The organism is Dactylosporangium sucinum (assembly GCF_014647515.1).
GTDB lineage: Bacteria > Actinomycetota > Actinomycetes > Mycobacteriales > Micromonosporaceae > Dactylosporangium > Dactylosporangium sucinum.
Genome location: NZ_BMPI01000055.1, coordinates 1,627 through 58,553, shown reverse-complemented (window position 1 = coordinate 58,553; position 56,927 = coordinate 1,627). Strand labels below are relative to the sequence as shown.

General features: G+C 70.0%; 53 protein-coding genes and 1 pseudogene (1 of these 54 running past the window's edge). 21 read left to right on the top strand and 33 right to left on the bottom strand.

The genetic code is table 11. From position 1 onward, the window contains the following. Both IEZ31_RS40420 and IEZ31_RS40415 read left to right on the top strand, forming a co-directional pair. Positions 1-395, top strand: the 3' portion of a protein-coding gene (locus IEZ31_RS40420; protein ID WP_190255404.1) for a MarR family winged helix-turn-helix transcriptional regulator. It extends 82 nt beyond the left edge of the window; 395 of the gene's 477 nt are visible here — the last part of the coding sequence; its start codon lies beyond the left edge, outside the window; the stop codon is at positions 393-395. A gap of 62 nt (positions 396-457) precedes the next feature. Next, complete coding sequence (locus tag IEZ31_RS40415) at positions 458-931, top strand: nitroreductase/quinone reductase family protein (protein WP_190255403.1); 474 nt, start codon at positions 458-460, stop codon at positions 929-931. 120 nt (positions 932-1,051) lie between these two features. Here IEZ31_RS40415 and IEZ31_RS40410 read toward each other — a convergent pair whose 3' ends face one another. Continuing rightward, positions 1,052-1,330 carry a winged helix-turn-helix domain-containing protein gene (locus IEZ31_RS40410; RefSeq protein ID WP_190255402.1) on the bottom strand — a complete coding sequence of 93 codons (279 nt, stop codon included), beginning with the start codon at positions 1,328-1,330 and terminating at the stop codon, positions 1,052-1,054. Positions 1,331-1,588: 258 nt separating this feature from the next. On the opposite strand from IEZ31_RS40410, the gene IEZ31_RS40405 reads away from it, so the two are divergent. Continuing rightward, positions 1,589-1,858, top strand: a complete 270-nt coding sequence (locus IEZ31_RS40405) for a hypothetical protein (protein WP_190255401.1) — start codon at positions 1,589-1,591, stop codon at positions 1,856-1,858. 198 nt (positions 1,859-2,056) lie between these two features. Here the strand turns inward: IEZ31_RS40405 and IEZ31_RS40400 are convergent, their stop codons facing one another. The 11 genes from IEZ31_RS40400 to IEZ31_RS40350 form a co-directional block, all read right to left on the bottom strand. After that, on the bottom strand, positions 2,057-2,725 hold the full coding sequence (locus tag IEZ31_RS40400) for a dienelactone hydrolase family protein (protein ID WP_190255400.1): 669 nt from the start codon (positions 2,723-2,725) through the stop codon (positions 2,057-2,059). 11 nt (positions 2,726-2,736) lie between these two features. After that, positions 2,737-3,735, bottom strand: coding sequence for a substrate-binding domain-containing protein (locus IEZ31_RS40395; protein ID WP_190255399.1), 999 nt, complete (start codon positions 3,733-3,735; stop codon positions 2,737-2,739). Next, a complete protein-coding gene (locus tag IEZ31_RS40390; RefSeq protein WP_190255398.1) occupies positions 3,732-4,223 on the bottom strand; it encodes a MarR family winged helix-turn-helix transcriptional regulator in 492 nt (163 codons plus the stop codon). The genes IEZ31_RS40395 and IEZ31_RS40390 overlap by 4 nt, the downstream gene beginning before the upstream one ends. Further along, positions 4,220-5,089, bottom strand: coding sequence for a fumarylacetoacetate hydrolase family protein (locus IEZ31_RS40385; RefSeq protein ID WP_190255397.1), 870 nt, complete (start codon positions 5,087-5,089; stop codon positions 4,220-4,222). Before IEZ31_RS40385 ends, IEZ31_RS40390 begins: the two co-directional genes overlap by 4 nt. Positions 5,090-5,141: 52 nt before the next feature. After that, positions 5,142-6,239 (bottom strand): ABC transporter substrate-binding protein, encoded by a 1,098-nt coding sequence (locus IEZ31_RS40380; protein WP_190255396.1) that lies wholly within the window; start codon positions 6,237-6,239, stop codon positions 5,142-5,144. Between the two features lie 28 nt (positions 6,240-6,267). Then, positions 6,268-7,398, bottom strand: a complete 1,131-nt coding sequence (locus IEZ31_RS40375) for an ABC transporter ATP-binding protein (protein WP_190255395.1) — start codon at positions 7,396-7,398, stop codon at positions 6,268-6,270. Positions 7,399-7,400: 2 nt separating this feature from the next. Then, complete coding sequence (locus tag IEZ31_RS40370; RefSeq protein ID WP_190255394.1) at positions 7,401-9,218, bottom strand: ABC transporter permease; 1,818 nt, start codon at positions 9,216-9,218, stop codon at positions 7,401-7,403. A gap of 24 nt (positions 9,219-9,242) precedes the next feature. Then, on the bottom strand, positions 9,243-9,680 hold the full coding sequence (locus IEZ31_RS40365) for a type II 3-dehydroquinate dehydratase (RefSeq protein WP_190255393.1): 438 nt from the start codon (positions 9,678-9,680) through the stop codon (positions 9,243-9,245). Next, the gene (locus IEZ31_RS40360; RefSeq protein WP_190255392.1) at positions 9,677-10,909 is read right to left on the bottom strand and encodes an FAD-dependent monooxygenase; all 1,233 of its coding nucleotides are present in this window, start codon (positions 10,907-10,909) and stop codon (positions 9,677-9,679) included. The genes IEZ31_RS40365 and IEZ31_RS40360 overlap by 4 nt, the downstream gene beginning before the upstream one ends. A gap of 29 nt (positions 10,910-10,938) precedes the next feature. Then, the gene (locus IEZ31_RS40355) at positions 10,939-11,961 is read right to left on the bottom strand and encodes a cupin domain-containing protein (RefSeq protein ID WP_190255391.1); all 1,023 of its coding nucleotides are present in this window, start codon (positions 11,959-11,961) and stop codon (positions 10,939-10,941) included. 124 nt (positions 11,962-12,085) lie between these two features. Further along, on the bottom strand, positions 12,086-12,835 hold the full coding sequence (locus tag IEZ31_RS40350; RefSeq protein ID WP_190255390.1) for an IclR family transcriptional regulator: 750 nt from the start codon (positions 12,833-12,835) through the stop codon (positions 12,086-12,088). A 71-nt stretch (positions 12,836-12,906) separates the two neighbouring features. Between IEZ31_RS40350 and pcaH the strand changes: the two genes are divergently transcribed. Genes pcaH through IEZ31_RS40320 form a run of 6 tightly spaced genes read left to right on the top strand, consistent with a single transcriptional unit; the run spans position 12,907 to position 17,533 of the window. After that, positions 12,907-13,671 (top strand): protocatechuate 3,4-dioxygenase subunit beta, encoded by a 765-nt coding sequence (gene pcaH / locus IEZ31_RS40345; RefSeq protein WP_190255389.1) that lies wholly within the window; start codon positions 12,907-12,909, stop codon positions 13,669-13,671. Next, the gene (pcaG, locus tag IEZ31_RS40340) at positions 13,668-14,234 is read left to right on the top strand and encodes a protocatechuate 3,4-dioxygenase subunit alpha (protein ID WP_190255388.1); all 567 of its coding nucleotides are present in this window, start codon (positions 13,668-13,670) and stop codon (positions 14,232-14,234) included. Before pcaH ends, pcaG begins: the two co-directional genes overlap by 4 nt. Continuing rightward, positions 14,231-15,430, top strand: coding sequence for a lyase family protein (locus IEZ31_RS40335; RefSeq protein WP_229836400.1), 1,200 nt, complete (start codon positions 14,231-14,233; stop codon positions 15,428-15,430). The genes pcaG and IEZ31_RS40335 overlap by 4 nt, the downstream gene beginning before the upstream one ends. Next, complete coding sequence (locus IEZ31_RS40330) at positions 15,427-16,194, top strand: alpha/beta fold hydrolase (protein WP_190255387.1); 768 nt, start codon at positions 15,427-15,429, stop codon at positions 16,192-16,194. The genes IEZ31_RS40335 and IEZ31_RS40330 overlap by 4 nt, the downstream gene beginning before the upstream one ends. Next, positions 16,191-16,883: a 3-oxoacid CoA-transferase subunit A gene (locus IEZ31_RS40325; protein WP_190255386.1), complete on the top strand. Its 693-nt coding sequence runs from the start codon at positions 16,191-16,193 to the stop codon at positions 16,881-16,883. Before IEZ31_RS40330 ends, IEZ31_RS40325 begins: the two co-directional genes overlap by 4 nt. Then, complete coding sequence (locus IEZ31_RS40320) at positions 16,880-17,533, top strand: 3-oxoacid CoA-transferase subunit B (protein WP_229836397.1); 654 nt, start codon at positions 16,880-16,882, stop codon at positions 17,531-17,533. Before IEZ31_RS40325 ends, IEZ31_RS40320 begins: the two co-directional genes overlap by 4 nt. 121 nt (positions 17,534-17,654) lie before the next feature. Here IEZ31_RS40320 and IEZ31_RS40315 read toward each other — a convergent pair whose 3' ends face one another. Continuing rightward, positions 17,655-19,340: a GAF domain-containing protein gene (locus tag IEZ31_RS40315; RefSeq protein WP_190255385.1), complete on the bottom strand. Its 1,686-nt coding sequence runs from the start codon at positions 19,338-19,340 to the stop codon at positions 17,655-17,657. A 451-nt stretch (positions 19,341-19,791) separates the two neighbouring features. Between IEZ31_RS40315 and IEZ31_RS40310 the strand changes: the two genes are divergently transcribed. After that, on the top strand, positions 19,792-21,030 hold the full coding sequence (locus tag IEZ31_RS40310; protein ID WP_190255384.1) for an MFS transporter: 1,239 nt from the start codon (positions 19,792-19,794) through the stop codon (positions 21,028-21,030). Between the two features lie 122 nt (positions 21,031-21,152). Here the strand turns inward: IEZ31_RS40310 and IEZ31_RS40305 are convergent, their stop codons facing one another. The 7 genes from IEZ31_RS40305 to IEZ31_RS40275 form a co-directional block, all read right to left on the bottom strand. After that, positions 21,153-21,818, bottom strand: a complete 666-nt coding sequence (locus IEZ31_RS40305) for a hypothetical protein (protein ID WP_190255383.1) — start codon at positions 21,816-21,818, stop codon at positions 21,153-21,155. Between the two features lie 282 nt (positions 21,819-22,100). Beyond that, a complete protein-coding gene (locus tag IEZ31_RS40300) occupies positions 22,101-22,802 on the bottom strand; it encodes a DUF1775 domain-containing protein (protein ID WP_229836394.1) in 702 nt (233 codons plus the stop codon). Between the two features lie 196 nt (positions 22,803-22,998). Continuing rightward, positions 22,999-24,672 (bottom strand): copper resistance CopC/CopD family protein, encoded by a 1,674-nt coding sequence (locus tag IEZ31_RS40295; protein WP_229836391.1) that lies wholly within the window; start codon positions 24,670-24,672, stop codon positions 22,999-23,001. Between the two features lie 86 nt (positions 24,673-24,758). After that, on the bottom strand, positions 24,759-25,889 hold the full coding sequence (locus tag IEZ31_RS40290; protein ID WP_190255381.1) for an acyltransferase family protein: 1,131 nt from the start codon (positions 25,887-25,889) through the stop codon (positions 24,759-24,761). Positions 25,890-26,522: 633 nt separating this feature from the next. Beyond that, positions 26,523-26,894: a BlaI/MecI/CopY family transcriptional regulator gene (locus tag IEZ31_RS40285; RefSeq protein WP_190255380.1), complete on the bottom strand. Its 372-nt coding sequence runs from the start codon at positions 26,892-26,894 to the stop codon at positions 26,523-26,525. 18 nt (positions 26,895-26,912) lie between these two features. Then, positions 26,913-27,635 carry a cation efflux transmembrane domain-containing protein gene (locus IEZ31_RS40280; RefSeq protein WP_190255379.1) on the bottom strand — a complete coding sequence of 241 codons (723 nt, stop codon included), beginning with the start codon at positions 27,633-27,635 and terminating at the stop codon, positions 26,913-26,915. Further along, positions 27,635-27,979: an ArsR/SmtB family transcription factor gene (locus tag IEZ31_RS40275; RefSeq protein WP_190255378.1), complete on the bottom strand. Its 345-nt coding sequence runs from the start codon at positions 27,977-27,979 to the stop codon at positions 27,635-27,637. Before IEZ31_RS40275 ends, IEZ31_RS40280 begins: the two co-directional genes overlap by 1 nt. A gap of 145 nt (positions 27,980-28,124) precedes the next feature. Here IEZ31_RS40275 and IEZ31_RS40270 point away from each other — a divergent pair, with 145 nt between their 5' ends. From IEZ31_RS40270 to IEZ31_RS40260, 3 genes are all read left to right on the top strand, one after another. Then, on the top strand, positions 28,125-29,015 hold the full coding sequence (locus IEZ31_RS40270; protein WP_229836388.1) for a cation diffusion facilitator family transporter: 891 nt from the start codon (positions 28,125-28,127) through the stop codon (positions 29,013-29,015). A gap of 860 nt (positions 29,016-29,875) precedes the next feature. Next, on the top strand, positions 29,876-30,262 hold the full coding sequence (locus IEZ31_RS40265) for a hypothetical protein (RefSeq protein WP_190255376.1): 387 nt from the start codon (positions 29,876-29,878) through the stop codon (positions 30,260-30,262). Positions 30,263-30,805: 543 nt separating this feature from the next. Continuing rightward, on the top strand, positions 30,806-31,273 hold the full coding sequence (locus IEZ31_RS40260) for a DUF1775 domain-containing protein (protein WP_190255375.1): 468 nt from the start codon (positions 30,806-30,808) through the stop codon (positions 31,271-31,273). Between the two features lie 155 nt (positions 31,274-31,428). Here the strand turns inward: IEZ31_RS40260 and IEZ31_RS40255 are convergent, their stop codons facing one another. The 4 genes from IEZ31_RS40255 to IEZ31_RS59550 form a co-directional block, all read right to left on the bottom strand. Beyond that, entirely contained in the window at positions 31,429-31,800 is a 372-nt protein-coding gene (locus IEZ31_RS40255) for a hypothetical protein (protein WP_190255374.1), read from the bottom strand. 259 nt (positions 31,801-32,059) lie between these two features. Further along, a complete protein-coding gene (locus tag IEZ31_RS40250) occupies positions 32,060-34,078 on the bottom strand; it encodes a bifunctional copper resistance protein CopD/cytochrome c oxidase assembly protein (RefSeq protein WP_190255373.1) in 2,019 nt (672 codons plus the stop codon). 79 nt (positions 34,079-34,157) lie between these two features. Beyond that, positions 34,158-34,757, bottom strand: a complete 600-nt coding sequence (locus tag IEZ31_RS40245; protein WP_190255372.1) for a copper resistance CopC family protein — start codon at positions 34,755-34,757, stop codon at positions 34,158-34,160. Positions 34,758-35,486: 729 nt separating this feature from the next. Next, complete coding sequence (locus IEZ31_RS59550) at positions 35,487-35,738, bottom strand: helix-turn-helix transcriptional regulator (RefSeq protein ID WP_190255371.1); 252 nt, start codon at positions 35,736-35,738, stop codon at positions 35,487-35,489. 537 nt (positions 35,739-36,275) lie between these two features. Here IEZ31_RS59550 and IEZ31_RS40235 point away from each other — a divergent pair. Both IEZ31_RS40235 and IEZ31_RS40230 read left to right on the top strand, forming a co-directional pair. Further along, positions 36,276-37,871 (top strand): C40 family peptidase, encoded by a 1,596-nt coding sequence (locus IEZ31_RS40235; RefSeq protein ID WP_229836386.1) that lies wholly within the window; start codon positions 36,276-36,278, stop codon positions 37,869-37,871. Between the two features lie 45 nt (positions 37,872-37,916). After that, a complete protein-coding gene (locus IEZ31_RS40230) occupies positions 37,917-38,453 on the top strand; it encodes a hypothetical protein (RefSeq protein ID WP_190255369.1) in 537 nt (178 codons plus the stop codon). 208 nt (positions 38,454-38,661) lie between these two features. Here IEZ31_RS40230 and IEZ31_RS40225 read toward each other — a convergent pair whose 3' ends face one another. From IEZ31_RS40225 to IEZ31_RS40195, 7 genes and pseudogenes are all read right to left on the bottom strand, one after another. Further along, a complete protein-coding gene (locus tag IEZ31_RS40225; protein WP_229836382.1) occupies positions 38,662-39,546 on the bottom strand; it encodes a thioredoxin-like domain-containing protein in 885 nt (294 codons plus the stop codon). A 261-nt stretch (positions 39,547-39,807) separates the two neighbouring features. Then, positions 39,808-40,791: a c-type cytochrome biogenesis protein CcsB gene (gene ccsB, locus IEZ31_RS40220; RefSeq protein WP_190255368.1), complete on the bottom strand. Its 984-nt coding sequence runs from the start codon at positions 40,789-40,791 to the stop codon at positions 39,808-39,810. 201 nt (positions 40,792-40,992) lie between these two features. Further along, positions 40,993-41,781, bottom strand: coding sequence for a cytochrome c biogenesis CcdA family protein (locus tag IEZ31_RS40215; RefSeq protein ID WP_190255367.1), 789 nt, complete (start codon positions 41,779-41,781; stop codon positions 40,993-40,995). After that, positions 41,774-42,388 carry a TlpA family protein disulfide reductase gene (locus IEZ31_RS40210; RefSeq protein WP_229836379.1) on the bottom strand — a complete coding sequence of 205 codons (615 nt, stop codon included), beginning with the start codon at positions 42,386-42,388 and terminating at the stop codon, positions 41,774-41,776. Before IEZ31_RS40210 ends, IEZ31_RS40215 begins: the two co-directional genes overlap by 8 nt. An 83-nt stretch (positions 42,389-42,471) precedes the next feature. After that, positions 42,472-44,037: a cytochrome c biogenesis protein ResB gene (locus IEZ31_RS40205; protein ID WP_190255366.1), complete on the bottom strand. Its 1,566-nt coding sequence runs from the start codon at positions 44,035-44,037 to the stop codon at positions 42,472-42,474. A gap of 244 nt (positions 44,038-44,281) precedes the next feature. Next, positions 44,282-46,348 (bottom strand): bifunctional copper resistance protein CopD/cytochrome c oxidase assembly protein, encoded by a 2,067-nt coding sequence (locus tag IEZ31_RS40200; RefSeq protein ID WP_190255365.1) that lies wholly within the window; start codon positions 46,346-46,348, stop codon positions 44,282-44,284. Positions 46,349-47,171: 823 nt separating this feature from the next. Continuing rightward, positions 47,172-47,418, bottom strand: a pseudogene (locus IEZ31_RS40195) (cell cycle protein); the annotation flags it as partial. 242 nt (positions 47,419-47,660) lie between these two features. Between IEZ31_RS40195 and IEZ31_RS40190 the strand changes: the two are divergent. The 3 genes from IEZ31_RS40190 to IEZ31_RS40180 all read left to right on the top strand — a co-directional run bounded on the left by IEZ31_RS40190 (position 47,661) and on the right by IEZ31_RS40180 (position 50,592). Next, positions 47,661-48,062 (top strand): BlaI/MecI/CopY family transcriptional regulator, encoded by a 402-nt coding sequence (locus IEZ31_RS40190; RefSeq protein ID WP_190255364.1) that lies wholly within the window; start codon positions 47,661-47,663, stop codon positions 48,060-48,062. Next, on the top strand, positions 48,059-49,024 hold the full coding sequence (locus tag IEZ31_RS40185; RefSeq protein ID WP_190255363.1) for a M56 family metallopeptidase: 966 nt from the start codon (positions 48,059-48,061) through the stop codon (positions 49,022-49,024). The genes IEZ31_RS40190 and IEZ31_RS40185 overlap by 4 nt, the downstream gene beginning before the upstream one ends. Before the next feature lie 1,136 nt (positions 49,025-50,160). Beyond that, the gene (locus IEZ31_RS40180; RefSeq protein ID WP_190255362.1) at positions 50,161-50,592 is read left to right on the top strand and encodes a hypothetical protein; all 432 of its coding nucleotides are present in this window, start codon (positions 50,161-50,163) and stop codon (positions 50,590-50,592) included. 31 nt (positions 50,593-50,623) lie between these two features. On the opposite strand, the gene IEZ31_RS40175 is transcribed toward IEZ31_RS40180, so the two are convergent. Beyond that, the gene (locus IEZ31_RS40175; protein ID WP_190255361.1) at positions 50,624-51,694 is read right to left on the bottom strand and encodes a Dyp-type peroxidase; all 1,071 of its coding nucleotides are present in this window, start codon (positions 51,692-51,694) and stop codon (positions 50,624-50,626) included. A 201-nt stretch (positions 51,695-51,895) separates the two neighbouring features. Further along, entirely contained in the window at positions 51,896-53,887 is a 1,992-nt protein-coding gene (locus IEZ31_RS40170) for a heavy metal translocating P-type ATPase (RefSeq protein ID WP_444542475.1), read from the bottom strand. Positions 53,888-53,969: 82 nt separating this feature from the next. On the opposite strand from IEZ31_RS40170, the gene IEZ31_RS40165 reads away from it, so the two are divergent. The 3 genes from IEZ31_RS40165 to IEZ31_RS40155 all read left to right on the top strand — a co-directional run bounded on the left by IEZ31_RS40165 (position 53,970) and on the right by IEZ31_RS40155 (position 56,654). After that, positions 53,970-54,395 (top strand): ArsR/SmtB family transcription factor, encoded by a 426-nt coding sequence (locus IEZ31_RS40165; protein WP_229836376.1) that lies wholly within the window; start codon positions 53,970-53,972, stop codon positions 54,393-54,395. A 649-nt stretch (positions 54,396-55,044) separates the two neighbouring features. After that, positions 55,045-55,260: an SHOCT domain-containing protein gene (locus tag IEZ31_RS40160; protein WP_190255359.1), complete on the top strand. Its 216-nt coding sequence runs from the start codon at positions 55,045-55,047 to the stop codon at positions 55,258-55,260. Between the two features lie 476 nt (positions 55,261-55,736). Next, complete coding sequence (locus IEZ31_RS40155; protein WP_190255358.1) at positions 55,737-56,654, top strand: NADP-dependent oxidoreductase; 918 nt, start codon at positions 55,737-55,739, stop codon at positions 56,652-56,654. Positions 56,655-56,927: the final 273 nt, after the last annotated feature.

Genomic DNA, 56,927 nt, shown 5'->3' with positions numbered 1-56,927 from the left:
ACTTCGCCGCCACGGTGGCGTCATTCGGCCTGCCCGTGCACCTCGCGCGGGCCATCGTGCTGCTCACCAACCCGGCGCCCATGCGGGACCTCGCCGAGCACCTCGCCTGCGACCGCTCCTACATCACCAACCTGGCCGACCAGCTGGAGCAGCGCGGCCTCATCACCCGCGTCCCGGGCGAAGACCGCCGGGTCAAGCTGCTCGCGCTCACCGACGCCGGCGTCGCCGTCCGGGACAAGATCTCCGAGGCGGTCGCCGAACGCAACATGATCCTCCGCCGCCTGACCGCTGCCGAGCGGCGGACGCTGGCGCCACTGCTCGAGCGCCTCCTCGACGACAGCACGGATCGCCGTGGCCCCGCGCCGCGGACCGCGCACCGGAGCGGCGCCTGCTGACCGGGCCGTCGCCTGGCCCACATCGCACCATCCCGACCACACAGCCCGGGAGACACGACCCCATGACCTTCGACACTCGCCGCGGGACGCGCGGCAGCCGTCAACCCAACGGCCGGTTCCTGCGCTGGGTGAACGGGCTGATGACCAGACGGATGCGCCGCTCGGGCGGCGGCCGGATGATGGGCTTCAACGCCCTCGTCCTCACCACCGTCGGCCGCCGCAGCGGCGCCGAGCGGACCAACCCGGTCGGCTGGTTCCCCGGACCCGACGGCAGCTGGCTCATCGTCGCCTCAGCGAACGGCGCCGTCGACAACCCCGCCTGGTACTACAACCTCGCCGCCCACCCCGACAACGTCCGCATCGAGGTCGACGGCGACACCATCGCCGTGACGGCCGAGCAGCTCCACGGCGCGCAGCGCGAGCAGGCGTGGCAGCAGATCACCGCCGCCGCGCCCAGATTCGGTCAGTACCAGCGCAAGACCGATCGCGAACTGCCCATCATCCGCCTCACCCGTCAGGTCACCATCGACCAGTAGGTCTTGTGAACCGGGCAACGAGCCGCGCCCGCTCACTCTCCACCGAATCACCGCAACCGAGCCGTTGTGAGCTCAGTTGCCAGCCGTGGCGCAGCACGAGAGGCCGACTGAACCGTCCGCTCATGTCTGGCCGGGCCAGACCTCGGGTTCGGGGCCGCCGTTGCCGGCTGGGGGCTCGTCGGCGACGAAGACGCCCCGTCCTTGATGACCGCGCACCCAATGCTCGGCGCGCAACAGCAGCATCGCGTTGTCGATGGAGGTCTCCCCGACGCCGTAGTGGGCTGCGAGCTGTCTCTTCGTCGGCAACTTGTCGCCCGGCATCAACTGGCCGGATCGGATCTGCTCGCGCAGGTCGTCGGCGACACGCTGATATTCAGGACGGAACGGCTCGACAGGCATGATGGAACGACTCCCAGGTTGGCTCGTCGAGTACACCACGCCCGCAGACACCGGTCCAAGAGCCCTAGACTTACCCGGGTTACCCGGGCTACTTTGCTACTACGGCTTCCCGGGTTGGCGCCAGGGTTGCCCCCGAGGGGCCGGCGCGGCCCGTCTTGCCCTGAGGTCCCCGCGCCGACCCCGGTTCGCATGACGGCCCTCCGAACCTTCACCACGCGATGGCGCCGAGTGGCCGCCTTACCTCGCATTGGAGGTGCCGTGTCTGACGACCATCCGGACTGGTGTGTCGGCGCAGCTTGCACCGCAGATCGGCAGCCGTTCAACGCCCACGCCGTCGGGGCGCACCGTTCACGGCCTGAGGTGGTTGGCATCACCGTGCTGCGGCTCGCGCAACCGCCCGGGGCTCTGTCGCCGTGGGTGGAGATTCGCCGCGGCAGCGACCGTGTGACGGTGCCGCTGCTGGAGGCGGAGCGTTTGGCACCCGCGGTCGACGACCTACTCGTCCAGGCGGGCCTACGACCGTTGTAGACGGAGCTGAGCTCTTGCCCGCACCGCGGCCGCCGGCGGCCGCGGTGCGGGCGTGTACGGCGCTGGAGGGCCCGCGCCGGCTGACTACCGCCCGAAGGCCGTTCGTCGGACTGGAGGCGCGACGTTCATCGCATCCGGCGATCCTCGGGTCGGCCGTCGGGCGGGTCCCAAGCGGCGCCCCATCGGGTTGGGAGCACCTCACAGCCTCAACCAATCCCCGCAGCGGTGCCAGGCGTCGGCTGCGTCGGCGGCCCGGTGGGTCGGCCGGTCCGGGTCGTGCGCGAAGCCGTGCCCGGCCTGTGGATAGCGCACGACGGTCACCCCGGCGTGCTCCAGTGCCGCGGCGTCGTCCTCCGGTACCAACGGATCGCGCCCGCCGAGGAGGGCCAGGACGCGCCCGGGCCGGCCCTCGGCGAGGGTGTCCAGCACCCGCGCCTGGCCCGGCCCGAGCCCGGCCTCCGGCGGCCGCACGGGGCCGTAGAACGCCACCAGCCGGGCGAAGCGGTCGAGCTGCGAGGCATGGTACGCATACGTCCCGCCCTGGCAGAAACCGATGAGCGACAGCCGGGTGCAACCGGTGGCGTCGGCCGCCTCGGCGATGTCGCGCAGCCGGTCGGCGTCCGGGATCTCGCGCGAGGCGGCCAGCCGTGCCGGCACGTCGGGCGGGAGATCGCGACCCGGGAACGGCTCCGGCGCGCACACGACCGTTCCCCAGCGCTGCGACAACTGTCCGCACAGGTCGTCGTAGAGCGGGCGTAGCCCGAACACGTCGGGGAGCAGGACGAGCCCGTGCTCGAACCCCGCCGGCGGCTCCGGCCGTGGCCGGGCCAGGATCGCCGGCGTCCCCGAGGGCAGCGTGATCCGCACTCCGAATCCTCCTAGACGATGAATGCTTCGAGCGCCTCGGGAGCGAAGAGTTCCGCCGGCTCCCACTGACGGTCGGTGAGGCCCTGCTCGTACGAGTAGCGCAGGAACGTCCGCAGGGTGACGTCGTTGGCGTCGACGCCGTACGGCCAGAAGTCCCGCCCCATCGCGGCCCGGGTGCGCTCGACCTCGTCGTACAGCCAGGGCAGCGAGTAGCGCAGCGCGTTGGTCTCGCCGATCATGCGCGTCGCCTGCTGCCGCGCCTCGTCGAACGCCTTGTAGAGCGAGCGCGCCAGCCACGGCCGTCGCTCGTAGACGTCGCGGCGCAGCACGACCGTATGCATGATCGGGAAGACCCCGGTGTCCGCGAAGTACGACTCTTCCACCCGTCGCGGGTCGCCGAAGAGCCGGCGGACGGACGGATCGCCGTGCGCGAAGGGCAGCGGCATCCGCGCACTGTAGAGGGCGTCGATCTCACCGGCCACGAGCATGGCGGCGAGGGTCCGGCGGGGCCCGATCGGCTCCACCTCGATGCCCAGCTCCGCGACCCGGGCCGGCAGGGGCAGCTTCTCCGAGCGGCCGGGCTCGTGCAGCCCGCCGGTGCGGTACCGCACGGCCGCCACGGGCACACCGTGCCGTTCGGCGAGCACGCCACGGATGAAGACGGCGGCGGTCATCTGGTACTCCGGGACGCCCACCAGCCGGCCCACGAGGTCGGCGGGCTCCGCGATGCCCGCGGCGGCGTTGACGTAGATCCCGTTGTGCCGGAAGGTCCGCGACGGGAACACCGGAATCGCCACGAAGTCGGCCGTGCGCGTCAGGTTCAGCACGTACGACGACAGCGACAGCTCCGCGGCGTCGAACTCGCGATACCGCAGCATCCGGTAGAAGACCTCCTCGGGCGGCAGCGCGAGGTAGGTCAGGTCGACGCCCTCGGGGCGCACGGCGCCGGTGCGCAACGCCTCGGTGCGGTCGTAGTCGCCGCACGCCAGCGTCACCGAGATCCTGCTCATCGCCGGCCCCCACCCTCCACGGTGTTCCGCAGCGCCTCGCCGGCCTCCACCAGCGTCTGGAGAATCCGGACCAGGTCGTCCCGGTCCTGTTCGCTGAGGCACTCGACGAGCCGGTCGGTCATCCGGCTCGCCGCGACCGAGATCACGGCGTGCAGCCGGTCGCCCTCCTCGGTGAGCGAGAGCACGTTGCGCCGCCGGTCGTCAGGGTCGCGGCTGCGGACGACGTACCCGCGCTCCAGCAGCCGGTTGACCACGTCGCCGACCGTGGAGGTGTCCAGCGACACCTGCCGGGACAGCGAGTTCTGGTCGGTCTGCGGTGTCGAGGCGATCGCGCTGAGCACGGCGAACTGCGTCGACGTGACCTCGTTCGACACGTCGGCCGTCCACAGCCAGTTGTGGACCTGCTGCGCCCGCCGGATGAGGTGACCCGGCTGCCGGTACATGTCGGTCTCGACCGCCTGCGGAGTGTTCGACGGCACTGTGTTCATCGCTTACCTCCGTGACCGGGCCGGTCCGCGTACGCGACGGCCCCGACTGAACTCACGCCGACCTGGAGCCGGCCGACCCGATCGATCTCGACGGCGACCGTGTCGCCGTGACGCAGCGGCCCGACGCCCGCCGGCGTGCCGGTCGCGATGACGTCGCCGGGCCACAGCGTCATGACGGAGCTGGCATAGGCGACCAGCTCCGGCACGCCGAATATCATCTTCTTCGTCGCCGCGTCCTGACGCAGCTCGTCGTTGACCCAGCAGCGCAGCTGCAGATCGGCGGGGTCCCCCACCTCGTCGGCGGTGGTGACCCACGGTCCCAGCGGGGTGAACGTGTCGAACGACTTGCGGGTCGACCTGTCCTCGGTCGAGCGGACCGTGATGTCCAGCACGCACGTGTAGCCGAACACGTAGCCGAGGGCATCGTCGATCGGGACGTCCCGGGCGGTACGGCCGATCACGACCCCCAACTCGCCCTCCTGGTCGGTGCGCTTGTCCAGATACGGCAGCCGGACGTCGGTGTCCGGGCCGGTCACCGACGAGCCGGCCTTCAGGAACACCCCCCAGTCCAGGATGGTGTGGGCGTCGGGCATCTCGTCGACGTGTTCAACATAGTTCGCGGGCGCCCCGATGATTTTGCCCGGCCGCGGCAGCGGGGCGCGCCAGTCCAGATCGGCGATCGGCCACCGGCGAAGGCCCGCCAGCCGCTCCGGCGCCAGCTCGCCCGGCTCGTAGGGTCGCTCCAGCAGTCGCTGCAGCGGACCCTGCGGCCCGACCGGGCCCAACTCGAGCAGGTCCGTGACGTCGACCGCGTCCGCCCCGGCAACCACAGCCAACCGGTCGTCCCCGAACACCCCAAACCGCACCGCTACTCCTCTCTCATCCCGGCCGTACCGGCCTTGATCGCGCGGGTCATGCTCAGCCCTGGATCTGCTTGATCAGGCCGACCGTCTTCTGGGCCTCGGGACCCTGCTGGTCCACGGGGATCTGCGGAATGATCTTGTCCTTGATGGCGTCGAGGGTCGGGAACCCGGGCGGGGCGGCGGTGCCGGGCCGGGTGCCGAACACGCCGGTCTTGGCCAGCTCGGCCTGCGCCTCGGCGGTGAACAGCCAGTTGGTGAACAGCTTCGTCGCGTTGGGGTTCGGCCCGCCCTTGAGCAGGCAGGCGTACATCGTGTCGAGGCGGGCGCCCTCGGCCGTCGGGAACACGAACGCCACCGGCAGGTTCTTCTTCTTGCTGGTCGTGAACACCCCGGTGTTGTTGACGAGCATGACGTCCCGTTCGCCGCGGGCGACCGCCTGCTCGGCCAGCGCTGCCGTGTCGACGATGAGCGGCTTGTTGGCGAGCGTGCCGCGCACCCACGCCTCGTCCAGCTTCTGCTCCGTCATCAGGTTGGAGATCATGAGTGCCGTGGCGCCGACGATCGCCGGGTCGACCGCGGCGAGGCGTCCCTTCCACTTCGGGTCGGCCAGCTCCTGCCAGCCCTTGGGCGCCTGATCGGCCGTGAGCTTGTCGCTGTTGTACTCGATACCGACTCCGAAGTGGACGAACGCGTGGTAGGTGTTACCCGGCCCGACCTGGTCCGGCGTCAGATAGCCGGCCGTGAACGGCTGGTAACCCTCACACCGGCCGGCCTTCACCGCCGCGGCGGTGCCCGACCCGCCATGGGTCTGCACCGATCCGACGTGCTTCCCGCTGGCGAACTCCTGATCGAGGCGGGTGTTCAGCTTCTCGCCGAAGATCGACTCCGACACCACTTTGATGGCCGGGTAGCGCCGCATGAAGACCCTGTACGCCGGCTCGTAGAACTCCTGACCCGGCCCGTACACCACGACCTGGGTCTCCCCTGCCTTCTTCGCGTCGGCGTAGAGGTCGTCGAGTTGCCGCTGGACGGCGATGCCGCCGAGCGCGTCGGGGTCGCCGGCGGCGTCGCCCGGCGTGGCGCTGGCGCCGCAGCCTGCGGTGGCGAGGGCCAACGAGGCGGCGAGGCAGGCGGTGAGGCTGCTGAGTCTCATGGTCTGGGGGCTCCTTCGGGGGTGTGATTCAGGAACGCTGCGGGCTGGGGGCGGGGGCGGGGGATCCCACGACGAGCAGTGCTTCCTGCTGGATGACCGCGACCACCCGGTCGCCTTCCTTCCATCGGGGCAGGGCCTGTCCGGTGGGCGTCGCCATCCGGACCTTCAGCGCGTGTGGGCCCACGGCCAGCAGGTACTCCACCTGGTCACCCAGGTAGGCGACGGCGGTGACCTCGGCCGGGATGGCGTGGGCCGGTCCGTCGGCCGGCGCCAGCAGGGTGATCGTGTTGGCGCGTACGGTCAGGGTGACGCGGTCCCCTGCACGGTGTGCGGCGGACCCGCCGCGCGCGACGAGCACGCTCGGGAACCCGTCGGCCTGGACGACGGCGGCGGCGCCGCTCGTGTCGACGACGGTCGCGGTCAGGAAGTTCTCGAACCCGATGAAGTCGGCGACGAACCGGTCCGCCGGGTGGGTGTAGATCTCCTCGGGCGTGCCGACCTGATGAATCTTGCCTTCGTGCATGACGACGATGCGGTCGCTGAGCGTCAGCGCCTCGATCTGGTCGTGCGTCACGTAGATCGATGTCGTGCCGACCCGCTTGTGCAGGGCGTGCAGCTCCGTACGCATCGTCGTGCGCAGCTTCGCGTCCAGATTGGACAGTGGTTCGTCGAACAGCAGCAGCGAAGGCTGGGCCACGAGCGCACGGGCGAGCGCGACCCGCTGCTGCTGCCCTCCGGAGAGCGCGCTGACCGACCGGCCGGCAAGGTGGTCGAGGCCGACCATGGCGAGCGCCGCTCGGACCAGTCCGGGAATCTCCGCCTTGGAACGGCGGCGCATCCGCAGCGGATAGGCCACGTTGTTGTGGACGGTCATGTGGGGCCACAGGGCGTAGCTCTGGAACACCATGCCGGCGTCGCGCTTCTCGGGCGGCACGAACTGGCCCCCGGCGGACGAGACGATCACCCGGCCGCCGATGCGGATCTCTCCCCCGTCCGGCCGTTCAAGGCCGGCCACGCAGCGCAGTGTGGTGGTCTTGCCGCAGCCGCTCGGCCCCAGCAGTGTCAGGAACTCGCCCTCGGCGACGTCCAGGTCCAACTCGTCGACAACGGTGACGTCGCCGTATCGCTTGGTCAGACCGCGAATGGTGACAGCGGCCATGGCTACTCATCTCCCAACAGGAGGTCGGTGCGGCTCTTGGAGTTGGCTCGGGCGGCGGCCACGAATCCCGGCGCGGGACGGCGCGCCGCGGCGGGGAGGGACTCCGCGACGATCGGCGGGGGCGGCGCGAGCCGGCGGCGGCGCAGCAGCCGCCGCAGGCCCGAGCCGACCGCCAGCAGCAGCGCGCCGAGCGCGGCGGCGCCGAGGACGAGGCAGAACAGTGCCGCTGCCTGTACCGTCTCGCCCCGCGTGTTGAGCTGGTAGACCATCACCGCGACGGTCTCGTTGGTGGGCAGCGACAGCAGGACCGGCACCTCGAGGTTGCCGGCGATCTGGATCGCCGTGATCACCCAGGCCGCGACGCAGGCCGGCAGGATGAGCCGGGTCACGATGCCGACCGCGGTGCGCAGCGCGGACGCGCCCGACACCCGGGCCGACTCCTCCAGTTCCCGGCCGACCTGGGCCAGTGCCGCGTCGGTGGTGCGGCTGGCCAGCGGGGTCGAGGCGATGACCAGGCCGAGGAGCACGATCCAGACCGTGCCGAACAGCGGTTTCAGGAACGGCACCGTGAGGAAGGCCCACACCAGCGCGAGGCCCAGGATGATGCCGTGCGCCGCCCACGGCAGCCAGGTCGCCAGCTCCAGCGTGCGGCGCAGGCCCACCGAGGCGTGCCGGCCCACGATGCCGAGCAGCAGCGAGATCGCCACCGCCAGCAGGCCGCCGAAGAACGCGAGCTGCGCGGTGTTCCACAGGGCGGGTGCCACCGTCGGGTCCGCGAGCAGCGCGCGGTAGTTGTCCAGCGAGTACCCCCGCTGTACACCGAACAGCGGCTGGAGCGATCCGAGGACGATCTGCACGGTGGGCAGCGCCACAGCCAGGACGGCGTACGCCAGGACGAAACTGTTGCACAGCCACCGCCACCTCCCGATGTCCCACGGCTCGGGGCGGGCCCCCTTGCCGGACAGCGTGGTGAACTGCCGCCGGTCGAGCAGCCGCCACTTGATGGCCACGAGGACGACGACGGCGAGGATGAAGACCATCGCCAGTGCGCTCGCCGCCGCGTAGTCGGGTGGGGTGTCGTTGGTAACGAACGCGTAGATCTGCGTGGCAAGGACCTGGAACCCGCTCGGCTTGCCGATGATGAGCGGCACGTCGAACGCGATCAGGCCGATGATGAAGTTGATGATGAACGCGCCGAGCACGGCCGGAGCCATCATCGGCACGTTGATCCGCACGAAGGTGGCCAGCCGGCTGCCGCCGGCGACCAGGGACGCCTCCTCCAGCCGGCGGTCCATCGCCAGGAACGGCCCGATGAGGATGAAGTAGCCGAGTCCGCAGATCTTCAGGCAGAGCACGAACCAGGTGCCCCACCGGCCGCCGACCGACAGCAGCGTGTCCGGCAGGCCGATCGCGCCGAGGAGTTGGTTGATCAGCCCGAACTTCGGCGTCCCGAGCAGGTTCCAGCTCAGGGAGAAGAACAGCGGCGGCATGGCGAGCACGACCACCATCAGCGGCGTCACCATCCGGCGCAGGCCGGCGTTGGTGCGCGACACGATCCACGCGAACACCACCGCGAGCGACGTCGCGCCGATGCCGGTGGCCATGGCCAGCCACAGCGAATTGCCGAGTGTCGAATAGGTGCGCGCGTCGGAGAACGCTTCGAGGAACCCGTCCATGCTCCACTCGCCGGGCAGCCCGGGAGCGGCGGTGCGGAACGCGCCGTACACGATCATGATGATCGGCAGCACGTAGAGCAGGCCTACGAACGCAAGCAGGGAGGCTGTGCCGGCGGTGCCGCGCAGCCGGAGCAGGGATGGCATCGTCGGGTCACCTCGGGATCGGTGTCACGGCCGTGACTTGGCGTGCAGGGCTTCGAGGGCGTACCTGTAGCCCTTCCAGCCGGCGCCCGCGATGTAGACGGCGGCCATGTCGGCGAAGATGTCGAGCTTGGGCACCGGCTCGTACGCGTGGAGCTGCGAGATGTGCACGACGGCGACGGGCAGCTCGGTGTCGCACAACGCCTTGCGCAGCGACCAGCCGTAGAGGCACAGGGCGCCCGGGTTCACGATCACCCCGCCGTCGAGGTCGTCCTGCCGCTCCTGCAGCCAGTCGACCAGGAACCCCTCGTGGTTGGACTGGAAGTGCTCGACGGTGACGCCGAGCTCCTGCGCGACCGCGTCGACGTCGGCCTCGATGTCGGCGAGCGTGTGGTGGCCGTACCGTCGAGGGTCGCGCCGGCCGAGGCGGTTGAGGTTCGGCCCCTGCATGACGAGGTACTTCATCGGATCTCCCGAGCCAGCTCGTGCGGGTAGAGATTCAGGTGCGCCGGCAACTGCGGCAGCGCCGGCACGGCGTCGTCGCTGTGTGCGCGGTAGAGCCAGTCGACGTGCCCGTAGTCGGTGGCGGTCCGCGCGCCGAGGACGTGGTTGCGCAACGTGCCGGGCACACCGCCCAGGTGGCAGATCTCCCCGAAGTAGCGGGTGACCTGCTGGACCGCGGCCGCACGCGGATAGCGCACCGCCTCGAACTTCTGCAGCGCGCCGGGCAGGTCGTCCGGTGACGCGGCCACGGCCTCCCCGAGCGCGACCGCGTCCTCCAGGGCCTGGCATGCTCCCTGGGCGAGGTACTGCTGCATCGGGTGCGCCGCGTCGCCGAGCAGCACCACACGGCCCTGTGCCCAGCCCGCGGCCGGTCGCCGGTCGTGCAGCAGCCACCGCTTCGCCGTGTCCAGCGAGCGCATGCCGTCCCGGACGTACTCGCAGACGCCGGCGAACCGCTCGGCCAGCTCCTCCGGCGTGCCCCAGTCGTCGGCGCCGGGGTCACCCCGGTCGCTGGCGAACGACGCCACCTGGTTGAGCACCTGGCCGCCCCGGACCGGGTACTGGATGTAGTGGATCTTGTCGCCGACCCACAGCATGACGGCGTCCTCGGCGTGCGCCGGCCGGGGAATCGTGCCGCGGTAGACGACGTAGCGCGACACCAGCGGCGCCTCCTCGCCGAGCAGGAAGCGACGCACCGTCGAGCGCAGCCCGTCGGCGCCGACGACGGCCGCGGCCCGGTGCGTCGAGCCGTCCGCGCAACGGACGGTCGCGGCGGCGGCGGTCTGCGTCAGGTCGACCACCTCCTTGGCCGGTTCCAGCGTGACCAGGCCGGTGGCCTTGCACTCCTCGATCAGCGCGGTGAGCAGGTCACCGCGGTGCATGACCGCGTACGGGGCGCCGTAGCGGCTGACGAACCCGGGACCGAAGTCGAGCGAGGTGATCTCCTCGCCGGTCGTCACGTCGAGCATGACCGCGCGGCGGGGCAGCACGGCGCTGCGCTCCAGGCGGCCGATGACGCCGAGGCTGGTCAAGGCGCGCCACGCGTTGGGGCCGACCTGCAGCCCCGCGCCGACCTCGGCGATGACCGGCGCCCGCTCCAACACCCGCACGGCGATGCCCTTGCGGGCGCAGGCCAGCGCGGTCGCGACGCCGCCGATACCGCCACCGACGATCAGGATCCGATCGTGCATTCCTCAAACTCCTTCGATGAAAGCCGGCATCAGGCGCGCTGCTCGCGGTACAAGGCGAACGGCTCCAACATCGGCCGGTCGCTCATGGAGAACAGGACGACCTCTTCCCCCGGATCGGCGGCGTGCTCGTACCAGGTCCAGGACGGGACGGCGAAGAAGTCGTTGGTCTCCCAGTCGAACCGCTTGCCACCGATGACGCTGTGACCGGAGCCGCGAACGACGCAGAAGACGGTGCTCGAGGTGTGCCGCAGCCCTCGGGTCGCCGTTCCGGCCACGAGGAGCTGCAGGTAGCACGCCATCGTCGGGAGTACGTGGCCGCCGGTGACCGGATTGACGTACTCCAGCCGGACGGCCTCGTGCGGGTCCGCGCCCGCCTCGGCGAGCCGCCGTAGCGCCTCGTACGCGGTGGACCACTTGTAGTTCATCAGCGGCGAGTACGGCTTGGCCCACGGGTCGTTGGCCGGGGCGAGACCCGCGCCGTACCGCCGGACCGAGTCGCCCTCGGACGTGAGCAACGCCTGCAGCTCCCGACCAGGGTAGTCCTCGTAGAATCCGGCGCGCATGGCCTTGACGAACGGCACGTCCAGCCCGTCGAGCCAGATCATCGGCTCGTCGCCCACGTGCCGGTGGTCGTGCCACGTCAGGCTCGGGGTGAGGACCAGGTCGCCGGGCTCCATCAGGACCGGCTCGCCGTCCACGACCGTGTGGCCGCTGCCGGAGAGCATGAACCGGATGGCGCCCGGCGTGTGCCGATGGGTCGGCGCCTCCTCGCCGGGCAGCACGAGCTGGTAGCCGGCGACGAGGTTGTGGGTGGTGCCGAACTTCCGGCTGGGGTTGTACGCGTTCAGCGCCCGCCGCTCGGCCTCCTCCCCCAGGTCCATGACCTCGGCGGCCTCGAACAGCAGCGGGGCGAGCTCTCGCCAGCGCCACAGGTGGGGCACCTCGTCGACGACCGGCTCGGGATCGGTCGTGCCGGGGATCCGCCACAGCGGCGCCACGGCAACCTCGGCCAGCCGTTGGTAGAACCGCTGGTCACGTGCGGTGGACTCCACCGGTCGCCACCCGCCTCTCGAATTAGTCCGTGTACGGAACTTCCGTGCACGGAAGGCAACCATCGTTTCCGGAGTGTGTCAAGAGCCGACGTCCCGTAACACCGGCAACCGCCGGTGGCCGACCTCAGCCGGCGAGCACGCGGCCGATCCCCTGGGCGGCCACCCGCAGGCCGGCGACGAGGCGCTGCCGGTCGCGACGGAGTTCCGGCACCACGATGCCCAGGGCCGCCACCACCTCGGCGCCCCGCAGCACCGGCACGGCCACCGAACTGGCGCCGAGGGTCATCTCGTCGGCTGTCGTGGCGTACCCGTCGCGCCGGACCCGCTCCAGCTGCGCCGAGAGCACCTCGGGACGCACAACGGTGTACGGCGTGATCCGGCGCAGCGACGCCAGCACCTCGGACCTGACCTGCTCAGGTGCGTGGGCGAGCAGGACCTTGCCGACGCCGGTGCTGTGCAGCGGCAGCCGCCCGCCGGCCCGGCTGACGATCGGCACCGACTCGCTGCCCCGCAGCCGTTCCAGGTACAGCACCTCGGTCCCCTCCCGCACGGCGAGGTGCACGGTGGCCCGGGTGGCGGCGAAGATGTCGTGCAGGAACGGCGAGGCGAGCTCCCGCAGCCCGGTCTGCACCGGAGCGAGCAGCCCGAGGCTCCAGATCCGCCGCCCCACCACGTACCGGCCCGACTCGTGCCGGGCGAGCACACCCAGCCCGACCAGTTCGGCCGCGAGCCGATGCGTCGTGGCCAGGGGCAGACCGGCCCGCCGCGACAGCTCGGACAGCGTGAGGCCACGGTGACGTTCGTCGAACGCGCCGAGCACGGCGAACACACGCGACACCACCGACGCGCCAGGCGTCGACACCCGTCCGGCCATTTCGCTGTCCTTCCACTGAGTGGAAGGGAAGCGTAGACCGCTCACGCCGGGGTTCCGTACGGTTCGGCACCGTGACTCCGACCTCCCGAGATGCCGGGCTGGCGTCGCAGCGGCAGATCTCCACCGAGATCGCGGCGCTGCACGCCCGCGGGAACCCCGCGCGCCAGCCGCTGCTCGCCTTCCCGCCCTACCGCGGCTCCACGCTGCGCCACCCGACCAAGGACCTCCGGCACGCCGACCCGGAAGCCGCCGAACTGCTGGCCCCCGTGTTCGGTCCCAGCGACGTCGACCCGCTCGAAGCCGACCTGACCATCCAGCACGGCGGCGAGCCGATCGGCGAGCGGATCGTGGTGCAGGGGCGGGTGCTCGACGGCGACGGCCGGCCGGTGCGCCACCAGCTGGTGGAGATCTGGCAGGCCAACGCCGGCGGCCGCTACATCCACAAACGCGACCAGCACCCGTCCGCCGTCGACCCGCACTTCACCGGGGCGGGCCGGTGCCTCACCGACGACAACGGCGGCTACCGCTTCGTCACGATCAAGCCCGGGCCGTACCCGTGGCGCAACCACCGCAACGCCTGGCGGCCCGCGCACATCCACTTCTCCCTGTTCGGCACGGACTTCACCCAGCGGCTGGTCACGCAGATGTACTTCCCGGGCGACCCGCTGTTCGCCCTGGATCCGATCTACCAGTCGATCACCGACCCCCGCGCCCGGGAGCGGCTCGTGGCCACGTACGACCACGACCTGTCGGAGCACGAATGGCTGCTCGGCTACCGCTGGGACGTCGTGCTCGGCGGAGCCCACCGCACGCCGCTCGACGAGGAGGCGCGATGAGCCCGCTGCCGCCCACGCCCGGCCAGACGGTCGGCCCCTTCTACGGCTTCGCACTGCCGTACCCGCGCGGTCACGAACTCGTCCCCCCGGCAGACCCGGCCGCGATCCGCCTGTACGGCACCGTGTCCGACGGCGACGGCATGCCGGTCCCCGACGCGCTGCTGGAGATCCGGCAGGCCGGCCCGGACGGCGTCGTGCCGGCCGTGGACGGGGCGCTGCGCCGCGACGGCACCCGCTTCACCGGATGGGGCCGCGCCGCCGTCGACTCGGCCGGCCGCTACTCGTTCACCACCGTCGTTCCCGGCCCGGCGTATCCCGGCCGGGCCGCGTTCTTCGCCGTCGCGGTCTTCGCCCGCGGGCTGCTCGACCGGCTGTTCACCCGGGCCTACGTCCCCGGTCCGGGCCTCGAGGACGACCCGCTGCTGAGCGCGCTCGACCCGACGGAACGGGCGACCCTCATCGCCGAACGTGACGCCACCGGGGACCTCCGGTTCGACATCCGCCTCCAGGGCCCCGACGAGACCACGTTCCTCGCGTTTCCTCAGCACGGAGCGTACCGGTGACCCTCCTCCAACCGGGCAGCCACCGCGCCGCCGAACTGGTCGACGACGACGCCGTGGTCCAGGCGATGCTGACCGTGGAGACGGCGTGGGGGCAGGCCCTCGGCCGCGCCGGCGTCGCATCGGCCGAGCAGGTGCGCGCCATTGCCGCCGCGGCGCGCTGCACCCCTTCGCCGCCCGGCCTGGTCGCCGCGGCGGAGGCGGCCGGCAACCCGGTGGTGCCGCTGGTCCGCGAGCTGCGCGCCAGGGTTGCCGACCCCACGGCCGCCGCGCTCGTGCACCGCGGGCTCACCAGCCAGGACGTCCTCGACACGGCGCTGATGCTGCTCGCCGCCCGGGTTCTGGAGCGGCTGGGTGACGACCTGCGGACCACCGCCGACGCGCTGGCGGCCCACGCCCACCGGCACCGGCACACCCCGATGGCCGGCCGGACCCTCACCCAGCACGCGGTACCGATCACGTTCGGGCTGAAGGCAGCTCAGTGGCTGACCGGCGTGCTCGACGCACTGGGCATCATCATCGCGACCCGTGCCGGCCTTCCCGCGCAGTGCGGCGGGGCCGCCGGCACGCTCTCGCTGCTTGCCGCCACCGTCCCGGACCCGCTCACCACGGCCCGCGGCTTCGCCGCATCCCTCGACCTCGCGGACCCGGGCCTGCCCTGGCACACGCGGCGCACACCCGTCACGCGTCTCGGCGACGCGCTGGTGACCGTCACCGACGCGCTCGGCGTGATCGCCGCCGACGTCGCGCTGCTCTCCCGGCCCGAGTTCGGCGAGCTGCAGGAGGGCCCGGTCGCCGGACGGGGCGGGTCCTCCACCATGCCGCACAAGCGGAACCCGGTGCTCAGCGTCCTCATCCGCAGCGCCGCGGCCCGGGCACCGCTGCTGGCGGCCCAGCTCCACCTCGCCGCCGCACAGGCGGTCGACGAGCGGCCCGACGGCGCCTGGCACACCGAGTGGCCGTCGCTGCGGTCACTGCTCCTCCTCGTCGCGACCGCGGCGAACCAGGCCGCGGAGCTCACCCGCGATCTCCGGGTGCACGCGGACGTCATGCGCCGCCGCGCCCAGAACGCCGCCGCCGACCTGCTGGCCGAGCGCGACGGCCCAGGAGCCGGCGACGTGACCGGGTATCTGGGCGTTGCCGCCGCCCTGGTCGACCGGGCCCTGGCCCGGCACGCCGCGGTGGCGGTACCGGCATGATCACCACGACCCGGTTCGGTGGATCCGGCGCGGACCTGCTGGTGCTCGGACCGTCGCTCGGCACCTCCGTCGAGGCCCTCTGGGGCCGCGCGGCGGCGCTGCTGGCCGCCGACGTCGAGGTGATCGGCTGGGACCTGCCGGGGCACGGCCGGTCGCCGGCGGCCGGCACGCCGTTCACCGTCGCCGACCTCGCCGACGCGATCACCGGCCTCGCGCGGGGCTGGGCAGGCGCAGGGCGGCGGATCTGGTACGCCGGCGTCTCCCTGGGCGGCTCGGTGGGCTTCCAACTCGCCACCCGCCCGACGCCGTTCGCCGGCGTCGCCGCCATCGCCTCGGCGCCCCGCATCGGCACGAGCGACGCCTGGCACGAGCGGGCCGCCCTCGTCCGGCGGGCCGGAACGGCGGCGCTCGTGGCCGGCGCCGCCGAACGCTGGTTCGCCCCCGGGTTCACCGGCCGCGAACCAGGCGTCGCGACGGCGCTGCTGCGGGCGCTGACCGACACCGACCCCGAGTCCTACGCCCTGGCCTGCGAGGCCCTCGCCGCGTTCGACCTGCGGGGCCGCGAGCCGGCCGTTCCGCTGGCCGTCCTGCCCGGCGAGCTCGACGTCGTGGTCCCGCCTTCCGCCGTCGCGGACCTGCACCCGACCGTCCTGGCCGGCTGCGGCCACCTGCCACCGGCCGAACGTCCCGCGGCCACGACCGACGCGCTCCGGCGCGCCATGCACCTTCCGCGAAGGCTGGGGAACGAGGGCGGCACACGATGATCAGCTTTTCCGCCACACCGGCCGAGGCGGTGGCCGGGATCCCCGACTCCTCGACCGTCATGCTCGGCGGGTTCGGCCACGCGGGCCAGCCGGTCGAGCTCATCGAGGCGTTGATCGACGGCGGCGCGTCCGACCTCACTGTGATCAACAACAACGCCGGCAACGGCGACCGCGGACTCGCCGCGCTCATCGCCAGGGGCCGGGTCCGGCGGATCATCTGCTCCTTCCCGCGGCAGGCCGACTCCTGGCACTTCGACCGGCGGTACCGTGCCGGCGAGATCGAACTGGAGCTGGTGCCGCAGGGCAACCTCGCGGAACGCATCCGCGCCGCCGGCGCCGGCATCGGTGCGTTCTTCACCCCCACCGGCTTCGGCACGCCCCTCGCCGAGGGCAAGGAGACGAGAGTGATCGGCGGCCGCGGCTACGTCCTGGAGCATCCGCTGCCCGCCGACTACGCCCTCATCAGCGCGCAGACGTCCGACACCACCGGCAACCTGACGTACCGCAAGACGGCCCGGAACTTCGGCCCGATCATGGCGGCGGCCGCCCGCGTCACCGTCGTCCAGGTCCGCTCGATCGTTCCCGTCGGCGGCATCGATCCCGAGCACGTCGTCACGCCATCCGTATACGTCGACCGGGTCGTCCTCGTCGCGCCACAGCCAGTACACAGGAAACCGGTGCAATCGTGATCCTCGACCACCGTCTCGACGGCGACGCCCTCGCCGCCGCGGTCGCGGCCGACATCCCGCGCGGCGCCTTCGTCAACCTCGGCATCGGCCTGCCGACCAAGGTGTCCAACCACTTCGCACCGGACGCCGGGGTGGTCCTGCACACCGAGAACGGCCTGCTCGGCATGGGTCCCGAGGCGCACGGCGAGGACGTCGACCCGGAGCTCATCAACGCCGGCAAGATCCCCGTTACGGAACGGCCCGGCGCCGCCTACTTCCACCACGCCGACTCGTTCGCCATGATGCGCGGCGGCCACCTCGACTGTTGCGTGCTCGGCGCATACCAGGTGTCGGCGACCGGCGACCTCGCCAACTGGCACACCGGCCGCCCCGACGACATCCCCGCCGTCGGCGGCGCGATGGACCTCGCCATCGGCGCCCGGGAGACCTTCGTGATGATGACCCTCTTCGCGAAGGACGGCTCCAGCAAGCTCGTGCCCGCCTGTTCCTACCCGCTGACCGGCGTGCGGTGCGTCTCGCGCGTGTACACCGACCACGCCGTGTTCCTACTGGACCGCTCGGGCGGCGTACGCGTCCGCGACCTGTTCGGCATCAGCTTCGAAGAGCTCCGGCAACGGGTACCGGTGCCCCTCGACGACAGAACGTCATGACGCCCGCTCGACACGAACGACCGGCGTGGGACGTCCTCCAGACCCGGCGCCGCGGGTGTGTAACAGCTGGTCTTCTTCTCCGCGACGGCCGCGATGATCGAGGTGCTGCCCGGGCCGGACCTCAGGCGGCGGCGAGGGGCAGCGTGATCCGCAGCAGCGTGCCCTGGTGGGCGGGGCTGTCGACGGTCATCGTTCCACCCAGCGCTTCGACCCGGTCGGTGAGGCCGACAAGGCCGGAGCCGTGCCCTGCATCGGCGCCACCGACGCCGTCGTCGCGAACCGACACGGACAGACAACCGTCTTCGACGAGCGCGCTGATCCGGATGAGCGAGGCGCGCGCATGCTTGGCCGCGTTGGCCAGCGCCTCGGTGACGACGTAGTACGCCGCGACCTCGACGGGTTCGGGGAGGCGGTCCTGCAGCTGCAGGTCGAGCTCCACCGGCACAGCGGAACGGCGGGCCAGCCCCTTGAGTGCCAGCCGCAGGCCACCCTCCGTCAGGATCGCCGGGTGGACGCCGCGGGAGATCTCCCGCACGTCGTCCAGCGTGCCGGTCAGCCCGGACACGACGGCGGACAGCTGTCCCCGCAGCTCGGCCATCTCCGGCGGCACGTTGGCTTCGGCGCGACGTACCTCCAGCCCGAGCGAAACGAGTCGCTGCTGGACGCCGTCGTGCAGGTCGCGCTCGATCCGCCGGCGCGCCTGATCGGTGGCGAGCACAACCCGGGCCCGCGACGCGATCAGCTCGGCGTGGGTCTGAGCGTTCGCGATGGCAGTTCCGATCAGGTCGGTGCACTCGGCGAGGCGGGCTTCAGCGTCGGGGGGAGGCGGTTCGCCGGTCGTCGAGGCGGCCGTCGTGGCTCCCCAGAGGCGGCCACCGACGTGAATCGGGGCGCCGACTGCCGCCTGGATCCCGTGCCTGCGCGCGTATGCCGCGAGTGGGCCGGACGCGTCATCGAAGTTGTCCACCCGGGCGGGTCGACCGGTGCGCAGCACGAGCGCCGTAACGGTGGGCCCGCCCTCCAGCGATACGTGCGTGCCGACCGGGAGCGCCAAGTCGGGTCTGCCGAAAGCTGCCACGACAGTCGTGGTGCCGTTGGCCTCGTACCGGAAGATGCGGGCGGTGTCGGTACCGATGAGCCGCGCCAGTTCCTCGGCGACCGCCGCCATGACGTCGCTCGGCGGGACACCTCGAGCGACAAGCGTGGCGACGCGACGCAATGCGGTCTGTGTCTCAACGAACTGGGTCAGCTCGCGGTGGCTGTGTTCGAGCGAGGCAGCCATGATGTTGAACGATCGTTCGAGCCGGCCGACCTCAGCTTTGCCGGTCTCGGGCATGCGTGCGCTGAGATCGCCGCCGGCGAGCCGGTCGGCCATGACCGCCCCCCTGCGGATCATGATCCTGCTCCGGTACCAGCCGATCAGGGTGATGACACATACCGAGACGGCCAGGCCGAGGCTGAGCGCGACGATCTCGCGGTCGGTGATCACCCGGTTGTGCTCATCACGCGCCGAGTCGAGTTGCCGCTCGCTCGCCCTGAGGCTCGCCGCGGGGACGGCGGCCCGCTCCGCCTGGCACCTCCCGGCGGAGCTCGCATCGCCGGGGAGTGTGCATCCGTGCTGCGCGTTCTGCGTGTCGAGGGAGGGTCGCTGGACCGACACGTCCCGGGGGTGGACGAACGTGCGAGCGGTCGCCCGCTGCTCGCCGACCGCGAACAGGACGACGCCGAACACGGCGGCGACGATGAGCAGCACGACGACACCTGCGCGGACCGTCCGACGGTTCAGCCCACCCAGCGCGCTGGCCATGTCGCTCCTCGGTACCTCGTCGCTCCTCGGTACCTAGGTGGTGCGGAACCTTCGCTCGCCGGTGAAGGACAACGCATAACCATTTCGCTCACACTGGGCGCCAGTACGTTCCCTAACGAGCGTATCGCGGGGGTCACAATGCCTTCCGGCGCCGAAGCTGGGCCCGATCGCTGTACCCGGCCGTACGGCAGACCGGAAACTGGCACGCCGCCCGGCCATGGGCGCCCTTCGTCAATGCTGCGTCCTCGATGTCACCGTGGCCCGGTCACCGTGACGGCAAAAGTCCGGCCGCCCATCGTGTCCCTGGGCTTCTCGGCGGTACTTGTGCTTGAGCAGGCCGGTCGGGACACCGCTCCTGCCCTTCTGAAAGGTTCCCATGTGCAACGATCCACCGAGGACTCCTGATCGCAGGCCGACCTCGATCCGGGCACAGGGCCGCGCCATCGCGGGCATGTCCGTGGGCACGACGCTCGAGTGGTTCGATTTCGGCCTGTACGGTGTGGTCGCTGCGCTGGTGTTTCCGCAACTCTTCTTTCCACCGTTGTCGGGAGCCGCCGGCGTCCTCGCGTCGTTCGCCTCGTTCGGCGTCGGACTGCTCGTCCGGCCGCTGGGTGCCCTGGTGTTCGCGCACTTCGGCGACCGCATCGGGCGCAAGCGGATGCTCGTCGTCGCCCTGCTGATGATGAGCTTCGCCTCCTTGGGCATCGCGGTACTGCCGGGTTACCACGCCATCGGTTTGGCGGCGCCGATCCTGCTGCTGCTCCTGCGGTGCGTACAAGGGCTGAGCCTCGGGGGCGAGACGAGCACCGCTCAGGTCATGGCCGTCGAATACGCGCCGGCCGGAAAGCGCGGGTTGGTGGGCGCCCTGGTGAACCTGGGCTCGCCACTCGGCCAGATCCTGGTGACGGTCACCCTGGTCCTCACCGAGGCGATTGGCGGCAGGCAGGCCTTCCTGGCGACGACCTGGCGGATCCCCTTCGTCGTGGGCTTCCTGATGGCCTTCGTCGGGCTCTTCATCCGGATGAAGGTCGCCGAGTCGCCCATGTTCGAGGTGGCATCGGGGACCGAGCGGCGTACTCGAGCCCCGTTGGTCGCGGTCATCCACGACTTCCCGGGAGTCGTTTTTCGACTGACACTGGTGTGGACGCCGCAGGTGGCGCTCTACTATGTCGTTGCGATCTTCTCGCTGCACTACATCAGCGACGTGTTGAAGATGCCTCCGCACATCGGCCTGTACCTGCTGCTGGCCGCGAACTCGGTCGGGGCCGTCACCGTCGTCGCCGGCGGACGGCTCAGCGACCGATTCGGTCGGCGGGCAGTCCTCGCGGCGTCCCTGGTGCTGACGATTGGCGGCATGCTGGCCTACTTCCCCCTGCTCAACACCAAGATGTGGGGGCTCATGTTGCTCGGCAGCATACTGACACTTCCGATGTCTCTGCTTGGATACGGGGCGCTTCCGGCGATGCTGGCCGAACCGTTCCCGACGAAGGTCCGGCTTTCAGGACACGCCACAATATTCACGCTCGGCAACGTCATCGGCGGTGCACCCACACCCTTCGTGGCGGAGTGGCTGATCGCGCAGACCTCGTCGACAGTGTGGTTGACCGTCGTGCTGGTCTGCGGGCTCCTGATCGGCTTGATCGCCCTGACGTCCATTCCCGAGTCGCGCCACCTGAGCCTGACCGAGTAGTGCAGGTCCTGGCGCGGACCGGGTGTCATCGCGACATCGGGCCGGACGCCTGCGGTCAGGGTGCGGCCCCCGGCTGGACCACCGACACCCGCGGGTACTGCTGGCGCCCGCTGCGGGCCAGGTCAGTTTGCCGGGCGAGAACTCCGGCGGGAGCCGGGTCGCAGCCGCTCAAACCATCGGCTCGGGGTGGCCAGGATGATGAGTGCGAGCGCAACACGCGCCGCGATGAGTGCATAGGCTTCGTACTTGGTCGGCGGATGGCCGAGGAAGACGGTCATGTGCGACGCCCAGCTCCAGACCTCCGGGATTGTGCTCCATCTGGGGTCGGTGTGGTTGTTGATCGTCAGGAAGGCCAGGTCCTCCAGACCGGAGATCATGATGAGCAGCGAGGCGTATCCGATGCGACGGACGTTGCCGGCGGTGCCGCCGCCAAGGCGGTACGCCAGGACGAGGGCGGCGATGACGACTGGCGTCAAGACAAGCACGTGGTAGTAGACGGTTGGGAAGTCGTCGAGATAGAAGAAGATCTTCGGTACGAAGTACAGGAGGAATACACAGAATGCGGCGGGGATGAGGATGCGTGCCAGGTGGAGACGCCGGGCGAGGTCGAGGTCGACCCGGGCGATCGCCTCGACGGCGAACACGAACGGCAGAAGTTTGAACAGGAAGATGCCGAGCGATTTGACCTCGCGGTCGTGCGGCAACGTGAACCACACGACGGCGGCAGATGCGGCAGCGAAAGCTACCAGAACGAGGAACGTCGCGTTGCGGCGCAGGATCTCGGGCATGGGCTGCTCCTATGTCGCCTGCTGCGCGGGTGAGCTCTGGATACGGCGGAGCGTTCGTGGTCGGTGGCGCTGGTCGTTTGCGACCGTGGGGTCCTCGTTGCGGAGGGGGATGGCTGCGAGGACCCCGGGCCGGGTGGGCGGTCAGTCTCCTGGTAGCGGGCGCCGCTGGGTGGCGTTCCTTGCTGCAACCCATACTACGATGCAGCTTCGTAGTCGAACTCCCCGCTTCCGCGGCGACCGCGAGAGACCAGAGCCGCAGCCGCAGCCGCGGCCGTCGACTGCTTAGGTGTTGGTCCCGTCGTCCGATCGACGCCGCCGGGCCAGCAGTGCGATCCCCAGCGCCCCGACGACCACGATGCCGCCGATCGCGGCGATCCACCCGACTGGCGTGTTGTCGCTGGAGTCAGAGGACGCGGGCGCCGCAGCGTTGCTGCTCTCAGTCGGCGATGTCGCCGGTGAAGGGCTCGCGGGTGCGGAGGACGAGGTTGGGACGGACGTCGCGGCGGCGCCTGGCGCGGCAGGCCGCAGCTTCAACGCCGGTGCGGGGTTCTCCGGTTCCGGGTTGGCAGCGTCTGGCACATCGATCCAACGCGACACCTTGCCGTCGCTGTAGGTCTCGATCGTCTTGAACACCAGCACGGTCGCGTCGACGGGCAGCCGCGCGACCATGACCGAATGGACGGCATCGTCCTTCGGCTTGAGGGCCGGTCCGGCCACGGTGTATCCGTCCGCGGCGACGGTGAGGGTCCAGCCGGGAGGCGCCGACACCAGCCGTACGTCCGCGGGAGCGATGCCGGTCGGCAGCACGACCCGTTCGGAGACGATGCCCGCCCGGGTCGACTCGCCCTCACCGGTGAAGGTGACCGTGACGTTGCCGGCACCGGCCTGCGGGTTGTCGGCCACCACTTCGACGTGCGCAGCGGCCGGGGAGCCGCCGAAGACAACGGTCAACGTTCCGATGGCGGCTCCGGTCGCGACCGCCACAGGCAACGACCGACGACGAACGGACATGCGATCCCCCTACCACTGGAAGAGCTCGGCGTTGAGCCTACTACTACGTACTTTCGGAGCCGTGCCGACGTCGAGCCGCTCGGTGACGGGCGATCCGCACCGCAACGGTCCACCCGCGCCATCACCGCCACCGCCCGTGTTTGAATCCGCCTTCTGCGTCCAGCACCGGTCAGCGCACCTGGATGGTCGTCGTCGCGGTGGCCCGGTTCGTCTCGTCGATGCGGACCGTGAAGCGCAGTTGCCAGTCGCCGGCGACCGGGAAGGTGAGCTGTCCGCTGGCGTGGTCCGAGGTGAGCGCGAGCAACGGCACGGCGATCGGCTCGATGCCCCGATCAGGCAGCGCAGCGGTGCCGGACCACTCCGCGACCGGAATCGGTCGGCCGCCGGCGTCCGTGGCGTAGAGGTGCACGGTGTTGACGCCGGTCCGAGCGGGGGCGATGTCGATCCCGAGTTGGAACAGATTCGTCGTCACCGTGACGTTGAACGCGTCGCGGGACGGCGGCCCGGCCTGGGCCGTGCGCGCGGGCGTGGTCTGCACGAGTGCAGCCGTCGCGGCGAGCACCACTGCGGTGATTGCGACCTCGGCGAGTACCGTTCGTTGCAGGCGCGCAATGCGCGGTGTGTCCGTACGATCCTGCGCGTCCGCCGGATCAGCATCTGGGCGGTCAGTGAACCCGGCGACCAGCATCCTTGAGCACTGCGCAACGCCCAGGACCACTGCCAGCAACCCGGCCTTGGCAAGTACGAGGCGGCCGTAGGCAGTGCCGGTAAGCCCGTCCAGCGTGCCAACTTGCACCAGCGCCTGTGCGACGCCGGCCAGGACGAGGACCGTGACCGCGAGCATCGCCCAGTCTGACCAGACCGGGAGGATGACGGCGAGTTCGCGGGGCGAGGCCCTCCTCGACAGGGACACCAGCACGACGGTCAGGCCGCCGAGCCAGACGGCCATCGCTCCGAGGTGCGCCACGTCGGCAACGACCGTGAGGGCCGGGATCGGACCGGCGATCGGGTGCCCGGCGACCGGCCAGGTCGCTAGCCCCGTGATACCGAGCACCGCGAGCGTCACGACGACTGCGATGCCGGGTCGTCCGACCCGACCAGCGATGATCCGGCGCAGCACCAGTGCGGCGCCGACGACGACCCCGAGACGAACGAGATGCGCCACCCCGAACGGGCTGCCGATGACCGCCCGTAGCGACTCGGCGGACAGCATCGACCGGTCCGCGCCCAGGGTGTATGGGAATTGCAGCGCGAGCTCGGCAACCGCGGCCAGGGCCGAAGCCCATACTCCGGCGCGGGCAAGGGTCGCGGGGCCCGTCCGCCCGCCAACCGGCAGTCTCCGCGGCCATAGGGTGCACAGCACCAGCATCGGTCCCGCAAGCAGCACGAGTCCGCCGTAGCCGACATACCGCGCGACGGCCACGCCGAACGCGATGCTCGGGGGCGTTGGCGGGGCATCGGCATCGGACGCCGTTGGCGGCGTCGCCGACGGCTCGATCAGCGAGTAGGTGAACCCGCCGGTGATGGGATGGTCGTCCGCCGAGACCACCCGGTAGCTGACCAGGTAGGTGCCCTTGCCACCGCCGGACCGCAACGGGATGCGCAGCTGCCGGTCGGTTGCGGCAGGCCTGCCCAGGTCGGCGCGTTGGCCGTCGGGGCCGGTCACCCTGATCTTGTCAGGGACTGCCCGGACCGCCTCGCTGAACGTCAGCACCACCGCGTCCGGAGCGTTCTGTACGACCGCGCCGGAGGCCGGTGTGGTCCCTTCGACATCGGCGTGGGCGCGTGCCGGCGTGGCCCACAGCAGCAGCACCGCGGCCGTCGGCAAGATGGTGACCAGCACCCGCGAGCACAGGAACCGGACCCGCATCCGACACCGCATCAGCGCGGCCCGGATGAAGCCACCGCGGGCTTGGGAGGTTCGGGCACTCATGCGGCAGCCCGAGACGGTTCGCCGTGCCAGCGGTCCGGCAGGATCGCAGGTCGACGGCCGGCTGCGACGTCCTCGACCCAACCAAACGTGGCGACGGCGGTGGCCAGGATCACCAGCACCGCACCGAGCCGTGCGGGTGTGCCACCTGGAAGCCAGGGCTCGACGGCGGTCGCGACGAGCCAGATCGCTGCCTGATGCCACAGGTAGATGGTCAACGCGCGATGATTCACGGCCCGCAAGGCCGCGCCAAGCCGACCGGACAGCCTTTGGCGCGTCGGGTGACGCCCGCGGGCGACCCGTAGCGGCACGACTGGCCAGAACGGCTCGCCGCGGCGACGCGGCCGTCGCAGCCGCGGCACCAACGCGAGCAGCACCAGCAGTACGGCGACAGACCACGGGACGTCGGCCACCGGCGCGTCGTTGAGGTCGTATCCCCGCGGACCGGGTGCACGGTACAGCAGCGTGAGGCCCACCGCGCCGAGGACAGCGACAACGGGCCACAGCAGACGCGCCGGGATGCGCTCGAGGAGCCGGTCATGATGGGCGAACCCGATGAGCCACATCGGCAGGTACAGGAAGAAGTCCCGCACGACGCCGCCGGTGTCCTGTCCAAGGGTCGCGAGGCCGACCAGCACCCCGAAGGGCACAAGGACCGACGCCGTCGGACGCCTGCGGAACAGCGGCAGCAGCAATGGAGACAGCAGCACGAACCACAGATACGACCGGACGTACCACAGTATGCCGAGTGCCGGTGCGGCCCATTCGCTGACCGGTGGGTCGTCGACCGGTACGAGCCACAACACCCACCGCCACGAAACCCCGAAGCCCCCGCGTGCCGTCATGGCGGCCAGCGCAGCGGCCCCGATAAGCCAGACTGGCGGGAGGATACGCCGGACCCGCCGGACGACCGCCGTGCGACCGTAGCGGTCGAGCGAGGCTGCCATGAGTGAGCCGCCGAGTGCGAACATGAGCCCCATGGCCGGAAACGCCACCGTGAGCCACGCCCAGCCAACGGTGTGGTAGACCACGACCCGGGCAATGGCCGCAGCCCTGAGCAGGTCGATGTAGCCGCTGCGGCTGGCGCTCGTTGTGGTCACCGCTACGTCGGTCGAGGAGGTCGACGCCATACGTCCCCACCCTTCCGAGTTGCGCAACTCCGACATTGTACTACGCCAAACCGTAGCTACTACTCGTGCTTTTTAAGCGAGAACCAGACTGGCTACTATTTCCGATAGTTGTCATACGGTGCGTCTGGACGAACGCCCTCTGGCGCGTCGGCGAGGTCCGCGAGCCTCGCCCGGCGACGTCAGACCAACGGCGTCCACTGCCGGCGCGAGTGCAGTTCACGGTCCTCGCCGGTCTGGCGTGGGCGGGCGGGAGGCGGCGATGCGGCGGTGGGCAGTTCGTCGGCCGACGGATCCGCGATGGCAAACCTGGTCGCAGTTCGGCCTTTTCGTGGTCATCGTCGTTGCCGCAACGGTGGCCGCACTCCTGTTACCTGTGGTCCTGGTCGCGATAGCGTTCGTTCTGATGTTCAGCTGAACGCTTCCTTCCCGACCGAGGCACGGCAGGAGATCGCGTGTTGGTCCGGCTGATCGTGATGACCTCGGATCAACGGACGCTTGCCTGATGCCAGATCCTCGTCGACACCCCGCCGGCGCTGCACACTACGTGATGATCAAGCCAGGATGCCCGTCAACGTCCTCCGGCGGTCCGGGCTGCGGTCGCAGTGCGGCAGCGAGCGCGGCCAGGGAATCGGCTCATTTTCCCGAGATCCTGCGCTCGTAGTTGTCCAGCGCTGCACGGAGTGCGGCCGCCTCGTCCAGGGTCATCCGCCCGAGGAAGTGGGTCAGTGCCTCGGACGGGTTACCGCTGGCGGCCAGAGCCTCGTGCATGGCCTGGGCGGCATACAGGTTTCGCGAGACCACCGGCGTGTAGCGGTACGCCCGGCCGTTCGGCTCGCGGATGAGCCAACCCTTGCGGTAGAGCGTGTCGAGCACTGTCATGACCGTCGTGTACGCGAGGGTGCGGTGCCAGCTCAGCTCGGTGAGCGCCTCGCGCACGGACGTTGGCTGCTGGCGCTCCCACAGCAGATCCATGAGCGCCGCTTCCAGATCTCCGAGTCCGTGCACCGCGCATCCTTCGGTCGACTATGCCTCATAGTAACCCGCAAGGCAGCAGCCGTCGCCGCACTCGGCATCGCCATTGCCGCCAGCAGCAGCCGGAGTGCGCAGGGCCGCGGCGGGTGAGCAGCAGGCGTCGCCCCGCCAGGCCTCGCGGCCTTCCTTGACCGCGACGGCGGCGATGACGAACGCGGCCACCGGGTCGGCCCACCACCAGCCGAACAGCGAGTTCACCGCCAGGCCGACGAGCAGCACGGCGGACAGGTAGGTGCACAGCAGCGTCTGCTTGGAGTCGGCGACCGCCGAGGCGGAGCCGAGCTCCCGGCCGGCCCGGCGCTGCGCAGCGGACAGGACCGGCATCACCGCGAGCGAGACTGCGGCCAGGACGAGGCCGACGGTCGAGTGTTCCGCCCGGTCGGCGCCGGCCAGCGCCCGGACGGACTCGACGCTGACGTACGCGGCGAGCGCGAAGAACGACACCGCGATGACCCTGAGCGCGGTGCGCTCCCGGCGCTCGTGGTCGGGACCGGAGAACTGCCAGGCGATCGCGGCGGCCGAGGAGACCTCGATGACCGAGTCGAGCCCGAAGCCGATGAGCGCGGTCGACGAGGCGCTCGTCCCGGCGGTGATCGCGACGACCGCCTCGATGACGTTGTAGGTGATGGTCGCGGTGACGAACAGCCGGATCCGGCGGGTGAGGACGGCCCGGCGGTTGGGTGACGGACCGAGCGATACCAGCGGCATGCCCATCAGCAGCACCCCTCGGTCTCGGCGACGGGACAGGCCGCCGGGTCGACGGCGAGGACCAGGCCGAGTAGGTCTCCGAGGGCGTGGGCGAGGCGGGCGTCGGCGAGCTCGTAGCGGGAGCGCCGGCCTTCCGGGACGGCGACGACCAGGCCACAGCCACGCAGGCAGGCGAGATGGTTGGAGAGGTTCTGCCGGCTGGTGCCGAGCAGGTCGGCCAGCTCCGCCGGGTAGCCGGGACCGTCGCGCAGGGCGAGCAGCAGCCGGGCCCGGACCGGATCGGACAGGGCATGGCCAAAGCGGGCGAGGACCTCACCGTGGGTCAGGATCTCCACACCCCGACTGTACATCGGCTAGTTAATAAACGCGACACTGAACTAATTCGGCGCAGCTCCTTGACGGCCGGCAACTCCCCCAGTCATTGTCATATGCGCATCTGAACATGAGTCATTGGGCGGAGTACTGATGGGCCACGACCACGAGCACGGACACCAGATGACCGCAACCGGGCGGCACCGGCGAGCCCTCGCCGGAGCGCTCGGCATCGCCGCCGTCATCTTCGCCGTCGAGGTCGCCGGTGCGCTGATCACCGGCAGCCTCGCCCTACTCGCCGATGCCGGGCACGTACTGGCCGACGCCGGCGGCGTCGCCCTTGCGCTCGGCGCGGCACTGCTCGCCGGCCGGCCCGCGTCCGCGCGCCGGACGTTCGGCTGGGCCCGGGCCGAGATTCTCGCTGCAGCCGTCAACGGCCTGATCCTGGCCGGCATGGGCGTCTACGTGTTCGTCGAGGGCGTCCGGCGCCTGGTCGAACCCGCCGAGGTCGAACCCGGCGGCATGGCCGTGTTCGGCGCGATCGGCCTGGCCGGCAACCTAGCCGCGGTCGCCCTGCTCTTCCGGGCACGCAACGCGAGCTTGAACCTGCGCGGCGCGTTCCTCGAGGTGGCCACCGACACCGCCACCTCGGTCGGGGTCCTCGCCGCAGCGGCAGTCATCGCCGTCACGGGGTTCACCCGCGCCGACGCGATCGTGTCGATCCTCATCGGGCTGGTCATCGCTCCGAGGGCGCTGCGCCTGCTGCGCGAGGCGGTGAACGTCCTGCTCGAAGCCACCCCGGCCGGCGTCGACCCGGAGCAGATCCGTGCCCACATCACCGAGCTCGACCGCGTCCTCGGCGTCCACGACCTGCACGTGCACACCGTCACCTCCGGGCTACCGGTGCTCACCGCGCACGTTGTCGTCGACGACTCCTGCTTCCACGACGGACACGCCCCGCAAGTGCTCGACGCCCTGCAGGCCTGCCTGGCCGGTCATTTCGACGTCGAGCACTCCACGTTCCAGCTCGAACCGGCGGGCCACGCCAACCACGAGCACCCCGTCCACCCCTAACGACCAGCGCGCTCGCATCGCCGGCCTGCTGTTCGTCGCACCCCAGCATCTGCAGTTCGTCCTCGGCCTCGACGCCCTCGACACCGGCCTGCGCCTACTGCCCCTCATCGCCGGGTTCATCGCCGGCGCCGGCGTCGCAACCCGTTTCACTGCCCGCACCGGCCACCGCGCGCCGATCGTCGCCGGCCTGGCCGTCACCACCCTCGGACTGGTCCTCGGCGTGTTCACCGAGGCGGACACCGGCTACGGGTACATCGCAACCTGGTACACGGTCGCCGGGCTCGGCGTCGGCGCCACCCTCGCGCCGGCCATGGACGCCGTGCTGTTGATGCCGAGCCAACCGCGCCCGGCCACGGCCGAGATGGTGGAGACGTCCGGACACATTGACTCGCACACGACTCGGCCAATCCCGGCGACACGCCGCCGCCTGTCACCAGGACCCCCCACGGCCATCCCGAGAGTTACGGCGGCGCGTGCGCCGGGCAGCCCGCGCATACAGTCCGCGACGCTGCGCCACGCGGCGCAGCGATCCAACCACGGTGATGCTCGGCGCAGCTGACGGAAGGTCGCCGTCCGACGGACTCGAATCACAAGCCAGCTCCCCGCCCTTGCCTGATCCCACCCGTCACAGCCGCACGTCGTCGGGTACCTACCGGCCACGCCGGCGACCGCCGCCATGGACGGGCGAACCTGCCGTCGCGATGGGTACCGTTGCCGATCTGAACCTCGGACCCGGGACGGCTGTGGCACGAATCCGGGATTCCATGTCTACGATATGCCTTAGTAGTGTCTGGGGCACTGGATGGTTCAGGGTTGACACAACGGATCAGACCAATGAAACGCTTGAGAGGAAGGCAACGATGAGCGAGTACGGCGAGTTCCAGACGGGCATGGAGTCGGGCGAACTGGAGCAGTTGCACCAGGAGTCCGGCAGCGAGCAGGACTACAACTCCGAGTTCGGGGTGTACGCGCAGGACAGCGCCTCTGCCGAGTCGACGGACTTCGAGACCGGCCGGCACGTCGAGTACGAGGACCCGAGCGGCGCCCGGTACGAGGAGACCGAGTACACCAACTACTCTCACGACGAAGCCGAGACGGACTCGGTCTTCGCCGCCGATGGCAGCGAGCAGTCCTCGTCCGCTGACTTCTCCAGCATGGACGCCCTGCGTGCCCAGTTCCAGAGCAACTTCGCTCAGGGCACGCAGTTCTCGGGCGGCGATGCCGGCTTGTCGATCGCCTCGAACTAGGCGCCTGAGCGTCAAGTCAGGCCGCTGGACCAGGGGCGACGTTTCCCTGAGCCGGGTCCAGCAGCCTGACTTCAGCGAGCGCTCGCGGAAGCCGGCCCGCAGCAAGGTTGACCGCTCGTCCGGCGGCTAACCCTCCTGCAACGGCTCGGTGTCCGTGCCCGTCAAGCCCGCGATCACCTCGATTCACCCGGCACCGGATGCACCACCTTCGGGGCCCGACGACCGGCAGGAGCCTCCGCAATGATCCGGCGCCCGCGACCTCTGCACATTCGGCTTGCGGCCGCTGCCCTGGCCGGAGCATTGGCCGGAACGCTACCCGTCACGGAGGGCGTGCCGGCGTGGGCAGACGTCACGGTCCAGGCGGACAACGCCCGGCCTGGCGCGCGGAGCGTGACGGTAACCTTCAGCGGCACTGCTGGAAGGCAGCGCGCCCGGGTGGTGTCCGAGCGAGTACAGCTGCCTGCCGGCCTGGAACCTGGCGACATCCGGCCTCTCGCCGCACCGGATCGTTGGAAGTTCACCGCAACCTCCGACGGTTTCACCGTGAGCGGACCCGTCCTGAGCTCCGGGCGCGAGGTGACCTTCGCGATCGTCGTGTCCCAGCTGCCACGAGGTGCCACCCGCCTCGTCTTCAAGACGATCGAGACCTTTGAGGACGGCACGTCGATCCGGTGGGTCAACGTGGCCGGGCCTGGCCAGCCAGCGCCGACAAACCCCGCGCCGGTGCTCCTGTTGATGCCCGCCGCAACCGGCGACGTTGCCGGATCCTGCGCAGTCGCGTGTACCGGCGCACCGCAGGAGAACACCAGCCAGACAGCCGCCGGACTGGCCGGGCAACCATCGCGGGCAGACACCGGCCTGCCGCGCACCAGCAGGATCGGCCTGCAGCTACTCGCGGTTGTTGCCGTGCTAGCCATGGTGGGTTTCGGTGTTTTTGTCGTCGTTGTCGTCCGACGGCCGGCTTCAGCCACCGACAATGCTCCGATCCACTACGACGAAGCGCCCAAGTAGATGCTCTCGCGCCCGCTCTGTCGCCTGGAGTTGCGATGCCATCGACCCGCGTCAGTCACCTGCCGTTCCGCCGTGCGCTGTCAATCACCGTGTCGGCGGCAGGCCGCCGAACTTCGACCGCGCCGCCCGTTCCCGATGGCCGCGAGCAGCGAAGCTCAGCTCCTTCGTCGGCGTTCGATGGCAGCTCGGACGGCCAAGCGCGCCACTGTCAGAAACGCTGACACGCTCGAATCGACGTCGTGCGAACGGGCGGTGGTGAGCGTGACCCGGACTCCTGCGCCCTCAAATACGGACGACAAGCCTCTGGTGGCCACCTGGCTGTTCAGTTCATCTCGAAGGCTGGACTCGACTGCGGCAGCAAATTCAGCACGAAGCGGGTGAGCCAGGCTGACGAACTCGAACTCGGTTGTCCCGCCCTCGAGCGGCTCGATGTCGACCACGATCTCGGCATAGACCGGCTGCGCCCCGGTGCTGGGCGAAAGACGCATTCGAACACCAAGTATCGGTCCGCTGAACAGGGATGACATGGTGCACTCCCAAAATATCGACGACTTCGGAGCCAGTCTTCACCGAGCGGCGGCACCAGATCACGCACCCCTGTCGCTAGGCCGCACGCCATCGCCACAGCCAAAGATCCGCGAGACAGAACCTAGTGCTCTTCCAGCTTGTGGTGCGGTGAACGGCTGACGGGCGCGCAGTCAGTCGTACAGCTATGCCTCGGCGACAACCGGTGAATACGAGCCCGCTTGCACCCGGGCGCTCAGACGCGGACGTAGAAGCGCAGCGTCAGCCAGGCCGTGGCGGCGTGCGCCCTTCTGCGCGGGCCCAGGCGGCCAGTGCGTGGTCCTCGCCGTCGGCCTCGGCCCGGTCGATGACGCGGTCGATGCGTTCGGCCTCCCGCTGATCGGCTCGCCACCACTGGGCGAGCAGCACGATCGCGACGACGGCGGTCGGCAACTCGCCGAACGACCAGGCGATGCCACCGCCGAGCCGCTGATCGTCGATCGGTGACAGGCCCCATGGCCGGGCGACGGCCGTGTACCAGTCGGCGGCGAGCAGTGTGGTGGACTGCTGCACCGCCAGCCCGAAGATGGCGTGCAGGGCCATCGCGGCGAACAGCAGCAGCCGCATGGGATACGGCGCCGGACGGCGGCCCGGGTCCACGCCGATGAGGCTGCTGAAGAACAGGTAGCCGGCGAGCAGGAAATGCGCCTGCATGGCCAGGTGTGCGACGTGTGAGCGCAGCGCGAGGTCGAACAGGCCGGTGAAGTACAAGCCGTACAGGCTGCTGACGTAGACCGCCAGCGCGGCGAGAGGGTTGGCCAGGACGGTGGCCGGACGGCTGTGCAGCGCCGCGGTCAGCCACTCCCGCGGCCCGGGCCAGCCGGCGTCGCCGCTGGGACGCAAGGCGCGCAGCGCGAGGGTAACCGGCGCTCCGAGCACGAGCAGGATCGGGGCGAGCATGCTCAGCACCATGTGCACGGCCACATGGGCGCTGAACAGCACCGGCGCGTAGCGGCCCAGGCCGGAGCTCGTCGCGAGGACCACCACCGTCCAGCCGGCCGTCCACATGGCCAGACGATGCACTGGCCAGGTGTCGCCGCGTCGGCGTAGCCGCCACCAGCCCGCGACGTAGGTGCCGACCGCGACGAGGGCCACCGTCAACGACAGCGGCTCGACCAGCCACTGCGTCAGCAGCCGGCCCACCGACACCGGGTCAGGCATGGGAAAGCCCAGCAGACTCTGCGCTACGGTCTCTTCGCCGCCGTCAGCAGTCGGCGGTGGTGTGCGGGACAACCCGACCGCCAGGCCGAACGTCGCACCCAGCACGGCCACCTCGACGGCGGCGATCCGCCGGAACATTCCCGTCCGTCCACCGGCCAGCGCGGGGATGCTGACCCGCCGGTGCCACGCGGCGAGGGCTACGACCACCAGCACGGCGGCGATCTTGACCATGATCAGCCGACCGTAGGTGCTCGTCCACAGCTGGGATGGTTCCTGCAGGCGTGCTACGGCGTTGACCGACCCGGCGGCCACGACGAGCGGCAAGCACCAGGCTGCCACGGTGGAGAACCGCCGCACCGCCCGGTGCAGATCGGCGTCGCCGCGACGACGCACCAGCAGCAGCGCGGCGAGTCCACCGAGCCAAACCGCCGCGGCGACGCTGTGCAGCACCAGCGACGACACGGCGAGCTGATGGTTTCCCGACGATGCGGCATGCCCGGCGAATGCCGGTGCTGCGAGCCCAGCCGCGGCCACCGCACCCAGCGGTACGACCGTGCTCACCTGGAGGGCGAACCGTGCCACGACCGCGATCACCAGCGCCGCCACTGCACTGACCAGCAGCGCGCGGCCCTGCAGAAGGTCGAGCAGGAAGCTCACCGTCGCCCGGCCTCGCAGAATCTCGGCGGCTGGAGTGGCAAGCAGGTCCGACACCGTGAACACCGCCAGCGCCGCAACCGCGATCAGCCATCCCGCTGCAGCCACCGACGCCAACCGCACCGCGTAGAAGCCCACGGCGGACAACGCCATCCGCCGTCCCCGCGCGGTGCGCTCGCGCTCCACGGAGGCGAAGCAGACCGCGCCGACGAGAAGCCCGAGGGTCACCGCGGCGCTCACGTCAACCAGCACCCGGGCAGTCGGCAGCCCCCATGCGGTCACCGGCCCGGCAACGGTCAGGCCGGGCAGGGCCGTCGTGCTGGCACCACCTCCGACGTACACCGCGCCCGCCGCAGCGGCAACTGCGGTCACCGCGGTCGCGGCCGCGACCACCGCGCGTCGTTCCCTCACCCGTCTCCCACTCATCTGTCGTGCCGCGACCCGCGACGCACACAGCGGCGCGTGACTGTGCGCATGTGAGACCGAACCTCCAGTAGGGCGGCTGTCAGGTGTTGTCGGATGCGGTCGGCGGTGCCGCCGGATCGGGTTGCCGGCCACGCGGCCAGAACGCCAACGCTGCGGCGATCGCGATGAGGCCTGCGAGCGCACCGACGACAAACGCGACGCCCCACGGCTCGATCGGCTCGTCCGCCTCTGCTGCCGCGCCCGAGGACGCGGAGGCCGATGGCGCGACCGCGGGCGCCGCAGCACTGGCCGGCGCCGGGGACGGGCTGTTCACGGCCGAAGACGCGGTCGCGGCAGAGGTCACCGTGAAGGTGATCTTGCCTTGAATCGGATGCCCGTCGGTCGAGACGACCCGGTAGGTCACGGTGACCGGCCCGGGCGTGCTCGCGGCCCGCAGCGGCTGGGTGAGGGAGGTGCCGGCACCGGTCGGCGGTTCGGCGACGAGGTCGAGACCGGCAGCGTCGACCACCGCCACCTGGGCCATGGCCACGTTCGGCGATTCGCGGAAGGTCATCGTGATGGCCGTCGGGCCCATGGGCAGGCTCGCACCTTCGGCGGGCGTGCTGCTGCGCAGTGCATTGTGTGCCGACGCGGGTGTCCCCGTGGCAGCGAGCCCGGTGATGACGCTCGCCAGTGTCAACGCCGCACCCGTCCACCAACGGGCCCGCCGTCGCGCCCGAACGTCTGATCTCACCGAACCGTATCCCTTCCCGGTGGTACTACTACGACTCACAGTCGTCCTTTGCGGTGCGAAAGTTCCCGATGGTCTCCGGGTACCACGGTTGGCAAGGAGATGATGCATACCTGGCTGACCGGCTGGACATTCTACTATGCTGACTAGTACCCGGAGTTCGACCGCGATCGTGAACGCGAGTGGGGTGCCGCGTGATGAACTGGCGACGCCAACAGCCCGGATCCGTCCAGGCGCATATCGTCACAGGCTTGCCGGGCAGCACTGCGAGCGGAGCTGCCAACGGTGTGGGTGGATCCGGGGTGTGTTTTTCGCAACGGTACAGCCGACGCTCGCGACCCCGTCGGCGCAGTTGCCCGCGCTGCGGATGTGCCGGCGTCGGCGACGAGGTCAGCTTTTACACATGGCGGGCGGGCGGCCGCCGGGAGTCGATTGGGTCAGCGGCGATCAGCAAAGGCCGCCGGTGCGGACGGCACGATACGCAACTACTCGCCGCGATGCTGAACGTTGTCGGATCGCCCAGGAACGGCGCTCCCGGCAGCGCCGACAAACCGTGCCGGCGGGGACGAGGTCAGAAGTTCCGGCGTCGGCGATCGCGCTCATGCCCGGATGCACCAACGCCGCGGTGGATGGCGGCGATGCGGAGCGAGTACCTGGCTCGCCACGGCGGCGGGCGACCTAGGGTGGCAGAGCGGCCGACCAGAGGTCATCTGGCGCGAGCGCCGACAGCGGAACGTTGAGGGCGCAGGCGAGCAGGTAGGCCGTAGAGAGCGTTGGTACGTATCTGCCGCTCTCAAGGTCCGAGACGTGGGAACGGTTGTGTCCAGCACGCTCGCCGAGCTCTTGTTGGCTGAGGCCGGCGGCTTGGCGGTGGTGCTTGAGCTGCTGGCCGAAGGCGATGGCGAGTAGGCGGTGATCTGGTCTGGACACGGGATCACGGTTGCGTTCGCCGACGATGACCGGTCAACCAGACGTTCGAGCGTCTGGCAATCGAGACACCGCACACAAACACAGCTCCTCCGCGTCGTCACCCTACTACTGATGATCGTAGGGTTCTTCGACAACTGAGGCAACAAGCGCGGCTGGTTCGCCGCGACAACTCATGTCGCCGACGAACGGATGGGGCGGTTGCAGCACCGCGCCGCGGCTGGCTGGGCTTGGGATCCAGTCGAGCGCGAAGAAGCGCAGCTCACGGCGTAGCCGACCCGACGTTCATCTCCCACTCAAGATAGGACATGATGCCACGGTACCGGCCGGACCGCATCCAGCCTCGTGTGCCGCCGGTCGAACCCTTTGTTCGACCCGCATTCACCCCGCCCCGGATGAAGCTGACATTGATCACCACTCGACGTTGCTCGCCTCCGTGAGGTAAGAACATGGCGGCAGGGACACCGTCGGGCGGCAGACCGACTGGTCGATCGGCAACGATCGACCAACAGGCATGGCTAACCGACTGGAACGGTGACAATGGACGAGCTGGTGCTGAGGGCGGCATATCCAGGCGACGACTGGACACCGGAGCCGTTGGAGCAGGTCATCGAGCCTGCCGTTCGCAAGCTCAGTCGACGCCGTCGAGGCCCCGCGGTCGCCGCCGCCGTCGTGTGCACGATGCTCTGCGCGCTGGTCGCTCGCCCCGCCTACGCCGACCCGGGCCAGAGCATTCCGGACGCCGGTTCCCGACCGATCGCCGCTGGCACGCTGGTCATGCCCGGCCAGAGCGGCACGACGGCCACCACACCACCGGCTGGCACCTCGGCGGCGTCGCTACGCGGGCCCCTCGCGGCGCAGTTGGCAGCCGCCGAGGCCGTGGTCACCTCACTCGGCCAGCGACGGCTGCAGGCATCACTGGACCTCGAAGCGGCGCAGGCCACACTTACCGACGCCGAGGAACAGCTGCGGCTCGCCACCGCCCGCGTCGCCGACCTGCGCGGCAAGGCCGACTCGGCGGCCGCCGACGCCTACAAGCGAGCGACCGGGCTCGGCCCGCTCGACCAGTACGCCTTTGATCTGTACCAGTTCGGGAGGCTTGCCCCCGGCCTCGGCGACCAGCCAGGCGGGCAGGAAACCGCTCGTGACCTGCTGCGCGCCGAGGACGAGAAGTCGGCGGCCGAGCTGAAGCTCGACCTCGCCCGCAGCGCGGTGCAGACCGCGCAGGGCATCTACACGCCGATCGACGTCGAGTTCAACGCCAGGAATGCGGCGTATCTCAAGCTGAAGAGCGACAACGAGGCTGCGGTACTGCAGATCGAGGCGGCGCAGGACGAGTATGAGCAGAGCCTCGGTGGTCCGGGCCTCGTCGCCAATCCGGTCATCGACGGCATGCAGGCGCATCCGAAGGCCATCCAGGCGTTGAACTACGCGATGGGCAAGATTGGGAGCTGGTACGTCTGGGGCGACGAAGGCCCCAACACGTTCGACTGCTCCGGCCTGGCGTACTGGGCCTACGGACTGGTCGGGGTGCGCGTGCCACGGGTCGCCAACGACATGTACCGCGGCACGACGAACATCCAGCCGACGAAGGACCGGCCCGGCGACCGGCTGCTTCCGGGCGACCTGGTGTTCTTCGCCAACGACCTCAATGACTGGCGCTCGATCTACCACATGGGCATCTACATCGGGAACGGCAACATGGTGGTTGCGCCGACCACTGGCCAAAAGGTCAAGGTCTCGCCGGTCAGGTGGTCCCGGCTGTTCGGCGCCTCGCGGATCTTCCCCGCGGTGCCGGCGCCCAACCAGACCACGCAGCCGCCGCAGCCCAACCCGACCTCCATCACGACCAACCCGTCGCCGTCTGCGACCACCTCGAAGCCGCCCACGTCGGCGCCGCCGTCGTCGAAGCCACCATCGTCAGCTCCTCCCTCGTCACAACCGCCCTCGTCACAACCGCCCTCGCCGGCGCCGCCCTCGTCACAACCCGCCTCGTCGGCGCCGCCGTCGCCGGCGGCCTCGCAGCAGCCGAGTACCTCGACGAGCGCGACGGCGTCCGCCTCCGCGAAGGCGCCGACGCCGCCCACCACACGTCGCGGCCATTCAACGACTTCGTGCGCGCCGGCTGAGCCATAGCCTGCGGCGAGCCAGGCGAGGTGCCGATCGGATGGCGTATCGTTGGTGATCGTGAAGCTTTCGGGTGTCCGCACTGCCGCTGACACCCCGGTCACGCTGCTGTTCGTCGAGGCCGGGGTGCACGTCATCGATCACAGCGCTCGGCGCGGCCGGTTGTTGCGCCTCGCGGGTGGCGCCGTGTTCGCCGCCTTTGCCATCGCGGCGCTTGGACTCGGCTTCGGGCACGCCGTCAACCGCGATCTGGGTGCAGCGCTTGCGGCGGCGGCGCTGATCCTGGCCATCGCCGCCGGCGTCACCGCCTTCGTCGTGTGGCTGTTCGCCCTCCAAGCCGAACGAACGATGCGCCGTGGCGAATCCGCTCCTGACATCGCCGTCGACGCGGTGCGCTGGGCCAACAGCAAGCCCGAGCACGGCCGGGTGGAGGTCACCGTCGGCATGGCCGACGGCACCATCCACACGTTCCACGCGGTCGGCATGGCCGGCCCGGAGCTGGCGCGCCAGTTCGGTCGTCTCCTCGCAGTCGGACAGGAGTCTCCGTCCGAGTCCTCCGCCGACACCGCAGCGCGCCCAGGGGCCCGGTAGGCACCGCATGCTTCCCAGCGTTGGGCGTAGCGACGAATCGCAGCGTCGAACGCGGACAAGGCTGAGCCTTGTCACGGCGATGAAGCCAGTGACGATGAGCCGCGGACGCTACGCCCCGGCAAACGCGGCTGCCACATCAGTGTCGCCTGTACGCATGCTCCGATGCGCCGTCCGGTCGGTGTCCGATTGACGGGCAGCCTTGCGCCGGTCAGCCCCCGTGGTTGCCTCCGTCTGGGTCTGCGCCGCCCATTTGGCCAGCACCTGGTTGCTGCTGCGGTGGAGACAGGTCCCGGGGGGTGGTGCCGGTCTCTGTGATGATTGCGCCGCTGGAGCAGGTCGCCCCTTGCTCCTTGGCCGCCTGAGGGGCGAGCGTGCTCAGGAACGTGGCGATCCGGGCGTCACGGGCGTTGTCGACTTTGAGTTGGTAACCCCAGACCTGCAGGGATATCGGAGCGTCCTGCCCTTCGAACGGGCTCATCAGACGGTAGTCGGTGCCGCGCACGAGGTTCGCCAGCAGGTCCACCTGCTCCTTCGCCAACCCCGGCTGGTACGTGATCCATGCGGCGCCGTGCTCCATGCTGTGAATCGCGTGCTCGGTGGCGATAGCCGCCTCGTAGACGTCGCCTTGGCAGCGCTGCCAGTTGGCGTTGTGATTGCCGCCTGCCGGCGGCTTCATCGGCATCGTGGAGTAGTCGATGACGCCGGCCTTGTGGTCAGCGGTGAGCGCGTCCGGATTCCGCTCGCGCCAGTTCACGATCCCGTCGATGCGCGCCGCCCTGTCCGACCAGCTCAGACCGTTCTGGTAGACCGACCAGCCCGCGTATCCGATGATGGACACGGCGATCAGCCCGACCACCGTGAACAACGCGACCGGCATCCAGTTCCGGCCGTCGTTGACCTTGACGGGAGCGATCCGTCGATTGGGACGACTGCCGCCCTTGCCGTGCGGCCGCTTGCCGACCTTGGCCACAGGCCTGGCCCCGACCGGCTTGGCGTTCGTCCGCTGCGGCTTGCCGCCCTCGACCGCACTGGTCGAAGAGCCCTTGCTTACCCTGGCCCTCTTCGGGCGGTCTTGGCGCTCCTGGCTGGACATGCCCATCCCGTCTGGTCGAATGTAGATGATCGATGTTCAGCGGAGCAGCGTCGGACGACTCGCGATGCCTTGCACTGAAACCGGCGAGTTCAGTCCCCGCCGACGACACAGGCATCCTACTATGCTCGATAGTTGCCTGCCAGGTGACAGCGAGGGGGACGGTCTCGGGGCAGCGACCCGTCCGCTCGGCTCGCCGGTGACGCCTGATGGCCTTCGGCGCCCGCAAGGCCCGCTGCGCCCGCCGCCGGTGGTTCGGACGCATCACTCGGTGCCAGCGTACGAATGCAGGCCGGCGATCAGGAGATTGACCGCGAAAAGATTGAACATCATCGTGCCCCAGGCGACGATGGCGAGATAGGCGACCACGGGCCGTTTGATGCTGGGTGTGGCGTGGGCATGCAGGTAGCCGGCGTAGGCGACCCAGGAGATGAACGCCCACGTTTCCTTGGGATCCCAACCCCAGTAGCGGCCCCAAGCCGCTTCGGCCCAGATTGCGCCGGCGCCGACGGCGAAGGACCAGATCGGAAATGCGACCGCGTGCGCCTGGAAGCTGAGCCGTTCCAGCGTGGCGGCCGCAGGAAGGTGCCGGCCGACCGAGGCAACCAGTCCCGGTGGCCTGTCAGTGGCGGCGGCCCGGTCGTAAACAAGGCGGGCCAGGTATCCGGAGGCGGCAATGAACCCGAGCAGGAAGATGCCGGAGGCGATCGCGGCCGTGCTGACGTGGATTTTCAGCCAGTACGAGTTCAGTGCCGGCACGAGCGGGCCGGCAGCGGTGTACAGACGCATCCCGGCCAGCCCGAGCAGAATGACCGCTGCGAGTGTGACGTACAGCCCGACGGGGCGGATGGCCGGTCTGCGCAGCACGATCGCCAGCCACGCCAGGACGCCGACCAGCGTGACGGCGAGAACGAACTCGTACATGTTGCCCCACGGGACTCGCCGAGCCTCGATACCCCGGCTGATCAGGCAACTTAGGTGGGCGATGACACCGATGCCGGTAGCGATGATCGCGGCCCAGCCGGCCCGATGGGCCCACGGACTCGGCACGGCGTCGCTCGTCAGTTCGGGATCTGGACTCGGTTGAGAGGCTGCCGGTGACGCGGCGACACGCACTGCCGGCAAACGCGATGCCGCTGGTGCGACGGAGCCGACTCGGCGTACTGCGTGCTCGAAGGTGTAGGCCACCATCGCGAGGAGGTACGCCACGAGTGTTACCGCGAGCAGTTGGTCAGACAACGGGGCCATGATGGGGCTCCTTCTTGCACGACGACGTGCGTTCGGTGACGAGCCTGGGCGCGCTCCGGCGGTTTTCACGGACGACTTCGCCCGTCGCCGTGCAGTGCGGTCGGTGTGTGGCTGCCGAACGGGTGGCTCGAGCTCGGCACCAGCGCAAGGTTCGTGCTCCCCTGCCGACCAGTGGTGACCGATGCAGCTCGCAGCGAGACGTCATATGCCGACCTGTCCCGGGCCCAGCGTCGCGCGAAGCCAAATGGTGAACACCGACCACCAGCCCGTCATCAGTGCCAACCCGATCGCGATGAGCAGCGCCCCGCCGACGCCGGTGATCGTCCGGGTGTGCCGGCGGGCGACCGCGAGCGCTGTCAGGACCCGGCGGAAGCCCAGCCCGAACAAGATGAACGGTGTGCCCAGGCCACCGCAGTACGCCACCGCGAGCGCGACGGCACGACCGACCGTAGCGTCAACCGCGGCGAGCGCGAGCACAGCACCTAGGGTCGGGCTGACGCAGGGCACCCATCCCACCCCGAAGACCACGCCGAGCATCGGGGCACCGAGCAGGCCGGGTACCGGCAGCCGGCGCCACCGCCGCTCGTACTGCGCGACTGGCAGCAAGCCGAGGAAGCTCAGGCCGAGCAGGATCGTCAACCCGCCGGCGACGATCTCAACCGTCCGGGCTTGCACCAGCAGCAGTCGTCCCGCGCCGGCCGCGGTCACAGCGGTAAGGATGAACACGGTCGTGAACCCCGCGACAAACAGCAACGTCCCGGCGAACATGCGCCCCCCTGCCGCGGAGCGCTCCGCGGTCGTGGGCAGCTGGGCGTTCCCGTCCGGGCCTGGCGCTGCCACACCAGCCATACCGGTGACGTACGAGACGTAGCCGGGCACCAACGGCAGGACGCACGGCGACAGGAAGCTCGCCAGCCCTGCAAGTGCGGCGACGGTCAACGCCAGGACCAGCGGGCCGGATGTCGCGATCATGGCGAACAGCTCACCCACCGGCGGCGGGCTCCTCTGCGACCTGACGCACCAACGGCTCCAGTTCCCGCTGGGTCACGGCCTTGCGCAGTACGACCGCCACCCGGCCCCGCCGGTCGATGATCACCGTGGCCGGGATCGTGTTCGGCGGTACGTCGGTGAAGGCGAGCGCGATGCGGCCCGGCGGATCGAACAGGCTCGGGTACAGCTCCCGCCCTTCCACGAATGCGCGTGCCTGGTCGCGGCCGTCACGGACGTTCACGCCGACGAATCTGGCCCCGAGTTCCCGGGTCGCCTCGGCAGTGGCGTTGAGTTCTTCCGCCTCGGCACGGCACGGCGCGCACCACGATGCCCAGAAGTTCACCACCACAGCCATCCCGGCGACTGACTCGGGGTCGAACCGACCACCGTCGAGCAGTTCGCCCTCCAGCCTCGGCGCCCGAGCTCGATCTGCGGCCGCGACAACTCCGGTAGGCCCGGCGGCAACTGGTCCTGCGTTCCCGGCGCGGAGACCACCCCCGGGCTGCCCATCGGATTGCACTGGCCCATCGGCACACCCTGCCGTTCCCATGCTGAACACGATCAGCCCGGTGACCACGGTCGACCACCACACGATGTTCCGCTGCACGCGTGACCACTCCATTTCACGTGTCGGCTCATCCGAGACGTAGGCCGGGCTCGACGCCTCGGCCGTCGAGCACCGGCAGGACCTCACGACCGGACACCATCGGCGACCGAGGCCGTACCGGCTGGCGGACCGCCTGTTGCCCGCACCGACGCGACCGCACCGACGGCGCCGCGAGCCGCCGCCACGGCGGCCGCGAACTCGGCGGCGAACCCCGGATAGTCGACCCTGGGCAACCCACCGGCGGTGATCGTGCACCCGCTGGAGGTCGGCAGGACTCGAAACCAGATCCGCCGGCGACGCACCCCGAGCATGGGAACCAGGCCCGTCATGATCCCAATGACCGCCGCCAATACGACGGGCTCGCCGGGGTCGTGGCGGACTGTGATCGAGATCCATCGACGGGTTCCGAGAAACTCCACACTGGTGCCGTCGTCGAGGATCCACCGCTCGCCGGGCCGCAGCAGTGTGTTCGCCTCGGGCAGTTGGATCAGCCGTCCGTCGTCCACCGCCCGGCGAGGGATCTGGTACACCGACTGCGGCACACCGTTGTCGAGGCCAAGGTCGCCTCGGTATGCGGTCAGCAAGAGTCCCGGCGCTCGTTCCGCCGGATGAGCTGACAGTGCGAGAGGCCCGGACGTCGGCACCGTTGGCACGTACACCCCGGAGAACGCCACCTGAGCGTCGGTCGAACGCGCTCCCGACGTACCGTCGGCGTTGGCGTCGGGAAACAGCGCCGCGCCCTCGCTGGTCAGCATGCCGTCGACCGGCAGGAATGCCGACACCGACGTCTGGGCCCGGCCCTGCCGATCGGTGTAGCGGAGGATCGGGGCGTAGCCGTGACCCAGTAGGTACACGTTCGCTCCGTCAAGCCGCAACGGTGTGTTGACCTCGAGCCGCTGGCGGCCGGTCCGGGCGGCTCGCGGAGCTGTCCAGGTGACGTCGGCCTGGAACGTTGTGGGCTGGCCGGTGTCGAGAAAGTCAGCGTCGAAGCGTTCGAGTTGCAGACAGTACCCGGGGAGGTCTTCGGCGCCCAGACGCGGACCCAAGGCGTACTCGTCAAACTGTTGCAGTCCGGTGCAGAAGCCGGTGTCGGGGCCGGCTACCAGAATCCGGTTTCCGGACCAACCCCAGCCGTAGCCGAACGCGACTCCCGCCAGCACTGCCAGCAACGCTGCATGGAAGAGTAAGTTGCCGGTCTCCTTGAGATGCCCCTTTTCCGCCGCGACCGTAACGTGGCCACCGTCCTCGGAGTACGCCACAACCCGGTAGCGCCGGGAGCGCATGAGCTGCTGCAGCCTCTCGCCCACCGGTCGAGCCTCGGCAGGGGCATCGCCGACCTCGGCGTGCGCCGGCAACCGCCGGAAGTTCCGTGGCGCCGCCGGCGGCTTGCGCCGCAACGCCCGAGCGTGTTCGCCCAGCCGTGGCAACACGCACCCGATCAATGATGTGAACAGCAGCAGATAGATTGCCGCGAACCACGGCGAAGCGTAGGCGTCGAACAGCCCGAACCTGTCGAACCACTCCGCCAACGCCGGCTTGTCCCGGCGGTAGGCCTCGACCTGCTCGGGTGCCAGACTGCGCTGCGGCAACACCGAACCAGGCACCGCAGCCACCGCGAGGAGCAGCAACAGCACCAGTGCGGTGCGCATGCTGGTCAGCTGCCGCCACAAACGACGCAGTGATGCGGCCACGCGCCCACGACGGTTCACCTGACCCCCCGCACCGATCTCGGCACGGTGCTGCTGCGACGCCCGCGGCCGCGACGATGCGCCGCGGCCGCCGGCGCCCCGCACTCCCCCGCATTGATCGTGTTGCGGAGGTCGTGCCAGCTGCCGGGTGATGACGACGACACCCGGTGGGGCTGCCAGCTGGTCAACAGGCGGGCCGCGGCCGTCATTGGCGATCCCCGGCGGGTGCGGCCTCGGTCGGGCGCGGCCGGCCGTCTCGTTCGGCAAGTTGTGCCAGCATGCGGTTGTAAGCGGCGTGGGCGTTGTCCGCGCCGCTGCGCTCGGCGCGATCGACGCTGCGGTCGTAGCGGGCGTCCGCGCGGGCGTCCGAGCGTGACCATTGAACGACGAGTGCAATCGCCACAGTGAGGGCCGGCAGTTCACCCGACGCCCAGGCGATGCCGCCGCCGACCTTTTGATCGGCCAGCGCGCCGTTGCCCCATGGCCGACCCAGTTGGCTGTACCAGTCGTTGGCGATGACCTCCTGGGTCTGCATCATGATCAGGCCGAAGATGGCATGCATGGCCATGAAGATGAGCAGGATGACCAGCCGGAACGGGAAGGCCGGACGCGGCCGAGGTGAGGGGTCGGCGCCGATGAGCACCCAGAAGAAGAGGTATCCCGCTCCGAGGAAGTGGGCGATCATCACCAGGTGGCCCAGATGGGACCGCAGCGCGATCTCGTAGAGGTCGGTGAGATACATGCCGTAGAGGCTTGTCGTGTAGATGCCAAATGCCACGGCCGGGTGGGTGAGCAGTCGTGCGGATCGGCTGTGCAGGGCAGCGGTGATCCACTCACGGGGGCCGGCCCAGGCCGGATCGGCCGACGGCCGCAGCGCGCGCAGTCCGACGGTTGCTGGTGCGGCCAACACAAACAGGATGGGGGCCACCATCGTCAGGATCATGTGCTGGATCATGTGCGCGCTGAACAGGACCGGGGCATAGCGGGCCAGGCCGCTGCTGGTGGCCACGATGACGACAACCCAGCCGCTTACCCACATTGCCGTGCGTGCGACCGGCCAGTGGTCGCCGCGGCGCCACAGTCGCCATACCGCGGCCAGATAGAGCGCGACGGCGACGGTGGCTGCGGTCAGCGTGAGCGGTTCCGGCAGCCAGTCGACGAGGAGCGAGCGTGCCGTCGGCGGGCCGGGCATCGGGAAGCCGAGCAGCCGCGCGGCGGGGTCCTCAGGTACGAAGGAAGCCGGTGGTGGTGTGCGGGACAACCCAGCGGCCAGACCGAACGTGAGACCGAACAGGGCCGCTTCGGCGACCGTGGTCCGGACGAGTACTCGGCGGTCCCCGGTGGCGAGGGCCGGTATCGACCGGGCACGCTGCAGGAAGCCCACGAACGCCAGCGCACACAAGGCGGTTGTCTTGCCGAGTAGCAGCCATCCGTAGCCGGTGGCGAGAAGGCTCGACGGGGTGGGCAGGCGTACGGCGGCGCTGATCAGACCGCTGGCCGCGACCGCCACCATGCATACCGCGGCGACCCATGAGAACCGCCTGATCGAGCGTGCCAACGCCTCCGGAGCAAGGTGACGGCAGGCCAGCAGCCCGGCCAGGCCGCCGGCCCAGACCGTGGCTGCGCCGACATGCAGCACCAACGCCGATACCGCAATCTGATGACTGCCTTGGGCGGCTGCGTGCCCGGTGAACACCGGCGCGAGCACACCGACCATCGCCAGAGCCGCAAGCCCGATACCGGTGGCGGCGGAACGACCGACTCGCGCCGTGACCACGATGACGCCGGCTGTGGCCGCGCTCACCGACGACGCTCGACCGGAGGACGTCCCGGTCAGGAATTCCCACATCGTCGCAGGCGCGAGCGCTTGCCATGTTGGTACAGCCATGAGATCGGACAGCGTGAAGGCCGCATTCGCCGTCGTAGCCAGCATCCATCCGGCCGCAGCCCAGCCTGCGTTACGCAGCGACCGCTGTCCGACGGCCGCCAGCATCCGGCACGATCCGGGCGCTTGCGGGGTGAGGACGGTCGCCGCCATCAGCATGCCGATGGTCGCCGATGACGCGAGTGTTCGGCCGACACGTGACAGCGGAAGGCCCCAGTCGGTGACGGGACCCGCCGAAGTGATACCCGGCAGCGGCCCGCTCGGCCACCCGCCTGCGCCGCGCAGCGCCAGAACCGCCGCGGCACCACCGAACGTGACGACACCGGCCGCGACCGCGAGCGGCAGCCAGCGGCGAACCCCGTCGCCACCTGGCGTCGCAACCGTCATCGTCGACCACCCCCCTTGCGAACTCGTGTGCGCTCGCCGGTTCATGCCGTGAACGGCTGTCCTGGCCTTCCGATCCATCAGTACTATGTATCCTAGTAATTGATAGCTGCCGAATTCACAGGACCCCGCTGCGACACAGCACTGCGAGGCGGAGTCGCCTTCCGACCGGGCCAGGCAGGGGCTGGAGTGCCGGCACTGCGGACGACAGCAGGCGCGGTCGACTTGGTCACGGCCACTTCACCCCAGACGGTTCGCCGGGAACAACACCCACGTCGGACCGCGTGGAGTTGATCGCAAGGCGGGGACGGAACCACCTCGCGAGCATGCAGCGCCGTTTCACGCCGCCACCGGCAGTTGACGGGTCACCGATCCTCCAGGGGAGCGGTCGCCACAACGTACTATGTAGCATAGTAGACATGGCGTATCGTGTGAGCCGGTGGTGGCGCACCCGGCAGGCACTGTCGGCGTGCCCACAGACCGAGTCGGGTCGGGCTCTCCCTACCGGCCCGGCTCGGTCTGGTAACACTTCTCCGTCCCGGGCAATCGATCTACTCCTGCGCCGTTACTCCAAGCCTCGCGCCATCCGCGTCGGCCGGCCCTTTCGCAGCTGACGCAACGTTGCGGCGGCGTCGGCCTCAACGCAACATCCGGATGCCGTTGCGGCCCCGTAAGTGCTTCAGGTCGACCAACAGACACTAGTCCCCGGTCAGAGGCCTGGATGCCGTGCGGGAGGCTGATCTCCCCAGCTGCTACACGCCGCCGGAGTTCCGCCGGGCTGCGCCAGCCGCAACTTGACCCGCCGCGCCCGTCGTACGGCACTGCCTTACACCCTCGGGGACCGGCCCGTCGCGCGTGTCGAGGGGGCCTCACCGTCGCTGTCCTCGCGAGCGCGCGGCAGCGGCGGCAACGGCGCCCAGAGTAGTCGCACCCATTTCCGCGGCGGACGGGCGTGCATGGCTCGCGCAGTCCGGCTCGGCCCGGGCGGCCGACGTGAGCATCCCGGCCGCGCCGAGCGCCACGACGAGCGCGCTCCCGCCGTCGGAGATGAACGGCAGCGGCAGCCCAGAGATCATCGACCCAGATCGGCCCGAGGCGAATCGGAACCACGTCAGCCCCTGCCGGGCCTCGTCGGGCGGCCAGCCATCCCATCAGATCGACGAACCAGGCAGCGCCGACGAGTTGTGGCCTGAACCCTATCGTGCTGCGTTTCAGCGCCGGCACTCGCAACGCCTCCGCGCCTGGGTGACGGCGTCCGCGGCAACCTGCGACCTCAGCACCGACAGATCCGGAGCGCAGGCGGTGCCGCGTTAGTATGGCAGCCAAGTCGGACCGGAGGATACGCGTGCACGGATTCGGAGAGCTGGAAGCGGCGCTCATGGAGCTGCTATGGGACCGCGCCGAGCCGACCTCGGTACGGGAGGCGCTCACCGAGCTGAGCTGGCATCGGACGCTCGCGTACACCACGGTCATGACCGTCCTCGACACGCTCTTCCGTAAGGGTTGGCTCACCCGTGAGCCCGACGGGCGCGCGTACCGGTACACCCCTGCGGTATCGCGCGATCAATACGTCGCCCAGGCGATGCACGACGCGCTTGTCGACAGCGGGAACCGCGCCGAGGCGCTCACGCAGTTCGTGGGTCGTATGACGCTGGACGATGCCGCGGCGCTGCGGGCAGCGTTGAACAGCTACGAACGCAGGATCTCCGGCCGGTGAGCCCTTTGTTGCTGGCGGCGTTCACCGCCGCTCTGGCGCTGGTCGGCGCGCCGCGGCTCGCGAGCGCCGCTTGGGTGCTGCGCGCTCCCAGGCTGGCGGTGATCACCTGGATCACAGCTTCCGCGGCGGTGTTGGTCGCGGGCTTGCTGACCGGCCTGACGCTCCTGCTGTATTGGGACCGGACGCACGATCTGGTCAAGGGCGCCTGGCATGTGTGCCTTGATGCGCTGCTCGGTCGGCACGACCGGCCCGCCCAGGTGGCGGCCGTCGCCGGGCTTGCCGGCCTCGGAGTCCTCGGGTGGCGGCTCCTGGCCAGTGGATATCGGACAGTTTGCGGGATGCGGTTCCGTCGGGCTCAGCTTCGGCTCATGATTCGCATCGCCGGGGTGCCCTCGTCCGTGCCCGGGGCCACGGTGGTGCGACACCATGAGCCCGCGGCATACCTCATGCCAGGCCCAAGTCTTCCCGGACGTCACGCAGACATCATTATCACCTCCGCGGCTGTAGCTCGGCTGCGCGAGCCGGAGCTGTCGGCCGTTCTGGCGCACGAACGAGCGCATCACACCGGTCACCACTACGAACTGACCCACTGGATGCGCATCCTCGCGCAGGCGTTTCCGGCGCTGCGCTGCTTCCAGCTCGGCCGGCGTCAGGTCGACCGGCTCGTCGAGCTGTGCGCCGACGATGCCGCCGCCCGGACCAGTGACCGAATTGACCTGGCGCGTGCGCTCGTGAGCCTGGCTCAACCACCGACGACGCCCGGCCGTGGGGACGAGGTCCTCGCGGTCCACGGCGGTGATGGCATCGAGCGGCTCAACCGTCTGCTGAGCCCGCCACCGCCGCTGAGCGGAAGGGCTCGTGGTCTCATCGCGCTTTCCTTGATCGGGCTGTTGCTCACGCCAATCGGCATCGCCGTGTTTGACCGCTATACCACCTGGGTTCCGAGCATCTTCTCCCTCTAGGTCGGCTCGCCGGCCCGGGCGCCTCTGTCTTGGCAGACGGCACCGCCGATGGGGCCGGTCGGGGCGCACGGTAACCCGACTGAATTGGTTATGCGACGGCTGCTCACCGTTTTCCGGCAGCCGGAAGGGCGATCACCTGTTCCCGCTCCTGTCGCGCTTCCAGCGTCCGATGGTGACGTGCACCGGACTGAAGCATGTTGACGCCTCCGCCCTCCTACGCAGACAAGGAAGGCGGAGGCTCGATCGACGCTGACGACGAGTGAAGGGGAACGTCCAGCCGTCGCCGCGCCGTCGTCTCGGAGCGATCGACGGACGGAGCGTGCTAGAACTACTAGCTAGGATCGTAGCACAAAACGAGCGACTGCGACTCGACAGCAGCGGCGCAGCACAGCTCCGGACACCCTCCGATGCGCCGCGACGGCACAGTGTCCAGCCAATTGGGCGAATCGCCTCGCGATCCGGGTCGAGCTGCCACCTGCCCCGGATGACCGATCCTGAATCTGTCGCGTCGCGTCCGCGAGGCCCACGGGCAGGCCGCAGACGCGCCGGAACGGTTCCCCTGCGGCGATGCGGTGACTCCTTCGCGGATCGGCGGTGTGGCGTGGCACGAAACGGGGAAATTCTACTACTAACATGCTTAGGAGTGTGGGTTGCAGCAAGGAACGCCGTACCGAACGGCCGGCGTTACACCCGCACCCGATCCACCCACGATACTGAACGCGCGCACCATCGCGTGCGCGACCGCATGCGCTCACGGCGTTGGGAGGACCTACGCCGTCACTGCCAACAGCTGAAACCCTCACTGACCGAGACCGTCGAACGCGCCCCACCGGGCAGGAGACCCGACCCCGCCGCATCGATGAGATGCCAGGTCAGAGGCTTTTTTCGGAACCTGTCAAAAATGCATCGATGGCCGTAGAATCCCCTCCATGTGGAGGATGTCCGATAGGCAATCGTTGTCCTGTCACCTGGTGGCAGCGATGACGCTCTTGTCGTTCTGCGCGGGCTGTACCAGCCAGTCGCCACCGGCCGAACATCGCCCACCCGCTGTCGCCGGCCCAGCTCCCGGCCCTTCTTCGAACACGGCGACCGTGGGTCCTTCGGCAAGTCCGACGGCCATGCATGGTTCGTGGGACGTGAGCCAGCTGGATGACCCGTGCCGGACGCTCACGCAGCAGGGGGTCGCGCAGGTCTTGGCGGTGCCGGTCAATCCGCCGAGGAAGGTGGACAGCTGGCCGCCAGTGTGCGCCTTCGGCCTCACCCCCGGATTCGGCCCACTCGCACCCAGCATCAGTCCAGCCGTCACGGAGTATCTGTACGTCCTTGACGACTCCGCGACCAGCGGCAGGGAAGACTTCGAACGCGATCGCAGCAACCCGGCCGTCGTCGAGCCGGTCACCGGGATCGGGGATGACGCGTACTGGACGCCGGACAAGACGGAACTCCAGGTGATCAGCGGCAAGACGCACGTCATCACCAAGTTCGGCGGGGCGAAACCGCCGGTCGACGCCAAGGCCAAGGCCATCGCGCTCGCCCGGATAGCGCTGCCCAGAGCCATCCCTCGGTAGGAGCGGGCGGGCCACCATTGGCCGCTACCGCTCAGGACAGCAGGCTCGCACCGATCCAGGACCCGCGTTCGACGCCGGCGGGGCAGGCGAACACGCCGCTGGCCAGGTGCTGGCTGTAGCCGTTGAGTGGATCACTCGAGCCCAGTCGCTGCTGGATCGCCACGAACTGGCGCTGTGGATCGCGTTGGAAGCAGATGAAGATGAGACCGGCATCCATCAGCCCGTTGGGGTCCGTTCCGGCGTCGTACGAGTACGACCGCCGCAGCAGCTTGGCACCGCCGTTCGCCTCAGGAGACGCCAGCTGGACGTGCGCCGTGGGGACACCGCCGAGCCGGTCGTTGCTGTCGCGACGGCGGCCGATGATCGTTTCCTGCGTCGCGATGTCAGTGCGGTCCCAGGTGTCCAGCAGGAGCCGGATCCGCCGCACGACGAGATAGGTGCCGCCGTGCAGCCACGCCGGTCCGTCGCTCACCCACAGGTGGTCAACCTGTTCCTGCTGGCTGGTGAGGTCAAGACTGGCGGTACCGTCGCGAAACCCGAACAATCCGGTCGGATCGGCGCCGTCGTCCCCGTCGCGGAAACCGACCTGTCGCCAGCGGAGCCTGGCGTTGGACCGTCCCGCATTCACAAGGGCACGGACGGCGTCGTGGGCCGTCGTCGGATGCTGTGCACAGATCTGGATACAGAGGTCGCCGCCGCCGGCGGCCGGGTCCAGCGAATCACCAGGAAACGACGGGAGCTCGGTCAGCGCCGGCGGGCGTCGGGCGGCCAGCCCGAAACGCCCCTCCGCGAACAGCGCCGGGCCGAAGCCGAACGTCAGGCTGAGCGCGGCACTCGGCCTGCTCGCCAGTTCGGCAGCGACCCGCGTCCACGTCTGCAGCAGCTCGATCAGACCGTCGCGATCCCTCGCAACGACATCAAAGCCGGCGATCTGCAGGAACGGCAGGACCGGAGTGGTGATGCCGGACTGATGGACACCGTAGAACGCCCGTGACGGCGCGTCACTGCACCCCGTCGCACCGAGCAGCGATCCCCCAAGCAATCCGGTACCAGCAAGCACCAAGCGGCGCGACATCCCCCGCCCGTTCAGTGCCGGATCCATCTTCACAACCTACATTGAGCGCCATCCATCACGACAGCGTGAGATGCCGGTCTACAGCTACACGCCCAGACCTCCACAAGGGCATCGAGCCGTGATGCTTCGCCGTGCCGCAGCAGCCCCGGCAGACCGCGACGGCGCAACGCGACGAGGCGCCAGCGCCCGCGGGTTCGGCACGGGCGGGCACGGCGACACGGCGCCGGCTCACGATGCCTGTCCCGCCTGGACCCGGCGCCATGCGCCGGTGGCCAACAGCCGCAGGCCGTTGAGGCCCACGACGACGGTGGAGCCTTCGTGTCCCGCCACACCGAGCGGCAGAGGGAGGTCGCCGAACAGATCCCAGGCGACCAGCACGGTGATGAACGTGGCGGCGATCGCCAGGTTCGCCTGCACCAGGCGACGGGCACGCCGGGACAGGGCGATGACCGCGGGCAGCGTGGCCAGGTCGTCGCGGACCAGGACCGCGTCGGCGGCCTGCAGCGCCAGGTCGGAACCGCCACGACCCATCGCGACACCGAGATCCGCGGCCGCCAGCGCGGGAGCGTCGTTGACGCCGTCACCGACCAGCAGCACCCGCCGGCCACCGGCCTGCAGGGCCCGCACCTGGTCGACCTTCCCGGCGGGCAGGAGCCCGCCGCGCACGTCGCTGATGCCGGCTTCGGCAGCCAGGTGGCCGGCGGCGCCCGGGTTGTCGCCAGTGAGCAGCACCGGAGTCGTGCCGGTCAGGTTGGTCAGTGCGGTCACGGTGCCGGCGGCAGCAGGGCGGAGACTGTCGGCCAGAGCGAGGACTCCTGCCGGGGCGCCGTCGACCAGCACGACGACGGCGGTGTGCCCAGCTGCCTGTGCGGCGTCGACCACGGCGCGGGCTTGCGCGACGTCGGTGTTCGACCGGGGCCGGGACACCTCGTCGAGCAGGGCGGGGCTGCCGACGGCCACCGGTTGACCGTCAACGATCGCGCTCACGCCACGGCCGGGAGTGGAGCTGAAGTCGGCGGCGGCCGGGACCGGCAGACCGAGGTCACGGGCGGCGGCCAGGACCGCGGCGGCAACGGGGTGCTCACTGGGGTGCTCAGCGCCGGCGGCCAGCCGCAGCACCTCCTTCGCGCTCGTCTTGCCGACCGGATGGAGCTCGGCGACCCGAGGGTGGCCTTCGGTGAGGGTGCCGGTCTTGTCGAACGCCACCAGCGTCGTGTCGGCGAGCCGTTCCATGACCACGGCGGACTTGACCAGCACGCCGTGCCGGCCGGCAAGGGCGATCGCGGACAGCAGCGGCGGCATCGTGGCCAGCACGACGGCACACGGCGACGCCACGATCATGAACGTCATCGCCCGCAGCAGCGTGGACCGCAGGTCGGCGCCGAACACCAGCGGGATCGCGAACAGGGCGAGCGTGGCCACGACGACACCGATCGAGTACCGCTGCTCCACCTTCTCGATGAACAGCTGCGTCCTGGCCTTGGTCGCCGACGCCTGCTCGACCAGCGCGACGATCCGGGCGATCACCGACTCGCCGGCTGCCCGGTGCACCCGGGCCACCAGCGATCCGGTGCAGTTGAGCGTGCCGGCGAACACCTCATCCCCGGCGATCTTCACCACTGGGAGCGGCTCGCCGGTGATCGTGGCCTGGTCCACCTCGCTGGCACCGTCGACGACGACCGCGTCGGCACCGATCCGCTCGCCCGGCCGGACCCGGATCACGTCACCCACCCGCAGCTGGGCGACGTGGACGGCGGTGTCGGTCCCGTCGGCGTCGAGGCGGATGGCCTGCTCGGGGGCCAGGTCGAGCAGTGCCCGGACATTGTCGGCGGTGCGGGCGGTCGCAAACGCCTCCAGGGCGCCCGAGGTCGCGAAGATGACGATCAGCAGCGCCCCGTCGAACACCTGCCCGATCCCGGCCGCGCCGAGCGCCGCCACGATCATCAGCAGGTCCACGTCCAGGGTCCGCTCGCGTAGTGCTCGCAGCCCGGCCAGCGCTGGTTCCCAGCCGCCCGCGGCGTAGCAGGCCAGGTAGAGCGTCCACCACAGCGGCGCCGCCGCGCCCAGCGCCTGCGCCGCGCTGCCGGCGGCGAACAGGACGGTCGCCGCCGCGGCCGAGCGCACCTCGGTCAGCGCCCACAGCCGGCTGGCGAGCCGCCGGGGTGCCGGTGCAGCGGGGGTAGCCGCGGATGGGTGGGCCGCGGTCGTCGTCAAGGTCACGAGGAGCAACACTATCTGCATAGGAATGCAGATAGCTAGGCAGATAGGCAGTTTGATACTGAGGTTCGGCTATCCTGGTCTCGTGCACACGTCACTGCCGGACTTCCAGATGCCCAACGACGAGCAGGTCCACCTCGCCGCCGAAGGCTTCCGGCTGCTCGCCGACCCCACCCGCATCAAGATCCTCTGGGCGCTCCTGCAGGGCGAGTCCTCGGTCGCCTGCCTCGCCGAACTCGTCGGCGCCGCCCCCACCGCGGTCAGCCAGCACCTGGCCAAACTCCGCCTCGCCGGCCTCGTCCGCGGCCGCCGCGAAGGCACCTTCGTGCACTACTCCGCCGCCGACACCCACGTCCGCGCACTGCTGGCCGAGGCGTTGTTCCACGCCGACCACACCGACCGCAACCTGCCCGACCACGGCATGGCCGAGACGGCGCACACCCATCTCCCGCATCCGCCGGCCCGCTCGGCCGGTCAGCACGAACTCGCCGCGCCCGCCACCGGCGGGTGAATGCCGGCCCGCCGATGACTCGGCCGTAGCAGCACCGCAGGACATGACCGCTGCTCGTACCTCATCCGTTGCTGAACGCCGAATGATGCTCGAACGTCTCGTTCGGTCGCCCGCAGTCCCCGCCGCGCACGAACGGACAGGCAGGTCGGCAGCAGGTCAAGCAAGCCGGAGCGGGGTGTGCATTCGCCCGGATGCGCACGGCAGCGACGGCACGGCCGCCGAGCGGCGTTCGCCGCATTGCAGGCGGGCGGCCGCGGGGCGGCGCGCGGCCCGGGCCTGGCGCGCTTCGGCTCCGGTGTGAGCTTGATGGCTGGCGCCGGTTCTCCTGCCTGGCGGTGGGGGACGCTGTTGAGCCTCCGACAGGAACCCACCGACGCCGCCGAGGCCATGGCCGTGGCCGCAGGAACTGCCGCTGGCGAGCCCGCGCGCCAGGTCGAGGACGGTCTGCAAGACCAGGAAGAAGGCGACGAACGTCCTGTACAGCGGGGCGAACGTCCCTGTCAACCGGACCCGTGACTACGTAGCGTAGGTAGAGGATCCTGAGTTGCCCTGCCGCCGGTCAGACCGGGATGCGGCGGGGAGTCGCTGAGAGGAGGTCGTGATGCCTGGATGCGGCTGGTACGGCGGGGCAGGCTTCGGCGTTGGTTGGATGCTGATGACCCTGCTGTGGATCGGGTTGGTGGCGCTGATCGTGTGGGCCGTGGTCCGGCTCGTTCAGGACCGCGGCGGCCGTGGGCCGGCGCGCCACCACGGGGAAACCCCGTTGGAGATTCTGGACCGCCGGTTCGCCCGGGGCGACATAGACGCCGAGGCGTATGAACGGACGCGGCAGACGCTTCTCGAGCACAGCCAGCCGCCGCGATGAGCGACTGGCTTGCGCCGCTGGTCCGCCGATGGCGGACCAGCGGGCACGGCGGCACCGTGGGCGCCACTGGAAGGCCCTGCCACAGGACTTCGCCGACTTGACCGGTTCTTCCACCCCCTGCCGGATCCGGGGGTTCATCGCCTGAGCGCGTCCAGGTGGTCGTGGACCCACTGTACGCAGGGGCAGGGTGGCCCGCCAGATCCTCCACTGTGGACGTCACCGTGGCCGGGTCCGCCGTCGTTCTATCCATTGTGGGCACGAACGAGCCTTGGCCGACGAGCGCGCCGGCTTCACCGAGGTGATGGCGGCCGGCGCGGCCGACCTGCCCTCCATAGCCGCCGCGGCCGTCCCGCGATCTCGGCGCGTCGCTTCGTCAACCCTGATGCGGTCTACCTGCAGTCGACCGGGTTTGTGCTCGACCCGACCGGGTACGGGGCGACCCCTGCAGCATTTCCACCACCGAGGAGGCAGGTCCTATGAGAGCGATCGTGGTGACGGACCAGGCTGCGGGAACGGCCGGGATGACGCTGGTGGAGCGGCCCGAGCCGGAACCGGCGATAAACGACGTCGTGGTTCAGGTTCATGCGTCGGGATTCGTCCCGACCGAGCTGGCGTGGCCCTCGACCTGGGCCGATCGCCTCGGCCGGGACCGGACACCGTCGATCCCTGGGCACGAGCTGGCCGGAGTGGTCACCGCTCTCGGCTACGGCACGGCGGGACTGTCGATGGGACAGCGGGTGTTCGGCCTCGCGGACTGGCATCGCGACGGCACCCTGGCGGAGCAGGTGGCGATCGAGGCACGCAACCTCGCGCCGCTGCCCGGCGACGTCGACTTCGCGGTGGGCGCGAGCCTGCCGATCTCGGGCCTGACCGCGTGGCAAGGGCTGTTCGAGTACGGCCGCCTTCAGGCGGGGCAGAGCGTCCTCGTGCACGGCGCGGCCGGCGCAGTCGGGACGATGGTGACGCAACTCGCACGTGAGGCCGGCGCATTTGTCATCGGTACGGGGCGCGCCGCCGACCGTCAGAAGACGCTCGACTTCGGCGCGCAGGAGTTCCTCGACCTCGACAACGACGTCCTGGAAGACGTCGGCGGCGTCGACCTGGTATTCGACGTCATCGGCGGAGACATCCAGAGGCGGTCCGCAGGCCTCATCCGGGCCGGAGGAACCCTGGTGACCGTCGTAGGGCCGCCCGAGGCGCGGCCCGCCGATGGCCTGGCGATCGACTTCGTTGTCGAGTCCGATCGCACCCAGTTGGGTGAGATCGTCCAACGCGTGCGTGACCAACGGCTGCGGACGAACATCGGCAACGTTGCGACCCTCGACGATGCCGTCGCCGCCCTCAACCCGACTGGGCGACGAAAGGGGAAGACGATCATCCGCGTTCGTCCGTGAGGACTCGGGGGACGCGATCGCCGGGCGGTAGGCCAGACCAATCGTTCGATGTCCGAACCAGGTCTCGATCTGGTGGATCCAGCCCGACCCCGACCGGGGTGAAATGGAGATGACCTGCGGATCCTCCTCCAGCCCGGCCATCACCCGCGTTCTCCTCCAGTCAGGCCATCACCCGCGCTATAGCGTGGGACGCATTGCAGTCCGACCGACACGAACAGGAGCCCGCTCAACCAACACGAACAGGAGACCGAGATGTCCGAGTCCTATGCACTT

What these genes read in the sequence shown, in the direction of transcription:
- IEZ31_RS40415 (WP_190255403.1), top strand. Translation starts at nt 458, where the DNA reads ATGACCTTCGACACTCGCCGCGGGACGCGCGGCAGCCGTCAACCCAAC.
- IEZ31_RS40410 (WP_190255402.1), bottom strand. Translation starts at nt 1,330, where the DNA reads ATGCCTGTCGAGCCGTTCCGTCCTGAATATCAGCGTGTCGCCGACGAC.
- IEZ31_RS40395 (WP_190255399.1), bottom strand. Translation starts at nt 3,735, where the DNA reads ATGAGCAGGATCTCGGTGACGCTGGCGTGCGGCGACTACGACCGCACC.
- IEZ31_RS40390 (WP_190255398.1), bottom strand. Translation starts at nt 4,223, where the DNA reads ATGAACACAGTGCCGTCGAACACTCCGCAGGCGGTCGAGACCGACATG.
- IEZ31_RS40380 (WP_190255396.1), bottom strand. Translation starts at nt 6,239, where the DNA reads ATGAGACTCAGCAGCCTCACCGCCTGCCTCGCCGCCTCGTTGGCCCTC.
- IEZ31_RS40375 (WP_190255395.1), bottom strand. Translation starts at nt 7,398, where the DNA reads ATGGCCGCTGTCACCATTCGCGGTCTGACCAAGCGATACGGCGACGTC.
- IEZ31_RS40370 (WP_190255394.1), bottom strand. Translation starts at nt 9,218, where the DNA reads ATGCCATCCCTGCTCCGGCTGCGCGGCACCGCCGGCACAGCCTCCCTG.
- IEZ31_RS40365 (WP_190255393.1), bottom strand. Translation starts at nt 9,680, where the DNA reads ATGAAGTACCTCGTCATGCAGGGGCCGAACCTCAACCGCCTCGGCCGG.
- IEZ31_RS40360 (WP_190255392.1), bottom strand. Translation starts at nt 10,909, where the DNA reads ATGCACGATCGGATCCTGATCGTCGGTGGCGGTATCGGCGGCGTCGCG.
- IEZ31_RS40350 (WP_190255390.1), bottom strand. Translation starts at nt 12,835, where the DNA reads ATGGCCGGACGGGTGTCGACGCCTGGCGCGTCGGTGGTGTCGCGTGTG.
- pcaG (WP_190255388.1), top strand. Translation starts at nt 13,668, where the DNA reads ATGAGCCCGCTGCCGCCCACGCCCGGCCAGACGGTCGGCCCCTTCTAC.
- IEZ31_RS40330 (WP_190255387.1), top strand. Translation starts at nt 15,427, where the DNA reads ATGATCACCACGACCCGGTTCGGTGGATCCGGCGCGGACCTGCTGGTG.
- IEZ31_RS40325 (WP_190255386.1), top strand. Translation starts at nt 16,191, where the DNA reads ATGATCAGCTTTTCCGCCACACCGGCCGAGGCGGTGGCCGGGATCCCC.
- IEZ31_RS40315 (WP_190255385.1), bottom strand. Translation starts at nt 19,340, where the DNA reads ATGGCCAGCGCGCTGGGTGGGCTGAACCGTCGGACGGTCCGCGCAGGT.
- IEZ31_RS40310 (WP_190255384.1), top strand. Translation starts at nt 19,792, where the DNA reads ATGTCCGTGGGCACGACGCTCGAGTGGTTCGATTTCGGCCTGTACGGT.
- IEZ31_RS40305 (WP_190255383.1), bottom strand. Translation starts at nt 21,818, where the DNA reads ATGCCCGAGATCCTGCGCCGCAACGCGACGTTCCTCGTTCTGGTAGCT.
- IEZ31_RS40290 (WP_190255381.1), bottom strand. Translation starts at nt 25,889, where the DNA reads ATGGCGTCGACCTCCTCGACCGACGTAGCGGTGACCACAACGAGCGCC.
- IEZ31_RS40280 (WP_190255379.1), bottom strand. Translation starts at nt 27,635, where the DNA reads ATGGGCATGCCGCTGGTATCGCTCGGTCCGTCACCCAACCGCCGGGCC.
- IEZ31_RS40275 (WP_190255378.1), bottom strand. Translation starts at nt 27,979, where the DNA reads ATGTACAGTCGGGGTGTGGAGATCCTGACCCACGGTGAGGTCCTCGCC.
- IEZ31_RS40270 (WP_229836388.1), top strand. Translation starts at nt 28,125, where the DNA reads ATGACCGCAACCGGGCGGCACCGGCGAGCCCTCGCCGGAGCGCTCGGC.
- IEZ31_RS40265 (WP_190255376.1), top strand. Translation starts at nt 29,876, where the DNA reads ATGAGCGAGTACGGCGAGTTCCAGACGGGCATGGAGTCGGGCGAACTG.
- IEZ31_RS40255 (WP_190255374.1), bottom strand. Translation starts at nt 31,800, where the DNA reads ATGTCATCCCTGTTCAGCGGACCGATACTTGGTGTTCGAATGCGTCTT.
- IEZ31_RS40250 (WP_190255373.1), bottom strand. Translation starts at nt 34,078, where the DNA reads ATGAGTGGGAGACGGGTGAGGGAACGACGCGCGGTGGTCGCGGCCGCG.
- IEZ31_RS40235 (WP_229836386.1), top strand. Translation starts at nt 36,276, where the DNA reads ATGGACGAGCTGGTGCTGAGGGCGGCATATCCAGGCGACGACTGGACA.
- IEZ31_RS40225 (WP_229836382.1), bottom strand. Translation starts at nt 39,546, where the DNA reads ATGTCCAGCCAGGAGCGCCAAGACCGCCCGAAGAGGGCCAGGGTAAGC.
- ccsB (WP_190255368.1), bottom strand. Translation starts at nt 40,791, where the DNA reads ATGGCCCCGTTGTCTGACCAACTGCTCGCGGTAACACTCGTGGCGTAC.
- IEZ31_RS40205 (WP_190255366.1), bottom strand. Translation starts at nt 44,037, where the DNA reads ATGCGCACCGCACTGGTGCTGTTGCTGCTCCTCGCGGTGGCTGCGGTG.
- IEZ31_RS40200 (WP_190255365.1), bottom strand. Translation starts at nt 46,348, where the DNA reads ATGACGGTTGCGACGCCAGGTGGCGACGGGGTTCGCCGCTGGCTGCCG.
- IEZ31_RS40190 (WP_190255364.1), top strand. Translation starts at nt 47,661, where the DNA reads ATGGCAGCCAAGTCGGACCGGAGGATACGCGTGCACGGATTCGGAGAG.
- IEZ31_RS40175 (WP_190255361.1), bottom strand. Translation starts at nt 51,694, where the DNA reads ATGGATCCGGCACTGAACGGGCGGGGGATGTCGCGCCGCTTGGTGCTT.
- IEZ31_RS40160 (WP_190255359.1), top strand. Translation starts at nt 55,045, where the DNA reads ATGCTGATGACCCTGCTGTGGATCGGGTTGGTGGCGCTGATCGTGTGG.
- IEZ31_RS40155 (WP_190255358.1), top strand. Translation starts at nt 55,737, where the DNA reads ATGAGAGCGATCGTGGTGACGGACCAGGCTGCGGGAACGGCCGGGATG.